The organism is Steroidobacter flavus, assembly GCF_042651805.1.
GTDB classification, from domain to species: Bacteria; Pseudomonadota; Gammaproteobacteria; order Steroidobacterales; family Steroidobacteraceae; genus Steroidobacter; species Steroidobacter flavus.
In genome coordinates this window covers 2,513,435-2,571,105 of sequence record NZ_JBHSDU010000015.1, presented here as the reverse complement: position 1 = coordinate 2,571,105, position 57,671 = coordinate 2,513,435, and the positions used below count along the sequence as shown (strand labels likewise).

The following is a 57,671-nucleotide window of genomic DNA, read 5'->3' as shown; positions in this document are numbered from 1 at the left end:
GCGTGCAGGCGGCCGTCGATAAGCTGCCGTTCCGGCAGCGCCAGGTCCTGCTGTTACGAGTGAACGAAGGCCTGACCTACAAGCAGATCGCCGAACGGCTCAAGCTGTCACCGCGCGTCGTGCTTCGCGATCTGTCCCGCGCCTATAGTCAGCTGCGTACGCGGCTGAATCCGGAAGACCTCAAGTGAAGGAACCACACGAGGGCGAGGAGATGTCACCAGGAGCTGTGTCGGAACGAACGCGGATGGCGAGCCAGGAGGCTGCCTATTGGTATATCCGCTGCATGGATGAGCCGGTGATGAAGGCCAATGATCGAAGGCTGCTACTGAGGTGGCTGCGACGCTCTCCGGAGAATATCGCGGAATTCCTCCGGATCATTCAGATAGAAGGGTGCCACTTGCAGCATCCGTTGCTTGACGTGCTCAAAGAGGCAGAGCAGTCAAACGTCTACGACATCGGGACCCGCGAGCAAGTCTCGAACTACGAGTACAACCCCAGCCCCTCCGTCGCCGAGACCGTTAGAACCAAGCTGCCCGCAGCTTGGGCCTTCGCCGCGATGATTGCCGTGCTGGCCGTCGTGTTGGGCTTCGGCTTCGCCTTCCTGGAGAACTCGCCGAACCGCACAGTGACTACCGTCGCCAGTCAATGGCAGCACATGACCCTCGACGACGGCAGCACCGTCCACATGGACGCGCGCACCAAGGTGAAAATCGAATTCAGTGACGAGCGCCGCCTCGTCCACCTCCTCGAAGGGCGCGCGGTCTTCGAGGTCGCGAAGGACAAGGCCCGTCCATTCACTGTGCGAACTCACATCGTCGATGTCACCGCGGTCGGTACGCGCTTCGAGGTGGCGATCAATCCGGGTGTCACAACTACGGTTTCAGAAGGTGTGGTGAGAGTGACGCCGCATGGGAAGCTGGACGATGAGAAAACCATGAAGTTGCTGTACGCCGGCGAGGAGCTGCACGTGTTCAACAGTAACGCAGGCAAGGAAGAGCGTGCGTTTGGCGGTGGGGGCGGGTATGTCGATCTGTCCAAGATGGAAGCAATCAAGGTGGATGCGGAGCTTAAGCTCCAATGGACGAATGGCTGGTTGACGTTGTCGGGTGGCGAACCCATCGGCGACATCGTCGCCCAGTTCAACCGTCGCAACGCCATTCAAATCAAGCTCGAGAACGACGGCATCGCTACCACACCGCTGAAAGGCAACTACTACCGACTCCGTCTCGATAGTCCGGAAAGTTTCGTTAGGGTGCTTGAGAGCCAGGAGGGTATCGTCGTGATCAGAGATCGCGGGGATTTAGTGCGCCTGAAATTGGAATAACTAGCGGTGCTTTTTTGTCGATGGCGTTTGGCAAGGACGCTCGCCGCCGCGCTAACGATGGCGTGGGCTCAACTGACCGCAGCACAGAGCAGCTCGGTCAGCACGGAATACTCCCTCACCATCTCCAGCGGCCCGTTGGCCACGGCGATCGACCAGTTTTCCACCCAGACTGGTCTGCAGATGGCTACGGATCTGACTCCCGAACAACAACGACACCCCGTCGATGCCGTAACCGGGCGTTTCACAGCAGATGCGGCGCTCGATAAGTTGCTTGCTGGCACTGAGCTTACGCACGCCTGGCTGGATGACACGACTATCCGGATCTTCGTGGGCGTCGTGCGGCCCGCGGGGGAGGGCGGTCAGCGAGCTGTGCTGGTGACCGGTAGTCGCCTGAGAGGGGGCGAGAGCCCGGCGCCGGTGCGAATATACGGCCGCCAGCAGATTGATCGGTTCGGGGTCTCTTCGCTTCCCGGCCTGGCAACCTACTTTACTCAACAACCGTTTTCGTTCGGCGAATGGGCTCAGCGTAGCGCAGCTCAGCATTTTCAAATGCGCGGGCTGGGGGTGGATACCACGCTGGTGCTCATCAACGGTCGTAGAGTGCCTCCAAGTGCGACTAGTGTGAGTCTGAACGCCTTTGACCTGAACACGATCCCGATCACAGCAGTGGAGCGGATCGAGGTCATGTCTGATTCGGCTTCAGCGCTCTACGGCTCCGATGCCATCGGCGGCGTCGTTAACATCATTCTGAAGCAAGCTACGGCGCCGGAAATCTATGTCGAGTATGGCGGTGCGGCGGGCGGAGCCGACGAGCGGCGCGTCGCAGGTTCCATCGGTACGTCCCGAGAGCAATTCAGATCTTCGCTCACCGTGGATTACTTCGATCGCACCATGCTTATTGGAGCCGAGCGCGACCTGTGGCGGGACCAGGATTTCCGTCGCTTTGGAGGTAACGACTATCGCCTGACCACGGCGCCTCGCGCCAATATTTACTCGACCACTGGCTTACCGCTTCCTGGTTTGTCCACTTTGCAGGCATCGGTGCCCGTTGGGAGCACAGGCATCGGCCTCCAGGTGACGGACTTCCTGGGAACGGCGGGAGACGTGAGCCGCTACAGCGCCGAGCAAGTGCTGTCTATTGTTCCGGACGTCCGGCGATTGTCTGCCGTCGGTTCGGTTGAGCTATCGCTAAACGATAGCGCCGTTCTCTTTGGTGAAATGTTGGCGACCAGGAATGACATCGTAGCCCAGGGCTTCGTGTCGCCCATAGCTGGACAGATCGTGCCGGCCGAGAATCCATACAATCCGTTCGGCCAGCCTGTCAGAGTGAATTTTTCGCTGGCCGGGACGGAGCCCGCGTCTATACAGACCGATTCACAGACCACACGATTCGTTCTTGGTGCTCGTGGTGGACTGAATAGCTGGGACTGGGAAGTAGCGCTCAGCAACAGTGATGAAAAAGTTGACCTGGCGAGAGTCAACGAGGTGGACCTCGGTCGTGTTCAGGCAGCGCTACAGTCGACCGATCCGATGACCGCGCTGAATCCGTTTGCGGACGGCCCAGCCGGGAGCGATGCATTGTTGTCTTCACTGATGCGTGAGCCGCAAAAATCAGCTTTCTTCTCGCGTCAATTGCAGTTCTCTACATTCTTGCGCGGCTCGTTGTTCCGGTTGCCGGGGGGACTGAGCGAGGTTGTTGTTGGAGGGGAATTGCGGCGTGAAGAGGTAAGAACTGTCGATACCTCGACCATGGATCAAGAGCGCGACATCACTTCTGAATTCGCAGAAGTCAGGTTGCCGGTGCTAAAGCAGCTGTCATTCAAGCTGGCCTTGCGAGCAGATTTTTATGAGCGCGCCAAGGATTCGGTGAATCCGCAATACGGTCTCGTATGGCATCCGCGTCAAGGCTGGCTGGTGCGAGCAGCTTATGGCACGAGCTTTCGGCCGCCATCGTTGCTCGAGCTATCCTCGCAACGATCAGAGTTTCAGCTGCCAGTGGTTGATCCCCGACGTGGTGGCACGGTCTCCAATGTGGCGGTAACGTCGGGTGGCAATCCGGATCTTGAGAACGTTTCAGCTCACTCTTTCACCGGAGGTGTTGTATATCAGCCTGGAGAGGGGCCGGGGTTGCACGGTGGCGCCCATTACTGGCGAGTGGTGATGGACAGTCGCATTGTTGTGCCCCGTACCTCGGACGTGGGAAAGCTGGAAGGATTGGAGGGCCGCGTGACCCGCTATGATCCGTCAGTCAGTGATACCTTGGCTGGTTGGCCTGGCGCGATCAAATCGCTCGACGTTTCGCTACTCAATTATGGCCGTCTGGAGACCAGCGGCATCGATCTCGACGTGTCCTATCGGGTGGCAGGGCAGTGGGGACACTTGCGGACAGGGTTGTCAGCCACCTGGGTGGACAAGTACTCATTCCAGGATTTGAGCGTACTCAAGCCATTGGACCGGGTCGGCATCGCAAGTCAGCAAGGCACGATTCCGGAGTGGCGTCTGGTAGGTTCGCTGGAGTGGGAAGGCCGGGAGTGGGGCACATCTGCCACGGTAACTTATACACCCCGATATCGAGATTCAGACTTGACCGGCGTTCTTGCTCGGACTCTTCCATCCCGTACGATTGTGGATGTGCAAGCGTGGCTCGAGCTACACCGGCTATTTGACGCGGATTTGTTCAATGGTCTGCGATTGACCGCGGGCGCGTTGAATGCCTTCGATGAAGACGTGGATTTTGCCAACGTCGGCCTGACGCTTGGCTTTGACATGACGCAAGCCGATCTCAAGCAGAGATTTGCGTATTTGCGGGTAACCAAGAGTTTCTAGGTGGAGATTCCAAGAGGGCCCGTCGGTCCGAGCCCTCCCCGAGTGGATCTCTATTCGTCGAGCCCGAACCACGTATAGGTGCAGCAGCTGTCCAAGACGAGCTGAACCGCATTTGGCTGCTTCGTCTCCACCATGGCATCTCCCAAATCAATCATCTCAATCCCTTGAACTTCGTCTCTCGTCTCCTCGATCTTCTCTTTCATGACGGTTCCTTTAAGGATTTATGACGACCTCCTGCCCGTTGGTAAATAGCGCTTCCTAATAGTTAACAGCAATAAGGCCAGTTCCGGAGCTGAAAAATAATAGTTCACACCCTCGGAAAAGGGGGGTTAAGCTCAGTACCTGATCCGGTCCATGTGAGCAGAGACCCAAAGATCATTAGGACCTAGGTGCTTGGTTCGCCCTTGGTGGTTTGTAGTGGGCGTCATGGACGACGTCCGCTGCGAATCTGGGAACCGGGCACCGGCTAGACGCGGAGTAGAATTTGCAGCCCCTCAGGGAGGATGGGGCTGCAAGCTCCGGTGAACCCGTCTTGACGGTCGTGCAATTCACCTATTGCGTTCCCGAAGGCGACCGGCGCCCATGCGGACGTGTGCCGTATTTCTAGCGACCCTGCTTTGCTCGAGCGCCGCCTGGGCGGGGGCCGTTCCGTCTGAATTGGCGGAGCGCGACAGGATCTCGAAGTCGGTCCAGCGCGCATTCTTCCAGAGCTATTTCTCCCAGCTCGAGAGCACATCCAGCCGATATCGCGCGGAGCAAAGCAGAACGTCAAGTGGGCTGTGGCGGCTCACGTTGTTCTACGCTGGGCTGGTGAGCGCGCTTCACATAGAGACGGTTGGGAATCCTGCGGTGCCGTTCAAAGCGCTCGAGCAGCAGGTACGGCGATGGCAGCAGCAGTATCCAGAGTCACCGACGTCGCACATAGCGATGAGCGAGCTGTACCTCGAGCTTGCGTGGGCGTATCGCGGCAGTGGATCGGCTGCCACGGTCCGAAAAGAGGCCTGGGAGCCGTTCTACAAGAATGTCGCGTTGGCCAGGCAGAACCTCGAAGCTCACAAGGCGATCGCGGCCGTCGATCCTCGCTGGTATGAAGCCATGCTGATCGTGGCTCGCGCCCAGGGGTGGGGTCGCGATGAGTTCTATCGGTTACTCGAGGAGGCGCTGCAAAGAGAGCCGTGCTTCTATCAAACCTACTTTGCGGCGATCCAATACCTACTCCCGAAATGGCACGGTGACGCGCGAGAGATCGAAGCATTTGCGCGCTGGGCAGTAGATCGCACAGCGCAGCTGGAAGGCGAGGGCATGTATGCCAGGATCTATTGGTATGCGTCCCAGGCGCAATTCAGGCTCAAGCTCTTCGAGCGATCGGAAGTCGTGTGGCCCCGCATGAAGCAGGGATTCGACGATGTGGTCGCCAAGTATCCCGATACCTGGAATCTCAGCAACTACGCAAGATTCGCCTGCCTCGCCCGCGACAAGGAGACGACACGAGAGGTGATGGAAAGAATTCCGTCCGAGGCCCTGGCCGAGATATGGCAGCCGATTCAGGTGTGGCAAGGCTGCTGGGATTGGTCGCACGCGGGGCACTAGATCGGCGCCGAAGTATTTCGATCCCCGCGATGTTGAGGGCCGCGAGCCCGGTGTAAAGTCAACGCCCGCATATCCATCGCCCGCCGGGACTCCCTTGCTCAAACGCGGCCACGCGCTGCAGCTCAGCGCTTCCGATCTGGTGGGTTATCTCAACTGCCACCATCTAACGCACCTCGACGCGCAGGTGGCTGCCGGGTCGCTGGCGAAGCCTGCGGTTTGGGATCCGTCGTTGGAAGTGCTGTGGGAGCGCGGCGCCGCGCATGAGCGGGCGTATGTTGAGCACTTGCGTTTGCGTGGGCTCGGGATCGTTGAGATCGAAGGGATCGGCATCGCGCCGGAGCAGGTTGAGCAAACGATGGTGGCCATGCGGACGGGCGTGGAAGTCATCGTGCGGGGCGCGTTTCTGGAAGGACGGTGGAGCGGGCGAACGGACATTCTTCTTCGTGTGCCGAAGCCCAGCGCGCTCGGGGATTGGTCGTATGAGGTCGTCGATACCAAATTGGCCCGAGAGACGAAGGGTGGCACGGTATTGCAGCTGTGCCTGTACTCGGATTTGCTGGCGAGCGCGCAAGGGTGTGCGCCGGAGCACATGCATGTCGTCACGCCGGGCTGCGGGTTCGAGCCGGAGAGCTACAGAACGGCGGCCTTTGCGGCCTACTACCGCCAGGTGCGATCGGCGCTGGAGCGATCATTAGCGGCGGAAGGAGCCGCGCCCACCTATCCAAATCCCAAAGATCACTGTGACATCTGCCGCTGGCGGCGAGACTGCGATACGCGGCGGCGGCAGGACGATCATTTGTGCCTGGTCGCCGGCATCTCTGCGACGCAGATCGCGGAGCTATCCAGGCACAACGTCACAACACTGACGGGCTTGGCGCGGTTGCCACTGCCGCTGCCTTGGAAGCCCGAGCGCGGTCTTGCCCAATCGTTCGAGCGAAGTCGCGAGCAGGCGCGAGTTCAGTGGGAAGGAAGTCAGAGTGCGCGGGAAATTTATGAACCGTTGCCACTCGCGCCAAACGTGGGACTCCATCGGCTGCCGGAGCCGTCGCCGGGAGATATCTTCCTCGACCTGGAAGCGGACCCGTTCGTGGGCGAGGAAGGGCTGGAGTTTCTATTCGGCTATGTCACCACGGATACGAGCGGAGCGCGCAACTACGTCGCTGAGTGGGCGTTCTCGCGGGCCGAGGAGCGCCAGGCGTTCGAGCGCTTTGTCGATTTCGTCATGGCGCGATGGGCTCGATATCCAGGGCTCCACATCTATCACTACGCTCCGTATGAGCCGAGCGCGCTGAAGCGACTGATGGGGCGATATGCGACGCGCGAAGATGAGATCGATCGCATGTTGCGCGCGTCGTTGTTCGTCGATCTCTACACGATCGCGCGGCAGAGCATTCGCGCCAGCGTGGAGCGGTACTCGATCAAGAATCTCGAGCCCTTCTACGACTTCCACCGCGGCGTCCCGCTGGTCGAGGTGAGAAGTGCGTTGGCGAAGTTGCAGGCGCGCCTGGAGCTCGACGACGTGGCAGCCATTACGGCCGAGAGCAAGGACATCGTGCTTCGTTACAACCGCGACGATTGTCTCTCGGCGCAGCGGCTACGGGATTGGCTGGAGAAGATCAGAAGCGAAATGATCGCCAATGGCGCGGCAATCTCGCGCCCGAAGGCGGATGACCCCGAGCCGTCGCCTGAGCTGGACAAGCGGCAACGCGAAATCGCGGCGCTGGTGGAGCGACTTGCCGCTGAGGTGCCGGCGGATAAAGCGGAGCGCACAGTCGAGCAGCAGGCGCGCTGGATTCTTGCGCATTCGCTCGACTGGCATCGACGAGAACAGAAATCGTCGTGGTGGGAGTTCTATCGTCTCGCCGACCTGGCGGTGGACGATTTGCAGGACGAGCGCCATGGCATCTCGGGGTTGGTGTTTCGGGCGAGTGTCGGTGGCACGGCGCGAGCGCCGATTCATCGGTATCAGTTTCCGCCGCAAGAGTTGGAGCTGAGCGACGGCGACAGGCTGATTCTCAGTAAAGATCAGGAGTTGGGGACGGTCGCGGCGATCTCGGTCGAGAACGGCACGATCGATATCAAGAAACGCGGCGATACCAAAGATGTTCACCCGACGGCGGCGTTCGCGCACGACTTGGTACGCACGGGCGTGATGGCAGACGCATTGTCGCGCCTCGGGTCTCACGTCGCCGATAATGGCATCGCTGGCCTGGGTGCATATCAGGCAGCGAGAGATCTCTTGCTCAAAGTCCCGCCGCGTTTGGGCAACGACCCACTGCAGTTGGACGGCGAGTCAGCGAGCGACGCCGCGGTTCGCGTGGCGACGAAGCTGGTAAGCGGCGTTCTGCCGATTCAAGGGCCGCCGGGCGCGGGCAAGACGTTCACGGCGGCGCAGATGATCTGCGCGCTGGTGAAGGCGGGCAAGAAAGTCGGGGTGACGGCGAACAGTCACAAGGTCATTCGCAATCTGCTCGACAAGGTTGTCGAGCTGGCCGATCGAATGGATCTCGACGTGCAATGTTTGCAGAAGGTCGCCGATAAAACCGCCGACGTGCCGGCCATTCGCTTCGAAACGGACAATGAGAAAGCGCTCGCTGCGATTGGCGCGTCATGTCAGGTGCTGGCAGGAACGGCCTGGCTATGGTCGCGCGAGGATGCGTTCGAAGCCGTCGATACGTTGTTCGTGGATGAAGCTGCGCAAATGTCATTGGCCAACGTGTTGGCCGTGTCGCAAGCATGTCGAGCCCTGGTATTGCTCGGCGATCCACAGCAGTTGGAGCAGCCGATTCAAGGCAGTCATCCGGAAGGGACCGACGTGTCCGCGCTTGAGCACGTGCTCGGTGACGCCGCGACAATCGGCGAAGGGCAAGGGTTGTTCCTGGAAGAAACCTGGCGCTTACATCCCGACATCTGCTCGTTCACGTCCGAGCTTTTCTACGAGGGCAGATTGGCGTGTCGCGTCGCTCTCGGGCGGCAAGCAGTCACATCGCAAGGTCGCATTCATGGCACGGGCCTGCGATTCCTCCCGGTGATACACGAAGGCAATCAGAACTCAGCGCCGGAAGAAGCCGAGGCGATTCAGCGATTGGTCGAAGAAACATTGGCGGCCGATGCATCCTGGACCGATCGCGACGGCCACGTGCGGCCGATCACCATCGACGACATTCTGATCATCGCGCCATACAACGCACAGGTGTTCGGGATTCAACGGCGCTTGCCGCGCGCCCGTGTCGGCACCGTTGATAAGTTTCAGGGACAGGAAGCGGCTATCGTCATTTACTCCGTGACGACGTCCTCGCATGTTGATGCGCCACGCGGTATGGAGTTTCTGTATAGCTTGAATCGGCTCAACGTCGCGGTGTCCCGCGCGAAATGTGTATGCGTGCTGGTCGCGTCGCCGGCCATCTTCGAGCCCGCATGCACGACGCCGCGGCAGATGGAATTGGCCAACGCGTACTGTCGCTATCGAGAGCTGGCCAGTCTGCTTTAGACCTTTCGGTCAGTAATACCGTTGCCGGGCTTCTGGCATACATATATGTGTGCGCTTGCAGTTCCGGAGCACCTACCGTGCCCCGCCCCAGAGTTGGGCGACAATTGCTAATTTCTGATACAGATTAGATACTTATTCGAGCCGGCCGGGAGTCGCCGGCGGGACTGCGGCGCCAACCCTAATCTTTACGAACCAGGAGCGTCCCTTTGGATCTCAACAAACTGATGGCTCGCGCCAAGGCCATTCTGCTGGCCCCGAAAACCGAGTGGCCGGTGATCGCGGGCGAGCCGACCACGATGGCCGACCTCTACAAGGGTTATGTCATTCCGCTCGCCGCCATTCCGGCGATCTTCGGCTTCCTGCAGATGAGCGTGATCGGCATGTCGACGTTCTTCGGCGGCACGATCCGCATGGGCATCGGCTACGGGTTGACCCAGGCGGTGCTGACGTTCGTGATGGGGCTGGTGCTGGTGTACCTGGTGGGCTTGATCGTCGATGCGCTCGCGCCGACGTTCGGCGGCCAGAAAAATAACATCCAGGCGGTGAAGGTCGTTGCGTACTCGACCACGGCCGGTTGTGTGGCGTCCATCGCGGGCATCGTCCCGGGCCTGGGCATTCTGATCGGCATTGCGGGCGGCATCTACAGCATCTATCTGCTGTATCTCGGCTTGCCGACGATGATGAAGTGCCCGCAGGAGAAGGCGGCGGGCTATACCGCGGTCGTCGTCATCATTGCGATCGTGGTTGGCGTCATCGCTGGCGCGGTGATCGGCAGCGTCGTCGGTGTCGGCAGCATGATGAGCGGGTCGACTTACAGCTCGTCGAAAGGCGATGACGATGTGAAGTTCGATGAGGACAGCCCGCTCGGCAAGATGCAGAAGTGGGGCGAGGACATGGAAGCCGCCAACAAGAAGCTCGAAGAGGCGCAGAAGTCGGGCGACCAAGCCGCGCAGGAACAGGCTCTGAAGGCGGTGTTCGGTGCGGCGATGGCTGGCGGCGGTCAGCAGATCGAGTCGCTGGCGCCGGATCGCTTGAAGTCGTTCGTGCCGGATGAATTGGCAGGGCTGACCCGCTCGAGCATTTCCGCCGAGCGCAGTGGCGCGATGGGCTTGCAGGTGTCGACGGCCTCAGCCACGTATTCCAATGAGGCGGGCCGTGAAGTCCGGCTCGAGATCACCGACGCGGGCAATGCCAAAGGCCTGTTAGGCTTGGCCAGCTGGGCCGGGGTGGAAGGCGAAAAGGAAGAAAACGGTCGTTCCGAGAAAACTTTTCGCGAGGACGATCGTTTGATGCATCAGGAATGGGACAGCGGTGCGTCTCGCGGTCAGTACACGGTGGTTGTCGGCGATCGCTTCACAGTGAAGGTCGAAGGTGCCGCGGGCAGCGTGGGCGAGCTGCGTGACGCGGCGGAAGAGTTGAATCTGGATGGTCTCGCCGATTTGCGCACTGAAGGCGTCAAGAACTGACGCCGTCGAAAGTCGATGAGCCGGGTTGAGGTTGACGGTATGAAGATTATTGATGTTCCCCAGCCCGGCGGTCCGGATGCATTGGTTGTCGCGCAACGCCCCACGCCGACGCCACAAGCAAGCGAAGTGCTGATCAAGATTGCCGCCGCCGGTATCAATCGCGCGGACGTGCTCCAGCGCAAGGGTGGCTATCCGCCGCCGCCGGGCGCGCCGAGCTATCCGGGTTTGGAATGTTCCGGTGTGGTGGAAGCGATCGGCTCCGCGGTTCGCGATTTCAAAGTCGGCGACAAGGTGTGCGCGCTGCTGCAAGGTGGCGGTTATGCCGAATACTGCGTAGTGGATGAAGCGCAAGTCCTGCCGATCCCGGGCTCGCTCAGCATGGTCGAGGCGGCATCGCTGCCCGAAGCGTATTTCACCGTGTGGAGCAACGTGTTCGAATTCGGGCGGCTGCAGCCCGGTGAGACATTGTTAGTACACGGCGGCTCCAGTGGCATCGGTGTGTCAGCCATTCAGCTTGCAAAGGCGCTGGGTCACACCGTGTTCACCACCGCGGGCAGCGATGACAAATGTCGGTTCTGCGAGCAGCTCGGTGCCAAGCGCGCGATCAATTACAAAACGGAAGATTTCGTCGCTGTGATAGCCGAGGAAACTGCCAAGCGCGGCGTGAATGTGCTGCTCGACATGGTGGGCGGTAGTTATTTGTCAAAGAACATCGCTACGCTGGCCACGGAAGGTCGGCTGGTGATCATCGCCACTCAAGGCGGCCTCAAGGGCGAGGCGGACTTACTGCGAGTCCTTCAACGCAGGTTGGTGATCACTGGGTCAGCATTGCGACCGCGCGATGTCACATTCAAGCGGTTCATCAAGGCCCGCCTGTTGGAAATGGTGTGGCCGTTGCTCGCGCGGGGCGCGATCAAGCCCATCGTCGACAAGGTCGTGCCGCTCGAGCGCGCGAATGAGGCTCATGCGTATATGGAAAGCAGTGCGCATCGGGGGAAGATCGTGCTCGCCGTCGATGCGTCGGTGAATTGATTTCGCCGTTTCTTAGCACATCTCGCAACTCGAAGAAAAAAGTCGCTAAGACCGTCCATCCCTCAGAGTTCATCTCTAGGCATTTTCCGAATTTGCCGCTATTTCGCCGAGGTCTTCGGGCGGGGTCTGGTAGTTTTTGCCAGCCCTGTATCGCTGTGTATTGGTTGGGATGCCAGCCCGCACATTGCATCGCCGGCACCGGCATGCAGGGAATATTGCGGCGTCGAGGACAGATCGTTGTTAACAGCGGCCTGATCTAAAGGGACTTTTCGGCGCTATCAGCGGAGTGGTTGAGGGAATCGGCCATGCATCAGCATTCACATCTCTGTGACTACCGACAGAACCACTCGCCGTGGTGTTGCCCGGCAAGCAATCGCACGTAGCAAATAAATTACAGGCGCATTACCAAAATCGCGCTGGGGGTAGGGGTGACGACAGAACAGGGTGGGACGAGGACGTCTCAGAGGTTTTCATCTTCAGGTTAACTACGGAGGGCGCACCATGCTCTCGACGGATCCAAGCAAGCGAATCTTTGTGTTGAAACGAGAAGAAACCACCAGCCGCAAGGCCAGCAGCGATCACGCCGTGGAGGGAATCTACGATCGGATCAAGTCGCTGTTGCTGGCCCATACGCTCGCGCCTGGTCAGTTGTTGCAGATCGGTACGCTCGCCGAAGAGCTCGGTGTGAGTACCACCCCGGTGCGAGAAGCATTGACGAGGCTGGCGGCGGAGCGACTGATCGTGTTCGCGCCGAAGCGAGGCTTCTTCGCGAAGACGGCATCGGAAGACGAATTGCGCGGCCTGTACACGCTGAATCAAACATTGCTCGATTCGGCCATTCGTGAATGGAATGCCGCCGCGATGACCGACGATGATACAAAAGCGCCTTCGAAGATCTTCGCGTCGCTGCCGCTGTCGGACAAGCCAGAGCAGTTGACGCGCACGATCGACGATCTGTTCGTGCGCATCGCGACGCGCTCGGGCATCGGCGAGCTCGCGGATATCGTTCGCAACTTCAACGATCGTCTGCATCACGCGCGCATGATCGAAGGCGAGATCATCGAGGGCGCGGTCGATGAGCTGGCGCGCTTACGTCAACTCTACAGCGAGAACAACAAAGAACAGTTGCAGCTGGCACTGCAGAGTTATCACCAGAAACGTCGTGAACTGGTGTCGGCTATTTGCAAAGAGCTGCTGTTCCGCCCGTTTCTTGCCGAAAATAAATAATGCCCACGCACCCTCCGGAGGCATCCTTCGCCTCCGGGGGCTGGCCTCGCGGGCGCTCCCGGTCAGTACTTAATGACGGATTGCGCCGCGCGCGAGCACACTTGCTCGGCGGGTGAGATAATCGCGGCAGGCAAGTCGCGTTGCTTTGCTTCAGACATAGGGAAATCTAGTGATCGATCGCCACAAGCACCTGGAGCGAGGCGAGCCGGGTCGCGCGTCCGCACGCGCGCCGCAGCCCGATGTCGCCGACCCGGACGTCGCGACCTCGTTGATGGAGACCCGCAACGGGCGCATCACGCTATGGTTCGATCGCTGGCGCAAGCCCATTCGTAGTTGGTTTTCCAGTCGCGCCTCGGTGCCGCGCGCCGAAGTGGACGATCTCGCGCAGGAAGTGTTTCTACGCCTGCTGCGTTATAGCGACGATGTCGCTGTCGAGAATCCTCAGGGTTACTTGTTCAGGATCGCGGCCAACGTCGCCAATGAATGGCGCGATCGCTCGCGAGTGCGCCAGCCGCACGATCGCAGCTGGCTCGATGAGTTGCAGGTCGACCCGGCCGATCAGCCGGACAACGCCGTCTTCCAGAACCGTGTTAGCAAACATCTGCAGAACGCGGTCAACCGATTGCCGAAGCGGCAACGCGAAGTGTTGTTGCTCCATGTTAATGAGGGCCTGACGTACAAAGAAATCGCCGATCGATTAGGTGTGACTTACCGGATCGTTCTAAGGGATCTGACTCGCGCTTACGCCGCGCTGCGCATGCAGCTGAAGGCTGAAGACCTCTAGGAAGCGAAGGCCATTGAGGGCAAGGGGTATGAAACAAAGCAGCGACACCGAAATCGACGGGCTCTTGAGCGAGCAGGCAGCGGGCTGGTTCGTGCGGCTGGTGGCGAACGATCTGTCGGCGCGCGAGCGTCGCGAGTATCTCGCCTGGTTGAAGGCGTCCAGTCGCAACGTCGAGGCTCTGCTCGATATCTATCGCTATCACGGCTACGGGCGCAAAGCGAAGTTGCACATGCGTGCATCGCCGGACAGCGACGACCCTGGCGAGAATGTGATTCCATTCGGTCCGCGCGGTATGACGGTCGTACACCAGCAGACTCGACAGTTGAAGCGCCGGCGTGCGAGGCAGATGAAATTCGCCGCGGCCATTGCGGGCGTGCTGTTTACGTTCGTCGCTGCATGGACAGTGAAGGTCACGTATTTCGATAAACGGATCGCCACCGGACCGGGCCAGTGGGATCGCGCGATGCTCAGCGATGGCAGTGTGTTGCGCATCGGGCCGAACACCAGGTTGCGTTGGGCGCTCGATGACAATCGCCGCACCATCGTGCTCAGCGAAGGTGAGGCGGTGTTCGAAGTCGCGAAAGATCCGAATCGGCCGTTCATCGTCACAACGCATGTCGGCGATGTGCGCGCGGTGGGCACGGAGTTCGGTGTGTCGTTGATGAATGCATCGACCGCCGTCGTGACGGTGGCTCACGGCAAAGTCGCAGTGAGCAGACACGATGACAATCGCGTCACCGAGATTCAGCATGCCGCGGTGGCGGAGTTGATCGAAGATCAACAAATCGTTTTATCTGCCGGCAGCGCGCAGCCGGTGAAACAAGTCGATGCGTCGCGCGAGCTGCAGTGGGCCACGGGATATTACGAATTCCGCGGTGAAACGGTGCGCGAAGCCATCGAGCAATTCAATCGTCGCAATCGCTTGAAGGTCGTGATGTCGGATCCAGCCATCGGTGCGATCGCCATGCCATTTACAACAGTGAAGCTGGACGATCCGGAAACATTCGTGCTGATGCTCGCGGCACGCCCGGACGTGCAGGTTGCCTACGAGAGTGCGAACGTCATTCGACTATTGCCCGAATAACGCGCCCGCCACATCGCTGCTCTGCAGCGTGACTTTCGTACCTTGTCTATCGCTATTCCCAGGGATGGAGTACGGCTTACGCCCGGTCTTCTTCTAGGCACGGGGGACTCCACGGCTTACGGAAACGTAGCCGCAGACGACTGAAGAGTGACGTCGGCGAGCTGCTCAGCGGGGACCGGGAATATGAACCCAACACCAGAACAGCGTGCTGTGATCAGGCAGGCCGTGGAATGGCACCAGCTCATCAATGACGGTGGGCTGGACCAGAACTCGCGGCGTGAGTTTCGCAGCTGGTTGCAAGCCTCTCCCAGCCACGTTCATGAGTTCGCGCGCATCTGTGCGCTCGAAGTGGTGTTGCAAGGCTCGCTGAAGAAAGGCGTGCCGCGCGCACTTCCCGGGAATGTCATCAATTTCGATTCCTATGCCTGCGTGACGCGACGTCCGCCACCGCCACAGATGCCGACGGTGACGCTGCGTTTCAATACAAAGAAGATCGCTGTGGCAGCGAGCGTCGTGCTCGCGGTCATCGTGACGCTGTTCGCCAGCCTGGTGAGCACCGATAAAGTCATCGTCACTCAACTGGGGCACTGGGATAAACAATTGTTGGAAGACGGCACGGTGGTCTACGCCGGGCCGCGCACCAAGTTGCGATTTCATTTCAATGGCGACGTGCGCTCAGTCAGGCTGGTGCGCGGCGAGGCATTGTTTGAAGTTGCGAAAGAGCTGGGCCGGCCGTTCATTGTTTCGACCGATGCAGGCACGGTGCAGGCCGTCGGCACCGAATTCGCCACGGCGGACCGCGGTGACACCGTGGTTGTCACGGTCGCGGAAGGGAAGGTGATCGTGACCGCGACCGCAATTCGCGATGGCATGCAGTCGATGACGCCCGTCGTCGCGGATCAACAAGTGGTGCTGTCGCCGACCGGGGCCAGCGCGCCCGCGGAGGTCAATGCCGAGCGTGAGCTGAAGTGGATTCGCGACTGGTACGAATATGACGGCGAGCGCGTTGGCGACATCGTCGCTCAGATCAACTTGCGTAACGACGTTCAGGTGGTCGTCGACGATCCTCAGGTGGCGCGGCTGCGCCTCAATCAGCCGCTGACGTTCAAGCCCAGCCAGCCCGAAGACTTCGTCCGCAAGGTCAATCGCTGGTACGAGAACTATCCCCAAAAAACCGGCGGTCAGACCGGTGCGAAGGTGCTGCATCTGGAGCGCTCGTAGGCGGTCCGCCTTCAGGCCCGCTCTCGATTCGACTTAATGCGTTGTCGTTTCCGGCCGCTCGCCGGAGGGATGACCCGCGCCCGTGATCCAGTCATCTAGCCGAGGGGGAAAGGTTTCCCCCTCAGACAGTTAGCCGTCAGGCGCCAGAAAGCTCCGCAGTGATCGATCGGCATAAGCAGTCGAACGAGGAAAATCGTTGGAATTCGTCCAAGGAGGATGAACAGCACGAGCCGGAGGGCTGTCGCCCGGAAGAAGCCGCGGGCCAGGAGGCCCGTCCGCGCTACAACCGGGACGGTCGCTTGATCGAGTGGTTCGGCAAGTGGCGCAAGCCGATCCGCAGCTGGCTGCGGAATCGCGCCTCGGTGCCGCCGGGTGACATCGACGATCTGGCCCAGGAAGTGTTCCTGCGGCTACTTCGCTACAGCGACGATGTCGCCGTCGACAACCCGCAGGGCTATCTGTTCAGGATCGCCGCCAACGTCGCCAACGAATGGCGCGAGCGCTCCAGAGTCCGCAAGCCGCACGACGACAGCTGGCTGGACGAGTTGCAGATCGAGGCGCGCGATGAGCCAGAGAACGCCTTCGCCCGAACGCGGGCGGATGAATACGTGCAGCGTGCAGTCGATCGGCTGCCGCCACGGCAGCGCGAGGTTTTGTTGTTACATGTGAACGAGGGGCTGACCTATAAGCAGATCGCTCAGCAGAGGGGGCTGACGTATCGGATCGTATTGCGCGATCTCACACGTGCCTACAGTACGTTGCGCATGCAATTGCGACTGGAGGACCTGTGACCACTCCAATGAACGATGACGAGGATGCCGGAATGAAAGGAAGTCTGAACCAGAGTGCCCATGAACGGGCCACCAGAATGTCGTTGAGCAATGAAGCCGCCGAATGGTTCGTGCGCCTGCGCGACGATCGTCTCGGCACCCGCAATCGCGAGCGCAATGTCCGCTGGCTGAAACAATCGCCGACTCACATCGCCGAATTGCTCCGGATCCAGCAGGTGTATCAGGCGCTGCGCGCCGCCAAGGTCGTCAATCGCTCGCCCCGAGCCTCGGGTCAGGAAGCCTCGAACATCATCGAGTTGGAGGCGCGGCGCGAGGCCGAGCCTCCGCCTTTCGATCTGTTACTCGATGAACCGGCCCGGCCGCGCCGCCCCTTCCAGGCGTGGAAAATCGCAGCCGCGGTGGCCTGCCTGTCGGTGTCCTTTTTCATGGGCTTCATGGCCAAGGTTGCCTGGCTCGATCGCACCATCGAGACCGAGCTGGGCGAATGGCGGACGGTGTCGCTGACCGATGGGACTCGGGTTCGGATCGCGCCGGACTCGAAGCTGAAAGTGGCGTTCGGCGACGATCATCGGACGATTCGCTTGATCCATGGCGAGGCCATGTTCGACGTCGCCAAAGATCGGACGCGGCCGTTTTATGTGGAGTCGGAGATGATCGGCGTGCTCGCGGTCGGCACCGAGTTCCGGGTCTCCCGACTGGGCGGCAAGGATGTCGTGGCGGTTACCGAAGGCAGCGTCGCGCTGTATCGAGACGGTCGCGACGCCATTCGAGGCGCGGTGGCCGTCGCGCCTGCGCAGCTGGCTGAAGCGACCGGAGGCGTGGCCGTGGCCGCGGGCGAGCAGGTGTCCACCACCCGGTCCAGTCGTGCCCGGCCGGTTGCTAAAGAAAAGGTGAACTTCGATTACGAGCAGGCTTGGTCCGAGGGCTGGTTGGTGTATGAAAACAAGACGGTCGCGGAAGTGGCCAGCGACTTCAACCGGCTCAATCGGATGAAGATCGTGATCACCGAGCCGTCCATCGCGGCCCGGCGTCTGGCGTTCTTCCGGGTCAGCGCCACCGATCCTGAATCGTTCGTCGAGGCGCTGGCGACCGTGTCGGACATCACCATCGTCCGGACCGTGCCGAATGTATTACGCATCGAGCCGCGTCGAAGTGTGTTGGCGGCCCCGCTGCCGAATGCCGAAATTCCCGAATCGAATCGCGGCGGCGAAGTGCCGCCGAGCGTGAATCCAAATCCGATCTGAACCGATCCACGCGGGCGGCGCATCCGCGTAAAGATATATTTTCGCTCGGGGCTGTTCCCTAAGTATCAAAGTCACAGCGCATCGCGACGCCATACGGTAGATTCCATTCATCAGCGGCGGGGCACCGGCCCCCGATGTCAAAGGGATCTTGCTGGGGAAGATGGTCGCGAAACAGGTCATCGCCGGACTCGTGGCGGCCGTTGTTGCCGGCGGTTGGTGGCCCGACCGCGCGCTCGCTCAGAACACCCACGAACAGGCGCCCGCCACTCAGGAATACGCGCTCGATATCCCGCGCTTGCCCATCATCGAGGCGTTGAAGGAATTCACGACTCAGACCGGCTTGTTGATCAGCTTCTGGCCGGATGCACAGACCGATCAAACCCGGATGGTGGGTCCGCTGCGGGGCAAGTTCACCGCCGAAATTGCATTGACGCGGCTGCTTGCGGAGAGCGGCTTGGTCTACCGGCGCACCAACGCGCGTTCGCTCGTCGTCATGGCGCCGTCGTTACTCGGCGCTCCTCGTAACGGCGTGTCCGGTTCCGACGAGGACCGGAGTCGTCTGGCGGAAGGGCAGATTTATCTGCAAAAGAAACATCGGCCGCCGGAGCCCAGTCTGGCCGCGGCTGATCAGCCGGGCTCGGCGGCGATCATTGGCGCGCCCGCAGTCGATCATGTCGACGAAGTGATCGTCACCGGTTCGCGCATCGAGCGTGCGGGCGAAGGTCCCGCGCCGGTGCAAGTGTTCACGCGCCGGATGATCGAAGATCTCGGTGCGTCTTCGATTCCGGATGTTTTGCGCTATACGCCGCAACAGCCGTTTACTCGCGCCGGGCATTTCTATCCTGGCGGTGCGCAGTACTCGCAGATGCGTGGCATCGGCGTCGACACCACGCTGATTCTCATCAACGGGCGACGCGTCGTCGCCACTTCGAACAATCTTTCGCTCAACGCTTTTGACTTGAACAGCATTCCGCTGGCGGCGGTGGAGAGCATCGAAGTGCTGTCGGACTCCGCATCCGCCATCTATGGCGCCGATGCCATGGGCGGCGTGATCAATGTGGTGTTGAAAAAAGAAATCCCGCAGCCGTTGCTCGACGTTGAGTATGGGGGCGCCAGCGGCGGCGCCGATCTGCTGCGTGCGTCATTCAGCGCAGGTTTCAACACCGAGCGACTGCGGACCTCGGTGATCTTCGATTACTACCGTCGCGATTTCTTGTTGGGCTCTGAGCGCGATCTGTGGCGCGACCAGGACTACTCGCGCTATGGCGGCACGGATCATCGGAATGTCGCGGGCCTGCCGGGCACAGTGAGCTCGTTGCGCGGCGATAATCTACCCGGGTTGTCGTCATCTTTCGCAATGGTGCCGGAAGGCAGCAGCGGCATCGGCTTGACGCCGCAGGATTTCGCCGGAACCGCCGGCCTTCGTAACAAATCGAGCTCATCGGCCGCGCTCTCCATCGTTCCGGCGGTGGACCAGCGCAGTATCGTTGTGTTCGGTGAGTACGATCTGACGCCGGATTTGACCGCGTTTGCCGAAGTGCTCTACACCGACCGCGAGGTCAATTCGCAGGAAGGCACTTACTTTCTGCAAAGCGCGCCGGTGCCAGCGAACAATCCTTTCAATCCGTTCGGGCAGCCGGTGCTGGTGGATGTTGTGCTGGACGGTCTCGGGCCGCGTCGCTTCCAGCACGAGACGGAGTGGCTTCGTGGCGCGTTCGGGTTGCGGGGACCGTTGAGCTCCACCTGGGAGTGGGAAGTGGCGGGGCTGGTCAGCACGGAAAGCGGCGCTACGCTGAGCACCATGGATCTCAGTACCGAGCGGGTCAACGCGGCGCTTGCGTCAACGGATCCGACTCGCGCGTTGAATCCTTTCGTCGACGGTCCCGCCGGCAGTCCGGCGTTGCTGACTTCGCTCATCGAGCCGGATCGCAATCATCACTTCTCGCGCGGCCGACAGTTTTCGGCGTTCCTGCACGGCGACTGGTTTGAATTGCCGGCGGGCCCGATTCGAGCTGTGGTGGGTGGCGAGTGGCGCGACGAATCGATGATTTATGACGACCGGACACTGCCGGTCGACGACAGTCGCGACATGCGCGCCGCTTTCACGGAACTGCGAGTGCCGCTGCTGGCAAGCGCGGTTTCGAATCACGACGATGTGTTGTCGCTGTCGCTGGCCGCCCGGCTCGACGATTACAGCGACTTCGGCAGCTCGCTGAATCCGCAGCTCGGATTATTGTGGCGGCCCATCGATGACCTGTTGATTCGCGGATCGTATAGCACGAGCTTCCGCCCGCCCTCGCTGTTCGAGCTGCACGCACCTCGCACGACTGTGGCGCAATCCGGCATCTCCGATCCAGCGCGCAACGATGCCTTGAGCACGGTGACGTTCGTAGCCGGCGGCAATCCGAATCTTCGCTCGATCGAAGCGAACTCCATGACCGCGGGCTTCGTGCTGACGCCGAGCGAGGTGCCCGGGCTGCGGCTGCTGGCGAACTACTGGAGTATCAATACCGATCATCGCGTCACATTCGTGCACTTCAGCACCATGCTGGCCAACGAAGCGGCCTTCCAGGATCGCATCGTCCGGGATGTTCCAACCGCAGCGGATATCGCCGCCGGTATTCCGGGAAGGCTGCTGCAAATCGACCTTTCGCGCATGAACTTCGGGCGTCTCACGACCAACGGTATCGACGTGGAGGCGAAGTATCAGCACACCACCCGCTGGGGAGAGTTCACGCCGCGTCTGTCCGCCACCTGGGTCAACGAGTTCACTGTCGTCGATGTGCCGAAGGTCCCGCCGGTCAATCGTGTCGGCGTCGCGAATCCCAACGGCACCATACCGCGTTGGCGTGTGGTCGGCAGCATCGGCTGGAAGCGCAATGGCGTCGGTCTGTCGACCACGCTCGATTGGTTGCCGGGCTACATGGACGCGAATCTGAGCGGACCGACCGGTCGTCGTCTATCGGCGCGCACGTTGGTCGATGTGCAGGCGAGCTTCGCGGTCGATGAGCTGATCGGGCCAAGCCCGCTGTGGGATGACTTGAAGCTGCAGCTGGGCGTCAAGAACGCGTTCAATGAAACGGCGCCGTTCGCCGATATCGGCTATTCATTAGGCTTCGATTCTTCGCAGGGCGATCTGATCGGCCGCTTCAGTTATCTGCGATTGTCCAAGGGCTTCTAGCGTCCTCAAGCAGGCTGCGCTGGCGCGCTGTGCAGCCAGTGACGCGCCCAGAACTCCGAGTCCAGGTGACGGAAGATCTCGCCCGGATACACCGTGTTCTTGGTCGGCCTGGCTGACAACACTTCCTCGAGCAGCGGCCGGTCGAGCAGGCCGTGGCTCGCCAGCACCCCTTCCAGCAATGTTTCTTTCAGGAAGGGACGTTCGCGTTCCAGCAACTGATCGTGAAAGCCCGGCGCGCGGTCTTTCCACAGGCGTCGCAGGATCGGCTCGGGAACGTCCGTGGCGAATGCCATGCGCGCCAGGCCCCGGTCGTGGCCGCGATGGAAATGAGTGTGGATCGGAATGCGCAACAGCAGCTCGATCACCGGCTGGGAATAAAGCGGCGAGACGATTTCCGGAACCGGTGCATCGGCAGTCGCGGTCACCGTGTAGTTCTCGGGCGCCATCATCAGCGTGCCGATCCGTCGGATCTTGTCCCAGGGCACGCGGCGCTGGCCTTGGAACCACGGATGAGACACGCCGTCATGGCCCTGAAAGTTATGTTTGATATCGGGGCTGACCAACTGGCTGGCCTCGAGAATGCGCGCAGTCGGTGTGCCTGTGTTCTGGCCCGTGACAACCCGTCGGATCGCGGTCGTCAGCACGGTCCAGCTGGACTTCTCGGTGAGCAGCGCCACTTGCGATGCGAGCTTGAACAGACGGGGCGCGACGCCGTGTGTGCGCAAGTACTCGGAAACGGCATATCCGATCGAGTCGCTGCAAAAGCCCGAGTCGCCGCCTTCGCCGTTGAATATCGCGGTGGCCTGAGTTCGCTCGAGCAACGCCGGCTCGACCGAGCAGCGCTGAATGAAACCGAGCAGCGGCGAAGGCTCGGGCGATGGCGGCATGCGCAGCCCGAGCGTCAGATCCAGATCCAGCGGATGCATTGGAGATTCGATGTGCTCGCATCCGGCGTGATTGGCGGCAAGCCGCGCCCATGGACGCTCGTCGGAGCGACCGGCCGGGCTGAAGTAGGTGTAGGCGGAGAATCGTGCCGGTGTGCCTTTGAGACAGCCGGCAATGATGGAGGAGTCGAGACCGCCTGACAGTCTCAACAACAAGGAACGATGCAGCCGTGCCAGCCCGGCGGTGGCGGCCTTGATCACACACTGCATGGCGCGAGCGGCGGTCTGTGGATCTTCGATCAGATCGTCAGCGCCGATGTAGTTAAGCGGCGTCCAGTACATCTTGCTGCTGCTGTGCCAGCCCGAGCTGTCTTTCTGGAACTCGATGCATTCGCCTCGGCGCACCGGCGACGCTTCGTTGAGCGATGAGGCGTTCTGCAGGCTGCTGCCAGTCATCATGTGAGCGCGCAGGTAGGCTTCGTTAACGGTGAAGCGCAGCAGTCGCAAATCGAGACAGTCGCCGATGCGTGAAAAGAAAATGCTCACCCCACGGAAGTCGGTGCGCAGGCAAGGCAACGATCCGGTCGGATCTTTCATCACCCATTTGCAGTCATTGGCAGCGTCGCAACCGAACGCGACGTAGTCGCCCCACACATGATCGATCAGCCATTTGCCGCGACTCTTTACGAACGATTCGCTGTGCGTCGCGCCGAAATGAAAGGGCTCATCCGGTGTCGGGGAGAACAGGTCGCGACTGCGAGCCAGCAGCGTGCCGATCACGATCCCGCCATTGTCAGCGACCCGATGAATCTGCACCGCTTCGTCGCGCATGCCGATGCAAAACACCTGCATGCCCGGCGCGGAATAGTGCTCGCGCCATTGCGGCGATCGTTGTCGCAGACGCTCTGCGACCAGGTGCGCGGCTTCTTGTTGAGACGGGCTGGTGCGATCCCACACCATCGCGAGATATCGAAACATCGCCGCGCTCCTTCGAGCTAGATCGCCAGAATCGGTGTGTATTCGCAAACCTGTTCTGGATTGGCGTCGAGGAGCAGTGTCCCTTGCTGTACCCAGCTGTGTGCCGCCCATGGCTTGGTGCGCACGCCGATGACCCAGGTCGGGTACACGTCGTAATAAGCGAGAAAGCGAACCAGCGCCAACGCATGAAACAAACATTGGTCGCGGGCCGCGAAGGTGTGCGGACGCAGGCGGCGGAAGATGCCGACCAGCTCGATCGCATGCTCGTTGTCGAATGGCGCGCCGGCGGCGTTCTTTTGTCGCCCGAGCTCCTCGGCCACCAGAAATAAAGTTCGGGATCGCACCGAGCTGCGGGCCCACGTGCAGGCGCGCAGGAAGCTGATGAGGTGTCGCCAGCGAATCGGCGCTTTGCGATCCAGTTCGTGGCCGACACTGGTGAGCAGGCTGTTGAGATCCACCTGCGTGGGGGTGAAGGCGGCGGCTTCGGGAGCGCTGTTACAGAGCAGCCCGGCTTGGACCAGCTTGTCGGCGATGCTCATGGCATCCGGGACCGGCAAGGGCTCGCTGTCGCCCGCAAAACTGGCGGGCGAAAGGTGTTGCCAGTTGCCGGCCAATGCGCGCAGCGCCGTGGTTTCCTTGCGGCCGACGCCGAAATATCGATTGCGCCGCAGGTCCAGTAACACAGTGCCAGTTGCTGTCGAGCACGCCCGCACGTGCGACGGCAGCCAGTACGCTTTTTCAGTGTGCATGGCTATCGCCCGGTTCTTGTCTCAACAGGGCCCGCGAGACGCGGACCCTGCCCATCGACGCCTGACGCCAATGATTTTCAGGATGTCCCTGAGGGACGCCCCATCAGCCCACTCTTTCCCCCAGCACATAGATCGAGTCGTAAACAAAGGCGTAGATGCCGGATTGTTTGGTCTCGATCGTCGCATCGCCGAGATCGAGCAGCTCGATCTCCATTCCGTCCAGTCCTTCTGCCAGTTCCGTCATGGTCTTTCCCTCGATGAAGCAACAGTCCTCCTGCGTTGCTAACGCTGCAATGTTTGCGAACGGACGTCAATATACCTGGCGTAGAGCTGCGAAATATTTCTGCGTCGCCCGGCCGATTCTGCCGATTCGTATGAATTTCGCGTGAAGCAAAAAGCACAACGCCTGTCACTGACTCGATCGCGCCCATTGTCGGGGGCTTGCGCCGCTCGCGTCCGCCGGACCGCACAGCTATGGCATGGTCTGGATCGGGAGGGGAGGTCATGTTCGTGTCCAGAGCGGTGGCGCGGTGAGCCAGGTCATCCGATGCAAACCCTGCGGGAGACTTTGCAGCTTTTCTGGCCGGTCGCCGCCGGGTTTGCGAGGCGACGACTGCGAGTGGCGCTCGCTCTTGTTACGCGCCGCGCCGTGCTGGCGCCCCCGAGTCCGCGACGCCGGGGCGAGCTCACGCTCGAAGGCATCACGTTCTCCTATCGCGAGGCATGCGCGGTTCTGCAAAGCGTGAGCTTCACTGTCCCCGCCGGCAAAACGGTCGCGGTGGTGGGACTGAGTGGTGCGGGCAAGTCATCGCTGATCCGACTGCTGTTTCGCTTATATGAGCCCGACGCCGGCCGCATCTTGCTCGACGGCACACCGATTTGCGATTTGTCGCCGTCCGCGCTCCGGCGGGCGATCGCAGTGGTGCCGCAGGACACGGTGCTGTTCAACGACACCATCGCTGCCAACATCGGCTTCGGTCGCGTGGGGGCGAGCGATCTGGAAATTCAGGCGGCAGCGCGTCTGGCCAATCTGCACGAGTTCATTTCCAAGTTGCCTTACGGCTATGACACCGTGGTCGGCGAGCACGGCCCGAAGTTGTCGATCGGTGAACGTCAGCGGGTTGCGATCGCCCGCGCGGCGCTGAAGAACCCGAGGATTTTTGTGATCGATGCGGCCATGTCATCGCTCGATGCCCGGACCGAGCGCGAGATTCAGCGCAATCTGCTCGGCGTGTCGGCGCACAGCACGACGCTGGTCATCGCGAACCAGCGCTCCATGGTCAAGCATGCCGATCGGATCGTCGTGCTGGATCGGCACGGTGCAGTCTCGCAGCGGGAGGAACTGCCGACATCGGCAGCTCAAGGATAGAGGCCGTTCCTCCCGCGTGCGCAAATCGGTGAAGCGGAGCTAGCCGGGGCGTTGCCGAGCACAGCAACGCCCCCATTCCTCTGTCGAAAGCGGCCGAGGCCCTTTCGACACGCCTGGAAAAAGGCGTGACTTTTTCCAAGCTATACCACCGCCCCCTGCTTAGAGTGATTGCCGGTCCTCGTCGTCGCCGTCACGGGCATCGGCGGCGCCATCCCAATAATGAACCTTGACGTTGCCGCCGATCGGTACCAGCGGCGAGATGTCGTGCATGGCCGTGATCTTGAACAGCTCCGGCCGGCGCGTGCGATAACGACTGATCGCCATCGACAGCGTCGACGGATCGCGACGCAGGCAACGCGCGACTTCGCTCAGCGTCGCGACGCCTCGCTCGGTCGCGTACCACGCGATCAATGCACGCACCAATGTAAACTCGCGTTGCCGTGAGTTGGATAAAACCAGATCGCGCTCCACACCCATGCGACACGTGACGGTGTGAATGATTTGATCCAGCGACGCCTTGCTGCGATAGGTGCGCGAGTTGCGGGGCAGATTCTCCAGGAACTCGGTGCTGCCGATGACGCGCAGATCGTTCGAGCCGACGCGCTCGAACTGAACGACGTCTTCGGGTTCGGGGCAACGGGCCATGAACGCTTCGTACTCGGTGCCGCCGTCCTTCAGCTCGAGCAGTCGTAACGCGCTTCGCGTCGTCAGCCAGGGGGTGGCGGACTGGCGTAGATACGTGCCATGGCTGGTGTGCTCAGCCAGGCCGGGATGCTCCGCCAGCCCGCCCAGTACCGGAATGTGATGCAGGTAGTGCATCAGCTTCAGCAGATAGTGCTTCGGATCGATCAGCACCGCTTTGTATCGTTGCCGGAAGAAGTGACCGGATTCGCCGATGCGACGATGCATGCTGCGCGCATAGCGGCTGGTGAGACCTTGCATGATGCGGCCCACCGATATTTCGTCGATCTGCAGGATCAGATGAATGGCTTGCGGCGTCCAGCAATAGGCGTGCACACGTGCGTTGGTGCGGCGCAGTCCGGTCGCGAGCAAGCGCTCGAACAGCGCATAGTCCTCGGGTTGAGAGAAAATCGGATGATGTGTGTTGCCATGTTGAACGACGTAGTACGTACCGCCCGCAACATGGAGCCGTTGCCGTCGAGACATCCTGCAAACCTCCTGGTGAGCTTCCCTGACCTTGCGCTCGATCGAGCGCTTATGCTCTCCGTGCCGGAGGAATGTAGTCTGGCCTCGAGGGACATGCATTCATATATTTTGTTGTGTCAACGCTCCGCGAGCGTGCGCGACGGCAGCGAACGCAAACATTGCGGATATGTAATGTCCGGCGACACGCCCGCGCCCGTTAACGCGTGATATTCCGAATCCCACGGCATGACGATCATACGTTCGACTTTGCGTATTTTGGGCAATACCGGTGCGACGTCTCGTTGTGATTCGGCGGCGAGGATTGCGTTCAGCGAAACGTGTTGTCGCACGCTGGCGTCGAGCTCCATCAAGTTGTAAAGCGTCGGCCGCGAAAGCGTCATCGTGCCGTCATGAGTAGCTGCGATGAATGCTGCTGGAGTCTTCCAGCACAGCTCGGTCGCTTCGATGCTATCGATGGTTGCGATCTGTCCGGGCGGCAGCGCTGCGAGATAAAAGCGAGTATCGAACCGTTTCGGCACCACCGACGGAGTGATCCAGTGCGCCCAGTAGATCAAGCGGCGCACGTCCAGCTGCAGGTGTTCTTCCTGCAGTGAGGTGGCAAACAGCTCGGGTTGTGAGACGATTGCGCGCTGTCGGTCATGTAGTCGCGCCAGTCGCTCGCTCTCACAATGGTGTCCTTCCGCAGTCGTCGCCAGCAGCACACCGGTTTCCTCGAACGTTTCGCGAGCGGCCGCGACGGCCAGCCCCAAACACGTAGCGGTCGGCAGCGCGTTGCCCTCGAGATCGAGCAGGCGATGACATCCGGCACGCGCGATCTCCGGAATCGATGCAAGCGACGCGGCCGACGTATCGGCGGCGCAGAGCGTCCCGCCGGGGAACACCCACATGCCGCCCATGAACGCGAGGTTTTCGTGTCGACGCGTCAACAAGACTTCGATCGCGCCTTGCTGTTCGCGCAGCAGGAGCACGCTGGCCGCGTGACGAGGGACGGCGGGTTGCGGACTGGTGGGATTGCTCACGATAAGGGTTCGTTCCGGTGAAGCGCGCTCACTGGATTGCGCTGCTGGTGATCGGGATTCTGCTGGCGGCCGTGGTGTTCGCGCCAGTCCCCGGCGACACACGCTGGATCAGGACATTACACAATTCGGCGCACGCGCCCATTTTTGGCTGCGTTTCGCTGCTGACTCTGCTCATCGTTCGCGGCCATCCGCGCTTCGCATCGGTCGGCCTGACGGGCCAATATGCGCTGGCACTGGCGGCCGCGCTGGTCCTGGGCATCCTGACTGAGCTGCTGCAAATACCGGTGGGGCGCGATGCTGAGCTGGACGATGCGGTTCACGATGTCATCGGTGCCATCGCGGTGCTGGGAATCTTCGCCGGGTTCGACTCGCGTGTGCGCGCCTCGACCCGTGCCGGCATCGTTCGAGTTGTCGGCGTGATGATCGGCGTCGGGGCACTCGCTGTCGCGGTGGCTCCCGTAACGCGCGCGGCGATCAAGTATCAGCAGAGAGACGATCGCTTCCCGGTGCTGGCGGATTTCACCGAGCGATACGACCGCTACTTCATCCTTCAGCAGTCGGCGGAGTTCTCACCGGCGGAACTGCCCGCGCCTTGGGCCAGCAAAGCAGGTGAGGGGGCGATGCACGTCGCATTGTTCGACGGCCCGTATCCGGGATTGGATTTCATCGAGCTGCGGCCCGACTGGAGCGCGTATTCGACGCTCGCCGTCGATCTGACCAATCCGACGCCGTTGAGCCTGACGTTGCTGCTCAGAGTGCACGATGTCGCTCACAACAACCAGCCGACCGATCGGTTCAGCCGGCGTTTCGAATTGCCGTCGCGAACGCGTCAGGTCCTTCGCATTCCACTGCGGGACATCGCCGCCGGCCCGCGCACGCGCGAGCTGGATCTCCGCAACGTTGCGGAGATGATTATTTTCCGGACCGACGATTCGCCACGAGCCAACGAGCTGTATTTCTCGCGCGCGTGGCTGGAATGATCAGAGCACGATCACCGAGCGGATCGACTCGCCCTTGCGCATCAGCTCGAAGCCTTCGTTGATCTGCTCGAGCTTGAGTCGATGCGTCACCAGCGAATCGAGATCGATCTTCTTATCGACGTACCAATCGACGATCTCGGGCAACTTGGTGACGCGGGCGCCGCCCATGTAGCAGCCGGTCCAGTGACGGCCCATCATCAGATGGCCCGGGTATGACGTGACTTCCGCGCCCTGCGGAGCGACGCCGACCACATAGCTCGTGCCCCACGCCGGATTGGTGCATTCGAAGGCTTGACGCATGACCTGCGGATTGCCGATGCATTCGAACGTGTAGTCCGCGCCGCCCGCGGTCAGCTTCATCAAATGACTGGTGAGCTTCTCGACCGCTTTGGGATTGACGAAGTCGGTGGCGCCGAACTGGCGCGCGATGGCTTCCTTGGCGGGATTGGTATCGACACCGATGATTTTCTTCGCGCCCGCCAGGCGAGCGCCTTGCACGACGTTCAGGCCAATGCCGCCGAGCCCGAAGATCACGACCGAGCTGCCGGCTTCGACCTTGGCTGCGAACAGCGCGGCGCCGAGGCCTGTCGTAGCTCCGCAGCCGATGTAACAGATGGGATCGAACGGCGCGTCATCGCGCACCTTGGCCAACATATTGACCGGCAGCACCGAGTAGTCGGCGAACGTGCCGAGGCCCCACAGCTGCGTCACCGGTTTGCCGTTCAGCGAAAAGCGCGACTCGCCCGGCTTTAACCGCGAGAACGCTTCGACGCACAGGTTGGTCTTGCTGGAATGGCAGTAACCGCACTTTTCGCAGTGAGGAATCAAAAATGGAATGACGTGGTCGCCCGGCTTGAACTTGGTCACGCCAGGGCCGCATTCCACGACCACGCCGGCGGCCTCGTGACCCAGCAGCGCGGGAAACGCCCAAGGCAGCTTGCCTTCGTAGATGTGCAGGTCGGAATGGCACAGCCCGGTGGTCTTGATGTGCACCAGGACTTCGCCTTCGCGCGGCCCGTCCAGTTGCAGCGTTTCCATGACGAACGGCTGGTTCGGCCCATGCACGACGGCGGCGCGGACATCCATTGGCACGATGCTCTTCCCCAAATCGTAAAGTGGAGGGCGAGCCTACGCACATCGTCGCGGTGGAGCAATCGGCCAGAGCGCCGCGTTTTCACGTCTTGATGAATCTCGACTTTTGCCCACGCGCCATGCGGAATCCGGCAGGATTGTGCAACCCGGCTGCAGTCGCGCCGGAGTAAGATCCCGGCATTCCCAGGTAGCCGGCAGCCAACCGAGGTTCGCATGATCACGCTCAATATCAACGGCCAGACGGTCCAGACCGACGCCGAGCCAGACACACCCTTGCTGTGGGTGTTGCGCGATCATCTCGACATGACCGGCAGCAAGTTCGGCTGCGGCAAGGCGCTGTGCGGGGCCTGTACCGTGCATATCGACGGCAATGCCACCCGCAGCTGTGTGCTGCCGGTATCGGCAGTTGCGTCGAGCAAGATCACGACCATCGAAGCGGTCGGCACGTCGAAGGTGGGCAAAGCCATTCAGGACGCGTGGATTGCGGAAGATGTACCGCAGTGTGGTTACTGCCAGTCGGGACAGATCATGAGCGCGACCGCTCTGCTCGCCACCAACAGCAAACCCACCGACGCGGATATCGATGCCGCGATGGCCGGCAATGTATGTCGTTGCGCCACGTATGTGCGCATCCGCGCGGCGATCAAGCGCGCCGCTGGCTCGTTGACGACTTGAGGAGACGACCTATGAGCGCAGCAGAAGATTCGATGATTCACGCGACTCGTCGTGACGTTCTGAAGGGCGGTGCCGTTCTGACCGTGGGCATGTTGTTGCCCGCCGTCGGCGTGTCAGCCAACGATACGAATGTGGCCAAGGCCGGAACGTTCGTGCCGAACGCTTTCGTGCGGATCGCCGAGGACAACACGGTCACCGTGTTGTCGAAGCACGTCGAGATGGGGCAGGGCGCGTACACCGGGCTTGCGACCATCGTTGCCGAAGAGCTCGATGCCGACTGGAGTCAGATTCGCGTCGAGGGCGCGCCGGCCGATGCGAAGCTTTATAACAATCTCGCGTTCGGTCCGTTCCAAGGCACCGGCGGCAGCACCGCGATTGCGAATTCGTACGATCAGTTGAAGAACGCGGGCGCCACCGCGCGTGCCATGCTCGTGACGGCGGCCGCCAATCGCTGGAAAGTGCCGGCCAACGAAATCACCATTGCCGCGGGTGTCGTTCAGCACAAGTCCGGCAAGTCGGCGCGCTTCGGCGAACTGGTCGCCGACGCGGCGAAATTACCGGCGCCCACCGAGGTGAAGCCGAAAGATCCGTCGGCTTACAACCGCATCGGCAAGAGCGCGCCTCGGGTCGACAGCAAAGCGAAGTCGACCGGCAAGGCGATCTTCACTCAGGATCTCAAGTTGCCCGGCATGTTGACCGCCGTCGTCGCTCATCCGCCGCGCTTCGGCGGCAAGGTGAAGAGCTTCGATGCGAGCAAGGCCAAAGAGATCAAGGGCGTGAAGTCCGTGGTCGCGTTCGAGACGCCGGCGCGCTCCGGTGTCGCTGTGGTCGCGACGGATTTCTGGACGGCCAAGAAGGGCCGCGACGCGTTGACCATCGAGTGGGACGAGTCGAACGCGTTCAACCAGAGCTCGGATGAGATGCTGAAGGAGTATCGCGCGCTCACCAAGAAGCCCGGCGATATCGCGAAACAGGAAGGCGACGTCGAGAAAGCATTCGCTGCCGCCGCTCGCACCTTCGAGGCGACCTACGAGTTCCCGTATCTGGCGCACGCCACGATGGAGCCGATGAACTGCGTCGTGCAGATCGGCCAGGGCACGTGCGAAGTCTGGAACGGCGAGCAGTTCCAGACCGCCGATCAGATGGCCATCGCGAAAATGCTGGGCATCGCGCCGAAGGACGTGAAGATCAATCAGCTGTTCGCCGGCGGCAGCTTCGGTCGTCGCGCCAACCCGGCCGGCGATTATCTGGTGGAAACGGTGGCCATCGCCAAGGCGATCGGCACGTCGGATCCGGTGAAGCTGGTGTGGACTCGCGAAGAAGACATGCGCGCGGGGTATTACCGGCCGATGTACGTCCATTGGCTCAAGGCCGGTGTGGATGCGCAGGGCAAGATCGTCGCCTGGCAGCATCGCATCGTCGGTCAGTCGATCACGCGCGGCACGCTGTTCGACAACAAGAGCAAGATCGATTTCACTTCGGTGGAAGGCGCGCAGAATCTGCCTTATCACATTCCGAATCTGCTGGTGGACCTGCATACGACGGAGCCGAAAGTGCCCGTGTTGTGGTGGCGCTCGGTGGGCTCGACGCACACGGCGTTCTCCACGGAATGTTTCCTCGATGATATCGCGCGCGAGACGAAGCAAGATCCGTATGCCTTGCGTCGATCTCTGCTCGAGAAGCATCCGCGCCATCTGGCTGTGCTCGATCTGGTGGCCGAGAAGTCCGGCTGGAAGAAGAAGCGCGCGGCCGATGAGATCTACGGCCTGGCATTGCACGAGTCGTTCAATACCGTCGTCGGTCAGGTCGCGAAGCTGAAGAAGACGCCGAACGGGCCGAAGCTGGTCAGCGTGGTATGCGCGGTGGACTGCGGTATCGCCGTGAATCCGAACATCATCGCCATGCAGATGGAGTCGGGCATCGGCTACGGATTGTCCGCTGCGCTGATGGGTGCGGTGACGTTCAAGAAAGGTCAGGTCGAGCAGGGCAACTTCGACGACTATCCGGTTCTGCGTATCAACGAAATGCCGGCCGTCGAAACGCACATCGTGCCGTCCAGGAACAAGCCCACGGGTGTCGGTGAGCCGGGCACGCCCGTCATTGCTCCGGCGCTGGCGAATGCGCTGGCGCAGGTCGATGGCAAGCCCATTCACGCCCTGCCGCTCTCGGCGCACGGAGTGAAGCTGGCATAATGGATTGATGCCAGTCGCTGTTACTCGTCGGAAATTTCTACTCGGTGCGTCCTCCGTCACGCTGCTCGCTCTGGCTGAGCGGGCAGCGTGCGCCAGCGTACTCAGCAAGAGCGCTGAGGCGCATATCGAATCTCTGATCGCCAGGATGACGATTCAGGAGAAGGCGGGACAGCTCAGCATCTTTTCCGATTCGACGCGCGTGGTGCCCAAGGCACTGATCAATCCGGAAGCCGGCCCACCGGTCGATCACAATCTCGCGCAGCGGGTCCGCGAAGGACGATTGGTCGGTGTCTTCAACGGGTTCGGTGCCGCCGGTGCCCGGGCCATTCAACGGATCGCCGTCGAAGAGTCGCGGCTGAAGATTCCGCTGATCTTCGGTGCCGATGTCTTACACGGCCTCTACACGATCTTTCCTATTCCTTTGGGCGAAGCCGCGAGCTTCGATCCGCAGTTGGCGGAGCGCACGGCGCGTGCCGCTGCCGTTGAATCGACTGCGAATGGTCTGCACTGGACCTTCGCGCCGATGGTGGACATCGGCCGCGATCAACGCTGGGGCCGGGTCGCCGAAGGCTCGGGCGAAGATCCTTACCTGGGCTCGGCGCTCGCTGCCGCGCGGGTGCGTGGATTTCAAGGGCGAAGCCTCACCGACGAGGACAGCCTGCTCGCCTGCCCGAAACATTTCGTCGCGTATGGCGCGGCGATGGGTGGCATGGACTACAACACTGTCGAGATGTCCGAGCAGACCTTGCACGAGGTCTATCTGCCGCCGTTCAAAGCCGCGTTCGATGCGGGCGCGCTGTCGACGATGAGCTCGTTCAACGACTTGAACGGGGTGCCGATGTCGGCCAACCGCAAGTTGATGACCGGGCTGCTACGCGAGCAGTGGAAATTCCGTGGCATGGTCGTCTCCGACTACACAGCGGACAAGGAACTGATCATGCACGGCGTCGCCAAGGACGATCGTGAGGCGGCCAAGCTGGCGTTGCTGGCTGGCGTCGATATCAGCATGCAGAGCGATCTCTACAATTTGTATTTGCCGGAGCTGGTGGCGAGCGGCGAACTGGCGATGGCCGTCGTCGATGAATCGGTGCGACGCGTGTTACGCACCAAGTATCTGCTCGGCTTGTTCGATAACCCGTATCGCTCGCTCAATCCCGAAGTCGAGCAGCGGGACACGATGACTCCGCAGTTGCGCACCGTCGCTCGCGAGAGTGCACGCGCTTCCATCGTCCTGCTCAAGAACGACGGCAATCTGCTGCCGTTGCCGAAGTCGGGAAAGAATATCGCGCTGATCGGTCCTTTCGGCAACGACACGCTGAATCTGGCCGGGCCCTGGGCGCCGTTCGCCAAGTCCGATCATGTCGTGAGCGTGGAGCAGGGGATGCGAGCGGCGCTGACAGATCAGTCGCTATTGACCGTGACGTTGGGCTCGATGATCGAGAAACCGATGGACGGCGGTATCGATGCGGCGGTCGCCGCGGCTCGTGCGGCCGATGTGGTCGTGCTCGCGATTGGCGAAGGGCAGGACATGTCGGGTGAGGCGCAGTCGAGGACACAAATCATCGTGCCTCCGCCTCAACAACAACTGGTCGAGGCCGTCGCCAAAGTCGGCAAGCCGCTGGTCGTGCTGTTACGGAATGGTCGTGCTCTGGCGCTCGAAGGCGCGGTGCGTAATGCGCAGGCCATCGTGACAACCTGGTTCCTCGGCACGGAGACGGGCAGCGCCATTGCCGATGTGCTGTTCGGAGACTACAGCCCGAGCGGTCGACTGCCGGTGAGCTTCCCGCAGGACTCCGGACAGCAGCCGTACTTCTACAACCGTCGCACGACGGGTCGGCCGCAAGGCAAGGAAGGGCCGGCATTCAAAGCGCGTTATCGCGAAGTCTCCAACGAAGCGTTGTATCCGTTCGGTCACGGGCTCACATATTCGCGCTTCGAGTATGAGTCGCCGAAGCTCAGCGCGGACTCGCTGGCATGGAATGCAACGCTAACGATCACCGCCAGAATCACGAACACCGGCGAGCGCGAGGCCGAGGAAGTCGCGCAGCTTTATATTCGCGATGTCGTGGCGAGCGTGACCCGACCCATTCGCGAGCTGAAGGGATTCAAGAAGGTTCGCTTGCCGCCCGGTGCGTCGACGGAGGTGCAGTTCACGCTGACGCGTCGAGAGCTCGCTTTCTATGACGCGCAGATGCAATTCGTTGCGGAACCGGGTGAGTTCGATGTGTGGGTCTCACCCTCGGCCACCACCGGCGTCAGCAAGCGTTTCGAGTTGCTGGCGGGGTGACCCTTCACCTCGCCTCGACTGTCGGGCTTCTTATCAAATCGCCGGCGTCAGTTTGTTGACGGACGAGCAATTCAGCGGCGCCGTAAGGGTTCGAGGCTGCCGGCATGCAAATTGCTCCTCCTGACTCCGTCCAACGGTCGAGCTGCGATAAGCGACATGTCAAACGCCAAGTTGTTCGTTTCGATGCTGCTGACGGGCCTGTGCGCACAGGCTGCTCATGCGACCTCCGGTTCCACGAAGGCGCTCGAAGGAATGTGGTGCAGCCAGGACGAGAGTGCCGGCGCGACCATCGTGCAGTACTCGGCCAAGGACTCCGAAGTCACCGCGTTCACGGTGTTGTCCGAAGCGGATCCGCGTCGTATCGGCAGCCAGGATTCCATCGAGTTGACTGCTGAGGCGCCGAACGTGTTCGTGCGTCGTGCGCTGGTCGGTGCCGATGAGGAGTTCAGCGTTCAGAGCGGGCAGCTCACGGTGAACTCGCTGTGGATCTCGAATCGCGGCACCCGCAATGAAACGCGCCAGGTGCTTGCCACGCAAACTTATTACAAGTGCGACATGGGCCAGGCGCTGCGACGGGCGCAAGCGTTCATGTCGTCGCCGAAGGCCGAAGAGGCCACGCGCATGGCGCTCCTGAAGGATGAGCAGGTCGAGCTCGAGATGACCCGCAACGCCAGCAAGGACGCGTACTACGCCGGTCTGATCCGCCAGTTGAAGCTCAGCCCGCGGCTCTGAGCTGCGTCACCGACGCCATCGGCTGCGATAACTTGAAGCCGGCCGCGCCGGCGTAAATCAGCAGCTGCTCGATGTTCATCAGCATGAGCATCGGCTCGTCCGCCTGCTCCGGCCGCACCGCGCGGTCGAGGATGGCGACGCCACGCGCATTCAGATCGCCGACCGGCAGGATGCGGCTGACCGCGATCTCGGGAATATCCGCCAGCTCTTCGACCAGCAGACCGAACAATTGACCCGTCTCCACCGCGCGCAACACGATGACATTGCGCGCTTCGGTGCCCGGGCCGGCATTCAACAGCTTGCCCAGGTCGATCACCGGCAGCGGCGTCTCGCGATACATCAACAAGCCGGCGTGCCAGCCAGGCGCGTTCGGAATCGGGCGCAGATTCGTGCCGTCCATGGCTTCGACGATATCGTCCCGCTGTAAGCCCAGGCGTTGTTGACCGCAGTAGAACGTGGCGATGTCGATCATCGGTTCTTGTGAGATGGCGCGACGATGACTCTGCGCCTCGGCACGTCGGACGATGACGCGCTCGACGGCGGCACCCAGCGGAATCAGGATCAGGCTATACGCGCCCATGCCGGTGTACTCGCGATACCCGGTCGTCTTGCGCACGCCGATGGCGTAGTGAGTGCCGTTCATACAAACGGTTTGCTGGCCGTTGCTCAGCACGTCGCGAGGCAGGTCGATGGTATCGCCGGGCTCGTAGTCCGAAGTGGCCGAGACCACGGTCATGCGTGAGTCGACAAACAAACCGATGCTGCCGGTCACGATGTCACCGGATTCGGTGCGAGGCAGAGCGTCGCGCAACATCGCTTTGAACTGAGGCGTAGTGTCGAACACGATGCCGATGCCGCCGACCACCCGACGGGACTCGTTGCGAAGCGCGGCGCCATAGATCAGCGTGTGCTGACCACCGTAAAAATCGCTCTGCGCGAACGCGGACACCGCGTACTGCTGAGAATCGCGTAATTCCAGTGTCGCCGCGACCCAAGGCTCTCTAACCGTGCTACCCACCTTACTCGCGTGCGATGGATTGGAGACCGCAACGACGCGCCCCACGGCGTCGAACAGCACGATGTCGTGATAGACGGTGTAGAGACTGTTGATGTGGCGAAGGATCTCGCCGGCGTCGCGATCGCCCTTGCCGTCCGAGAGATGACGGCTCAGTGCGCCATTCAGCGCCCACCAGCGGCAATCGTTGGCACGTTCGTAAAGATTCCGATCCAGCACGTCGACCGCGAGCTCGGCGAGCAGCTGCGCGTCATCGAGAATGGAGGACACCACTGTCTCCTGCAGCTCGCTGATCGAGTGCTCGAATGTATCCTGCGTGCGGCGACCGGCGTTGCCGATCTCGCGCAGCAGGACCTTGGTGAAATCGCTACCGGTGTCCGTGCTGGTCGCGAGACGCACGTTGCCGTTCCAAACCGTACGATTCAGCTCGCGCTGAATAGCATCGGCCTGCAAAGGAATCTTGCGGAGGGCGGGGGAGAAGATGGTCTGGCTTTCGCGCAGCGCTGCGAGCAACTCGCGCGGAATCGCCGTCGCGCCTTCGCCGGTCTCATGATCGAACGCATGCTCGATCGGCAACATGGCGTGCCCGTACCAGCCGGGGCCCATGTAACCCTGATAACCCTGCGTGGGGCAGGTGACCGCGAGATATTCACGGCCCGCGAAACGAACGATTCGGCCGCCGGTATCGAGCACAACCGGCATCGGCGCGCCGATAGGAACCTGCCAGGCATCGCTGCTGGCGAGCACTGTTCCTTGCTCATCCAGGAAGCAGAACACCGTCCAGTCCTCTTCCGAGCGCAGCTTGGCGAAGATGCCGCTGACTTCGTCTTCGAATCGGAAGCACAGACACAGCACGCCTTCGACGCGCGAGCCATCGCCGACACGGAAGGAGTAAACGAGGTTGTGATCGGACTCGGGCAGCAAGTCGATGCGACCTGCCGTCTCGACGTAACCCTGGCGCGTCGTGAGCGCATTTTTCAGCAGCTCGTGCGAAGTTCGCTCGACGTTGTGGCGTTCGTCCAAACGGACGAGGACCTGGCCGTCCGCATCCAGTAAAACCACGTCGTGATAAACAGAATACTTGCCGACGTACTCACGAAAGCGGCCGCGTAGACGATCGTTCAACTTCTTGACCTGCGAGCCGTCGGCGCGGCGCTGTCGCAGGTAATCGCGAATATCGTCGTCGATGGCGAGGAAGCCGATATCGGCGGTGCGCTCGAACAGGTTGCGAACGACCACGTCGATGGCGATCTGACCGCGAGCTTTGAGCGCCAGCATCGCTTTCTTGTATGTTTCCTCGCTCAGGCTGTGCACGAGGTCGTTGGCCAGTCCTTCGAAGGCCTGGCGCGTGCCGCTCATATCGGCGCCGTCGCCGCGCAAATGAGATAGCAACGACAACGTGTCCCACGAGCCCTGCAAGCTGGCCAGGCGGGCGCGGTAGTCCTCCACCGAGGACATATGACGTACCACCGCTGCCTTGACCATGAATTGCCGTCCCTCGTTGTCGGGCCTTGTCAGACATATAACGGCCCGCATTGCGGCAACCTTGAAAAGTAAAATGCGCCCTGGGTCGCGATTTTTCGCGTCCAAAAAGGTGCAAATGAAGCGCGCTGCTATCTGTAGGTGATGAGCTGTCTCATGTCTGCACGATCCAGGTGCGGCAGGCCATTAAACATCGACAGCGAGACCTTTTCCGCGCTGTAAATCAGCCGCGTGATCGATGCGTTGTGGACGGCCCAGTTGAGCTCGATGCCGGTGTGATTCGAAAGGCCCATCACATTGGCGACGAGGGTGCCGATGACGCCGCCCGAGGTGCTGACGATCAATGTTTTAGAGCGCCCTTCGGTGCGCATGATGTTTTCAATGGCCGAGACGATGCGGCCATGAAAGCCGCGCCAGGGCGTCATTGTTTCGGCTTCGATCTGTGCTTCCACCCAGGCGCGGGCAGCCCGCTCCAGGAAGAATTGAAACTTGCGACGGTCGGTGCGCAGCTCGGGCCAACCCGCTTCGGCCAGTTGCTCCGGCGTCAGCGATTGCGCGAATGTATGCAGGATCAGGTCGCTGTCGTATTCGTCGAACGCAGGCTCGATGGCGATCGGCGGCGCCCCATCCGCGAAAGCTTCGCCGATGAGCTCGGCGGTTTCAGTCTGCCGGCGCAAGGAGCCGGAATAGATACGATCGATGCGCTCGCCCAGCTCCGCAAAGTATTTGCCGAGCTGCCGCGCCTGCTCGCGGCCGGTGGCGGACAGCCGATCGTAGTTGTCGGTGCCGAAAGAGGCCTGTCCGTGGCGGACTAGATAAATCGTGCTCATGCACGCAGTATAGTTGCGCTTACCCACTCATGGCAGGAGCCGCAATGTCGCTGACTCGCATCGACGCGTATGAGGTCTTCTATTCCGCGAACGCCTTTTCGCCGCGCATCGCCTTGAAGGGCGCCGGCAATTACATCGGCATGATGGTGTTTCTGCCCAACGGGACGACGTTACCCGCGGACACGGTGACCAAGGGCCAGGTGGTGCTCTACTACCACCTCGACCATTATCACAACGCGATCGATCTGTTACGCAACGAGAAGCCGATGTATCTGTTCTACAACGGCTCGGGGCCGGGCTTCGAGAACGGCATCAAAACCATGATCGAGAAGGTCGGCGAAGGCGAGATCATCGATCAATGACGATCGATCGGACATCCTGTCACGACGATCGTGCTTCGAGAAAAAAGCGTGGTTTTTTCTCGAAGCCGCCGCCTGCGGCGTCGGGGCACCTCCATGGTGCCCGGGTAGCACTAGCGATTCGCTGCGGTACGCTTCTCAGGGGTCGGTTCGACCGGGCCGAGATCGGTGATCTCGACGGCCCAGGAACGTTCCTGCACCTGACTGATTTCCACGCTCGGAACTTCCTTCGGCGGACTGAACAGTGCCGAGGACGCCCAGAGGGCTGCGCCCACCAGTGCGAACGCACCGGCAATGCCGACGATTTGTTGAGACTTGATCACCATGAGTGGCTCCCTATTCCTGCATCTCTTGGACGCGCGTTAGGCGAGGTCAGCTCCGGACCCGCTCCTTACAGCTAATCGAACGGGGGCAACAATAGCCTTCTCACGATTCTGGAGCGTGCTTCACATCACACTGATTCTGTAAATGCGCCGCAAAAATATTGGAAACGCGACGCACTTCTCAGCTTCATATTTAAGCGATGTAACAGCGTGGAAATATTTGCAGGGAAACTCGCAAGCACGCCGCGCCGCGACGGCGTTATGAAACATCGCTGGAAATAAAAAAACGCCACGGCTTGTGACCGTGGCGGTGTCGCTAGGAACCTTGGGTCAGAACAGCTCGATGTCGCCGGAGGTCCCGACGCGAATGGTCTGCGTGCTCTGGTGAATATGATCGCGGGCTTCGTCGGCGGAGGCGCCTTCCACCATCATCTGGAAGATCTGTTTCTCTTCCTCGGTGCGATACAGGCGCTTCAAGGTTGTGAACAGGCGGCGCCACTGATCGCGCTGGGTGGCCTGGGCACGGTCGCAAACGAACAAAGCGAGCGTCGACAGGCTGTAACGCACGTGGCCGAGCCGCTGCGTGAGCTTGTCGTAGAACTGGAAGGCGACGACGGCCGAGGTCATCTGGCGCTCGATGGACTCCATCTGTTTTTTCAGATCGAGGTCGCCCAGCGCGGCGCGCTGTTCGGGCGTCATCTTGGCGGCCGTGGCCTTCAAGGCACGGGCGGTTTCGGCCAGGCCGGAGAAGGCTTTGACGAGCGAGTCGACCGCGAGGTCGGATTCGCAGGTCGCCGATTCCATCTGCGCCTCACACAGCTCGAGCATTTGCGCGATCTGTTGTTCGGGCGTCCAATCGGCGAGCGGCGCTGCTTCGGCGTTGGTGATTTCTATTGAACTGGGCAGCATGGACGGCGTTACCGCGGCTCCGTGGCTTCGGCGGGGCGTTAGAGCACTCGGGCGATGGTGGCGAGCAGCTGGTCGGGGTTGAACGGCTTGACGATCCAGCCGGTCGCTCCGGCCTGCTTGCCGCGCTGTTTGGTTTCCGGGCCGGACTCGGTGGTCAGCACCAGCATCGGCGTGAACTTGTAGCTGTCGAGGCCGCGCAGCTCCTTGACCAGCGTGATGCCGTCCATGCGGGGCATGTTCACGTCCGTCAGCACCAGATCGACACCGCGACCCTTGGCGAGGTCGAGGGCTTCGACGCCGTCAGCAGCCTGGATCACCTCGTAGCCCGCCCCCTCCAGGGTATAGCGGACCATCTGGCGCATCGACGCTGAATCGTCCACGGCGAGAATTGACTTCGAGGCTCCAGACATTACACGGCGCTCCAATTACACAGAATCTGGCAGTCACGGGGGGCAGTGACCGCATCGTTTGCCGTATTAACGGCGATTGCTGCGGGGAGTTGAGTCGGGGGTTCCCGGAATGAGCGGCCGGTCGCACTCTGCTGTCGCGATTACTGGCGCAGGAGCTCCGGCGTGAGGGTCGCGTGCGGCATGGTGTGCTTTTTCCGTTTTAGCGGAATGTCGTACGTCACAGTGGCGCCATAGCGTTCCGGCGCGTGCGGATCGTTACGACGTTTGTCGAACACCAGTAATCGGGTGCCGAGCTGGAAGCTTTCCTTCAGATCGTGGGTGATCATGAAGACGGTCATGCGGTTCGCCTGCCACAGCCGCAGGATGATCTCGTGCATGTCCGCGGTGATGCCCGGGTCGAGTGCGCCGAACGGCTCGTCGAGCAACAGGATCTTGGGCTCGCGAATCACCGACTGCGCGATGGACAGGCGCTGTTGCATGCCGCCCGATAGCTGCGATGGATATTTATCGCGCGCCGTATGTAGCCCGATCGCTTCGAGCAGGCTGTCGGCCTTCTCCAGTGCGGCGCGCCGCCTGCCGCCGAACAGTTTGCCCAGCCAGCGTGAGCCGGAGAACTCCAGGCCGAGCATGAGATTGTCGAGCACGCTCAAGTGCGGGAACAGCGAGTACCGCTGGAACACGATGCCGCGATCGGGGCCCGGCTCGGCCGGCACGGGCTCGCCGTCGATCAGGAGCTGGCCCTTCGTTGGCTGCTCAACGCCGAGCAGCATGCGTAGGAAGGTGGTCTTGCCACAGCCCGACGCGCCGATGATGGTGACGAATTCGCGATCGGCCACGTGCAGGTTCAGATTCTCCAGCACGACCTGGTCGCCGTATTCCTTCCACAGATGTTTGACCGTGACGGACGCCATGCTTCAACGGGTCTCCGCCCAGGGGAATAAACGGGCTCGCGCCGTTCGTAACAGCCAGTCCATGGTGTAGGCGAGCAGGGTGATCCAGATGACGTAGGGCAGGATCACGTCCATCGCCATGTACCTTCGCACGAGGAAGATGCGATAACCGAGACCTTCGGTGGACGCGATGGCCTCGGCGGCTATTAGAAAGAGCCATGCTGAGCCGAGTGTGAGTCGTAGTGCGTCGATGAGGCGTGGCCACAGCTGCGGCAGAATGACGCGTGTTGCGAGCAGCCAGCTCGAGGCGCCCAGCGTTTGGGCCTTGATGAGTTGTTCTTTCGGCAGCTCGCCGGCACGCAATGAAACATCGCGAATGATGCACGGGGCGACGCCGAAGACGATCAATGCGATCTTCGCGACTTCACCCAGGCCGAGCATGATGAATAGGATCGGTAGGATGGCCAGCGGCGGGATCATTGCTAGTGCCGCCACGAATGGACCGAGCAACGATCGCACGACGGGCAGCGCCCCGATGGCGAGTCCGCCGACGATGCCGATGAGGGCGCTGATGCTCAACGCGATTAACAGGCGCTTCAAGCTGGCGCCCGTGTCGAGCCACCAGAGGACTTCGCCGCTTCTCTTGTCTTCTTCGACGGCGTAGCTTTTCAATGTTTCGACGAAGGCGCTTGGTGCCGGTAGCAACTTATCGTCTGGATTGTCGGCGAGCCTCGCCGCCGAGCTGAACAGATAGGCGGCGATCAGGATCAAGAACGGCAGCGCGCCGAGTGCCAGCGCGCCGCCGCTCGAGGGGTACAGATTCACCAGGCGCGGCATGAGATCGCTTCGCGGCGCTTCGCGATCGCGCCGGCCAGCTGTCGCTGACGGCGCTGCTTGATATGGTGAATCATCACAACGCGCCGTCCGCCGCCAGCTTCATATAAGTGGCGTCGAATCTCATCTTCACGTTCTTGGCGTTGCCCAGCGTCTTGCCGCCGGGGAACTCGATGCCGACTGCGTCGACCGTCTTCGCGCCTTCGCCGAGCAGGCCGTGGTCAAAGGAGAACCTGCGCACCGAGTCCATGGTCTTGATCACCGTCGGGCTGGTCGCAAATGTATGCGCTTCGGCCGGCGTCCAGTACATCTTCGTCGTTGCGAGCTGGCTGTTGAATCCCGCGAGGTCCGTGCCCGAGGCTTTGGCCATGTGGGTCAGCGCCTTCGGATCTTTCGCGGCCATCAACTTCAATGTTTCGTACCACGCGCCAACCAGCGCCTTCGCCAGCTTCGGGTTGTCCTTCAAAGTCGCCGTGTTCACGACCATCAAATCAAGGATCTCGCCCGGGATCTTGCTGGAATCGAACACCAGCTGCGCATCCTTCGCCGCCAGGATCTCACTGAGTTGCGGCTTCCAAGTCACCGTCGCCTTCGTATCCGCAGCGGCATATGCACCGACGATATCCGCGTCGGACGTATTCACGACCTTGATGTCACGTTCCTGCAGCCCGGCTGTCTGCAACGCACGCGCCAGCAGATAGTGCGACACCGACAGCTCGACCAGATTCACCGGCAGCCCTTTGATGTTAGCGAGCGTCTTGCCTTTGCCTTTCAGCACGACGCCGTCGTTGCCGTTGGAGAAGTCGCCGATGATGAGTGCGGTGGAATCGACGCCGCCCGCCGACGGGATGGTCAGCATGTCCATATTCGTCATCACACAACCGTCGAAGCCGCCGGCTGTGTATTGATTGATGGACTCGACGTAGTCGTTGATCTGTGTGAGCTGAATGGCGATGCCGTACTTGTCCGCCCACTTCTTCAAGATGCCGCTTTGAGCGGCGTAATCCCACGGCATCCAGCCGACGTAGATACTCCAGGCGATCTTGAACGATTTCTTCTCGGCCGCATGGGCGGCCGGCGTCAGTGCCAGCAGCGTCAGGGTCAGCAGTGCGACCCGAAGCATGCGACAAGCAAGCGAACGAGCGTGGGACAACATTCGGCGTCTCCTCTTATTGGACAGGTCACTCGAGTCGAGTGCCGGAAGACGCATCCCCGTCGGAATAAATAGGGAGGCCGCCTGCCAGCGCGCAAACCTCCCGGGCTTTTATCCCGCCGTGTATCCAGCCTCGTCACTGGACTGCCTCTCTCGGACCAGCATCGCAAGCGATCGGAACCCTAGAGGCAAATTGCAATGACCAAGTTTGCAAATGACGTGCCGATGGCGGAATGGAAGTGACTAATGACTGATGACTAATGAATAGTCAGAAGGGCTGCGGTGGATGACGCCGCGTGCGTTGAGTATTGGCGGCGCTCATGCATTGGAATGGCGCGCCGATTTGTCGTACTCGCACCCAAGCGGTGCGTTTATCCAGGTCGATGGGTGGCGAGTGCGACTCGCCTTGGGATCGAGATGCGCCTCTCTGACCAGTCATTAGTCACTAGTCATTAGTCACTTCCAATCTTGGTACGCTCCTTGCTCTGCAGGTTCCAAGTCAACGCGGACTTGTCATGGGTGTGGGAATGGCCGAAGGCGCGCCGTATTGGATGCTTTGGGATGAACTCGTCGTCGGCGGTGCTCACTGGTCCGGGCTGCTGCGACGGGGAACGACGTTGCGCATCACCGATGTGGTTGGCGGCGGCAACGTCTCGGTGCTGTTCTATAACTACGACGACCGCCTCGAGCGTTACAACATGGCCGACACGCTCAAAGCCCAGCACACGGCCTATCTGACGCGTGCCTGTGTCTGCTACTCCGATATGGGACGCGTGATCTGCTCCATCACCGATGACACCTGCGGTTGGCACGACACGTTATGCGGTGTCACGAACGCATCGATGATCCGCTCGAAATACGGCGACGCCCGCTATCAGGAACGTCGCAACGAATATCACCGCAACGCTTACGACGGCTTTCTCAACGAGCTGAGCAAGTACGGCCTGGGCAAGCGCGACCTCGCCGCCAACATCAACTTCTTCAGCAAAGTCACCGCCGACGACAACGGCAACCTGAAATTTCACGAAGGGCACTCCGCCGCCGGCAGCTATGTCGATCTGCGCTTCGAGATGAATACCCTGGTGGTGCTGGCCGCTTGTCAGCATCCGCTCGATCCAGCAACCAGTTATCAACCCAAGGAGGTGCGACTGACGACGTGGCATTCGCGCCCGGCGCCTCGCAACGATCCTTGTCGCACACGCTGTCCCGAGAACGAGCGGGGCTTTCGCAATACTGAAGTGTGGTACCGCTGATGGCGCTCAAGGAAAGCCTGCTGAACGCCGCAAACGCAGTCCGCCGGGAGATCATTCCGGCCGGCGAGCCCTGGATGGGCAGCCTGAAAAAGGGCCAGCACTTCCGCATCGTCGACCTCGAAGGCAATCAAGCCGTCGACACTTTGTTTTACAGCAGCGCCTCGCTCGATGAGCGCTACAGCGCGCAGGACACGATTCGCGCTCAAGGCAACATTTATCTCAGCGCCGGCACGCCGCTGCTTTCCAACGAAGGCAACACGATGCTGACGATCGTCGCCGATACCTGCGGTCGTCACGACACCCTCGGCGGGGCGTGCTCGGCGGAAAGCAACACGGTCCGCTACGCGATCGAGAAGCGGCACATGCACAGCTGTCGCGACAACTTTCTACTGGCGCTGTCGCATTGGGGGGCGAAGTATCACCGCGACTTCGGCAAGCGGGATCTCGCCAGCAACATCAATTTCTTCATGAACGTGCCGGTGACACCGCAAGGCAAGCTCACGTTCGCCGATGGCATCTCCGCCGCGGGTCGTTACGTCGAGATGCGCGCTGAGATGGATGTGACGGTGTTGATTTCCAACTGCCCGCAGTTGAACAACCCGTGCAACGGTTATAACCCGACGCCAGTCGAAGTGCTGGTCTGGGATTGACGGCAGGCGACGCACGTCGCCACTCGCGGGACGACCCGCGAGTTTCATGACAACGCCGGGACGACCCGGCACCCGGATGGGTCGAAGGCGTTCTCATGTTCGATACAGTGCTGATCGCGAATCGTGGCGCGATTGCTTGCCGGATCATTCGCACGTTGCGGCGGCTGGGCATTCGCTCGGTGGTCGTGTACTCCGACGCGGATCGTCATTCGATGCACGTCGCGCTGGCGGACGAGGCAATCCACATCGGCGCCTCACCGGCCGCCGAAAGTTATCTCCAACAGGATCGCATCATCTCCGCCGCCCTCGATACGAGCGCACAGGCGATTCACCCGGGCTACGGCTTTCTCAGCGAGAACGCAGCGTTCGCTGAGAAGTGTGCAGCGGCGGGCGTCGTGTTTGTCGGGCCGAGTCCTGAGCAGATGCGCAGCTTCGGCTTGAAGCACACCGCTCGCGAGTTGGCCCAAGCGCAGGAAGTGCCGCTGCTGCCGGGCAGTGGATTGTTGAGCAATGTTGAACACGCGGCCCTTGAGGCAGCGAGCGTCGGCTATCCCGTGATGCTGAAGAGCACGGCGGGCGGTGGCGGTATCGGCATGCAGTTGTGCCGCAATGCCGACGAGCTGGCTGCGGCCTTTCATACGGTCGAGCGGCTTGCTGCCAGTAACTTCAGTCAAGGCGGTGTGTTCATCGAGAAGTTCGTCGAGCAGGCCCGTCACATCGAAGTGCAGATCTTCGGCGACGGTCGCGGCAATGTCGTGGCGCTTGGCGAACGGGATTGCTCCGTGCAACGACGCAATCAAAAGGTGATCGAAGAGACACCCGCGCCTCGGCTCGACGATCGAACTCGGCAGCAGTTATTTGCATGCGCTGAACGGCTCGGGCGGAGCGTCGGTTACCAGTCGGCCGGCACGGTCGAGTTCGTGTACGACGATGCGAGCGGTGAGTTTTACTTTCTCGAAGTGAACACGCGTCTGCAGGTTGAGCACGGCGTGACCGAGCAGGTGAGCGGCATCGATCTGGTTGAGTGGATGTTACGGGTCGCGGCGGGCGAGCCGCCGGATCTGTTGAGCCTTCGAGACCAGCCGCGCGGGCACTCCATCCAGGTTCGGGTGTATGCGGAGGATCCGGCGCATCAGTTTCGTCCGTCGAGCGGGTTGCTGTCTCATGTGCGGTGGCCGGATGGCGTGCGCGTGGATCATTGGGTCGAGACGGGCACGGAAGTGCCGGCGCACTACGATCCCATGCTTGCGAAGATCATTTCGCACGGTTCGAATCGTGAAGAGGCGCTTCGGAAGTTGCAGGAGGCGTTGGCGAGTACGCAGTTGTATGGGATCGAGACGAACCTTGCGTATCTCAGGCGAGTGATCGCGGATGCTGTATTTCGCGAGGGCAGGCAAACGACTCGCTTTCTTGCGGGGCTGGTGTATCGACCCTCGACGGTCGAGGTGCTTCAGGCGGGTACGCACACGAGCATTCAAGAGTTTCCGGGGCGGGTGGGGTATTGGGATATCGGCGTGCCGCCGTCGGGGCCCATGGATGATCTTGCGTTTCGCCTCGCCAACGAATTGGTTGGAAATACTGGGCCGGCGGCCGGGTTGGAGTTGACCGTCAGCGGGCCGACTTTGAAGTTCAACGCGCCGGCGGTGATCTCGCTGTGTGGCGCGCCGATGAAAGCTGCGTTGGATGGCGAGACGGTGCCGTATTGGACACCTCTCAAGGTCATGGCAGGCAGTGTGTTGAGGATTGGCTCCATTCAAGCGGCCGCACAGCCTTGCGGCCAGCGTGCGTATCTTGCTGTGCGTGGCGGATTCGATGTGCCGACTTATATGGGCAGCCGCGCGACTTTCACCCTTGGGCAGTTCGGTGGGCATGCCGGACGCGCGCTGCGCGCGGGTGATACGTTGCGCTTGCATGAGCACATTGATTTGGCCGACGTCGGTTTGCCGTTGTCGCCGTCTCGGATACCGGTGTATTCGAATGCGTGGACCATCGATGTGATGTCAGGGCCACATGGGGCGCCGGATTTCTTCACGGACGAGGATATTCAAACGTTCTTCGCTGCCGAGTGGGAAGTGCACTACAACTCGAGTCGCACCGGCGTGCGGCTGATCGGCCCGAGGCCGAAGTGGGCACGTGCCGATGGCGGAGAAGCGGGACTGCATCCTTCAAACATTCACGACAACGCCTACGCCATCGGCGCGATCGACTTCACCGGCGACATGCCTGTGATCCTCGGCCCGGACGGGCCGAGCCTCGGTGGGTTTGTTTGTCCGGCGACGATTATTAGCAGTGAGCTTTGGAAGGTCGGGCAACTGCGGCCGGGCGATAAGGTGCGATTTCGTTGCGTGACGATAGATGGCGGCGCACCGCGCAGCGGTGCAGACGCAGATCGCGCGGCGAGGCGGCGCATTGTCAGCGAGCCGGTGCTTCACACCGTCGCGGGGTCGGCGGCCGGCGCGCCGGCGGTTTGCTATCGCCAGGCGGGCGATAACTATTTGCTGGTTGAGTACGGCCCGCTGGTGCTGGATCTCGAGCTGCGCTTTCGGGTGCACGCGTTGATGGATTGGCTGCAGCGGCAGCGAGTGCCGGGTGTGCTCGAGCTGACGCCGGGTATCCGTTCGCTGCAGGTCCATTTCGACGGCAGCACCCTCTCACAACGCGCCTTGCTCGATGTCTTGCTTCGTGCCGAAGAGGAATTACCGGCGGTTGATGACATCGAGGTGCCGAGTCGCATCGTTCATCTGCCGCTCTCCTGGGACGACCCGGCGACGCGGGTCGCGATCGATAAGTATATGCAGTCGGTGCGTAAGGACGCGCCCTGGTGTCCCAGCAATATCGAGTTCATCCGTCGCGTGAATGGGCTCGATTCCATCGATGACGTTCGCCGGATCGTGTTCGATGCGAGTTATCTCGTAATGGGACTGGGCGATGTCTACCTGGGCGCGCCGGTCGCGACGCCACTCGATCCGCGCCATCGGTTGGTCACGACCAAGTACAACCCGGCTCGTACATGGACGCCGGAAAATGCCGTTGGAATCGGTGGGGCGTATCTATGTGTGTATGGGATGGAAGGGCCGGGCGGGTATCAGTTCGTGGGCCGTACGGTGCAGATGTGGAATCGGTACCGTCAGACGGCTGATTTCAAGGACGGCAAGCAATGGCTACTGCGCTTCTTCGATCAGCTGCGGTTCTATCCGGTCTCCGCGGACGAGTTGTTACAAATGCGCGAGGACTTCCCTCGCGGCAAGTTCAAACTGCGCATCGAGCAAAGCACACTGAGGCTGCGTGACTATCGGCAATTCCTCGCTGCCAACAACGATTCAATCGGCGCTTTCAAGGCGAAGCAGCAGGCAGCCTTCGAAGCGGAGAGAGAACGCTGGCGGGCGAGCGGGCAACTGACGTTCGATTCGGAGCCGCCCGCTGCTAACGAAGTGACGATAGCTGCTGTCCCCGCTGGATGTGAGGCGATTACGTCGCCCGTGACCGGCAGCGTTTGGAAACAAACTGTCATCGTTGGCCAACGCGTCGAGGCCGGAACGGAGTTGCTCGTTATGGAAGCAATGAAGATGGAGATTCCTATCGTCGCGGAGCAGGCCGGCGAGATCGTTGAAGTCCGCTGCGCGGTGGGGCGCGCAATATCGGCGGGAGAAGTGCTCGTTGCGATCAAGCCGAGCGGACATAACGCGGCTTAGCTGAACGCAACAGCTGAACGACCCGCATCCACGCGAGTTCCCGGTCCGAAACTGCCAACTGTTTGGCAGAGCTGCAAAGTGTGACGCAGTACAGTCCCGCTGCAGACCGGACATAAGGCGAAGGCACGGCTCCAATCAAGGGACTTCGATGGGTCTTTCCGAAACCATTATGGCGGCCATGATCGGTGCCTTAGCCACCGTCACGACGGCCTTGTTTCAGATCTTCAGCTCCTTCAAGCAGCAGCGGAGCTCGCGCGTCGATGCGAAACCCAAAAAGGGTTCCACGTTTCGCTCGATATTGGCGGTGCTCGCGCTGATGGTGGCCTCTGCCGCCGGCGGCTTTCTCTACTCCGAATTCATGAAACAACGCGCGGCTGAAGATATGCGCGCGATGCGTGATGAGTTGAGGGAAATGCGCTCGATGATTGCAGCTGAGCGAGAGGCGGCGCGAGCGGAAGTGTCCACTCCCGCGAAGTCCGCTCCCAACGAGCCAGTGACGTTGCCTGCCGCGATGGAAAGCGTCGCGGACAGTGTGGAGTCCGTCGTCTATGTGCCGGCCTGTCGTGCAGCCGGGGCCACTGCCGCATGTAGCGAGCAGGAGGCGCAACGTATCGCGCTCTGCGGGACGATCCCATCGTATGCACGCGTGGATCGTATTCACCTGTTCGCGCAGCCCGACGCCATGCAGTACCCCTGGGAAAAACATCAGGTGACGTTCGAGCAGGACCTCGGCGGTGCCCGCTTCACAGGCAACTCGTTCGAGTACGCGCAGGGCCAGGAGCTGAAAGCCGTGTGTGTGAATTTCATGCAGTGGAGCAGCGAGCATCCGCATATCGCGCGGATCGTCGTCGAGTTCGGCTTCGGTAACGCTCCGGCCCCCGCCGAGCCCGCACCGATGACGACGCCACTCCAATCGCCCCCGGCACAGGTCCCCGCGGTTATTGCCGCTGAGTCTTTGCATCCGGTGCCCACCGCTGCGGCTTTCACCGGCACGGGAGCGTCTCAATAGCGTTCGCGTGTACTGTTTGAGCCCGGGAGCGATATTTTTTTCTCCCGGTGGAGGGGTCCGTCCGGTGCGTTGAGCGTCCCAGCGACATTTGTGGTATCACTTCCGGTACTACATCAAGCATCGTTGGGGGCGGGTCATGTTCGGACAAATGATGGAGCGGCAGCTGCTGATCAGCAGCATCGCGCGCCATGCGGAACTACAGCATCCTCGACGGGAGATCGTCTCGATCACCGCCGACAATCCCCGCCATCGTTATACCTACCAGGAAGCATTCGCTCGCTCACGCAAGCTGGCCAATGCCCTGAGCCGCCTGGGTCTGCAGCAGGGCGATCGAGTCGCGACGCTGGCCTGGAACGACTATCGGCACTTCGAGGTGTATTACGCCGTGTCGGGCTCGGGTTTCGTGTGTCACACCGTCAACCCGCGTCTGTTCGAAGATCAGATCGTCTACATCATCAATCACGCCGAGGATCGCTGGCTGTTCCTCGATCCCGTGTTCGTGCCGTTGATCGAGAAGTTGCAGTCGCGGCTGCCGAAGCTCGAAGGTTGCATCGTCCTGACCGACGACGCCCACATGCCACAGACTCAGCTGCCTCGCGCTCGTAGCTACGAATCTTTCATCGCAAGCGAGAGCGATAGTTTCGAATGGCCAGAGTTCGACGAGCGGACCGCGAGCTCGCTGTGTTACACGTCGGGAACGACAGGCGATCCCAAGGGCGTGCTCTACAGTCATCGCTCGACGGTGCTGCATTGTTATGCCTCCGCGATGCCGGACGCGATGAGCTTGTCGGCGCATGAAGTCGTGCTGCCGGTCGTGCCGATGTTTCATGTGAACGCGTGGGGTCTGCCGTACTCGTGCGCGATGGTGGGGGCGAAGCTGGTATTCCCCGGCTCGAAGATGGGCGACGCGGAGACCTTGCAGTCGCTCATCGAAGAAGAGCGGGTGACGTTCGCGGCCGGCGTGCCGACGGTCTGGCAGGGCCTCGTCGCCTATCTGGAGAAGACCGGTAAGCGCGTCGATACGCTTACTCATGTGTTGAGCGGCGGCTCGGCCGTGCCGCTGGCGCTGATGGATCTGTTGAAGGGGCGTCACGACGTCGAAGTCGTGCATGCGTGGGGCATGACCGAGACCAGCCCGATCGGCACGATTCGCTCGATGTCACCTGAAGCGAATGCATTGCCCGAAGAGCGTCGGGACGCTTTGCGTGCCCGTCAGGGACGCACGGTTTTCGGCGTCGAGCTGAAAGTGGCGGATGACGATGGCAAAGAAGTCCCGCGCGATGGCAAGACGTTCGGCGCGCTGAAAGTGCGTGGCCCGTGGGTGGCCGCGGGTTATTACAAGCGCAATGGCGATGACGTGTTCGAGAGCGACGGCTGGTTCAACACCGGCGACGTCGCGACCATCTGTCCGTTGGGTTATATGCAAATCACGGATCGCACCAAGGACGTCATCAAGTCCGGCGGCGAGTGGATCAGCTCCATCGAATTGGAAAACCTGGCGGTCGCGCATCCGGCGGTGGCGCAGGCGGCGGCGATTGCGATTCCGCATCCGAAGTGGCAGGAGCGGCCGCTGTTGGTCGCGGTGCTGAAGCCGGGCGCGTCGCTGAGCAGGGAGGAACTATTGCAGTACTTCGCGGGCAAAGTGGCGAAGTGGTGGATTCCGGAGGACGTGGTGTTCGTCGAGAAACTGCCGCTGACCGCGACCGGCAAGCTCAGCAAGTTACAACTGCGCCAGCAGTTCGTGGGCTATCAGTTCCCGCCGGGATAAAAAAGGCCCCTCCTCTGACGAGGAGGGGCCCGACTCTCGACTCGAGTCGTACTATTGCTCGACCTTACCTTGACCCTTGACGTCCACGTCGCCAGGGTTGTCGACCACATACATCACCACACGGCGATTCAGTGCGCGGCCTTCGTCGGTCTTGTTGTCCGCGATCGGCTGCGTTTCACCGTAGCCTTTCGCCACCAGCGCGCCGGCGGTCACGCCCTGATCCAGCAGATACGTGCGGACCGAGTCGGCACGCTGCTGTGACAACTTCAGGTTGTAGGCGTCCGGACCCTTGCTGTCGGTGTGACCCTGCAGCTCGAGCTTCAACCGCGGATATTTCTTCAGATCCGTGGCCACAGCATCGAGAGCAGTGCGCGACTCCGGCTTCAGCGTCGCCGAGTTGTACTCGAACGTCACCCCTTCCAGCGTGATCGAGCCCTTGCGCGTGCAACCGTAGGCGTCGACGGCAACGCCAGGAGGTGTATCCGGGCACTTGTCGACGTTATCGAGCACGCCGTCCTTGTCCTGATCGCCAGGAGGCGGCGGCGGAGGCGGCGGGGGCGGAGGCGTCGGCTCCGGAGCGGGCGGCGGTGTTTCGACCGGCTTCGGCGGCGCGGCGCCGAATGCGAACTGGAAGCCGAGCAGGCCCAGATAGTCGCTGTATTTATCGCTGCCGTCCTCGTCGTAACGCACTTTCAGCTCAGGGCGCAACTTGAAGCTGCTGGTGCCCTCGGGGCTCTCCCACAGCTTGATGAACATACCCACGCCGGCCTGGCCCATGAGATTGGTCGCGTTACTGCCGGGGCTGCGCTGGTTCGCCAGCACGCCGCCGCCGAAGCTCAGGAACGGCTCGACCGCGCCACCGCGATTCATCACCGCCAAGAAATCGAGCGATGAGCCCCAGAAGCTCGAGTCGCTGCGGCCCGGGCCGCCGCCGACTTGGGCGCCGTTGACATTCAGCTCGATGTTCAAGCCACGGTTGATGGCCTTGCCGATCGCCACGCCATACAACCAGTCCTTGTCCTGCAGCGGGCGATCGTTGTCGACGGAGACACCGCCGATTTGCGGGGTGATGTACCAGTGACCGACATCGTCGGCCGCAGCCATCCCCGGCGCGGCGATGACGAGCGCGGGCATGGCGCAGCGGAGTGCCGGCCGGGCCAGGGCGCGTAACGCGTGAAACACCTTCATTTCGATTCCTCTTGTTTGTTCAACGTTGCCACCACACTCGATTCGATTTGGGGTTGGACCGGATGTGCTGGCAGGGCGACACCTTAGCGGCATCGGCGCGTCGAACAAGCTTTGAAAACCGAAGTACCGGAATACGGTACCCTAGGCACCGTCGTACCACCTGTGTCGGGATTTATTGCAGTGAATGAGACCAAAAACCTGCTCGAGACTTTGAAGCGTTGCTTGCGCGCTCGTGGGATGACCTACCAAAAGCTCGGCCGCGCGCTGGGGCTCAGTGAATCGTCGGTGAAGCGCTTGTTCTCCGATGAATCTTTTACATTGGTGAGATTGGAGCGTGTGTGCGCGGCCCTTGACATGAGCGTCGCTGACCTGGTGCGCATGGCTGCGGGAGCGCGCGAGCCCACGCAGACTTTCAGTCTGTCGCTCGAGCAGGAGCGCACTTTGGCAAGCGATGCTTCATTGCTGGCGTTGTTTTATTTGCTATTGAATGGCAGATCGGCGGAGGCGGCGGAGCGTCGGCTCGGTCTCAATCCGCGAGTGATGCGTGCGTTGCTCACGCGGCTCGAGGAGGCGCAGCTCGTCGAAATCGATGCGAAGCGCAGGATTCACTTGCACGCGCGCTTGCCGATCGCGTGGCGGCCGGATGGGCCGGTGCGTAAGTTATATGAGCGCCAGGTGCGGGCGGAATTTCTGCAAGGCCCGTTCACCGGCGCGAGCGAAGCGCTGTCGTTTCATTCGGCCGAGCTGTCGCCGGCATCGGTGCGCATCCTGCTCAAGAAGATCGACAAGCTCGCGGCGGATTTTGCCGACCTCGCAGCGCTCGACGTCCAATTGCCGGCGCGAGACAAGACCAGCGTCGCACTGCTGCTGGCATGCCGGCCCTGGGTGTTCTCGATGTTCTCAGCGTACCGCGCTAAAGCTGTAGCATGAGCGTGATACAACTGGCGCCGCCCTCAAAAGAGGCGGCTCACGTGGCCGCCTGAGTCAAGCCGGTGCGTGTTGCCGGACTGCCTGCGAATACCGACAGGTGTTCGGGCACGCACGATATTTGCACCATATCCGTTTGCCGACCTCAGTAAAACCAGGGTGCTGCCATGGCCACTCCCATGAAATCGATGGAAACGCCGACCGAGCTCTACGACGACGAGCGCACGGCGCTCACCAAGGAGGCGTTCAAGCGCGCCTTTCTGGACAACCTGCTGTACGTGCAGGGCAAGTTCCCGGCGCTCGCGTCCCAGAACGACTACTACCAGGCGCTGGCCTATGCGGTTCGCGATCGCCTGCTACAGCGCTGGATCAGCACCGCGGCCGCTTATACCAAGCAGGGCTCGCGCACCGTCGCCTATTTTTCCGCGGAATTCCTGATGGGGCCGCACCTGGGCAACAACCTGATCAATCTCGGTATCTACGAACAGGTGAGAGAGGCGATTTCCGAGCTGGGTCTGGATTTCGATACCTTGTTGCGCCAGGAAGACGAGCCGGGACTGGGCAATGGCGGTCTCGGGCGCCTCGCCGCGTGTTTCATCGACTCGATGGCGACGCTGGAAATTCCCTCGCTGGGCTATGGCATCCGCTACGAGTTCGGCATCTTTCATCAGGAGATCGTCGACGGCTGGCAGACCGAGCGCACCGACAAATGGCTGCGCTTCGGCAATCCCTGGGAAATCCTGCGGCCGGAGTGGGCGGTCGAGGTCAAGCTCGGCGGTCACACCGAGCAGTATCGCGACGAGCAGGAGCGTCTGCGCATTCGCTGGGTGCCCGGCAAGGTCGTGGTCGGCGTGCCGTACGACACGCCCATCCTCGGCTTTCGTAACAACACTGCGAACACGCTGCGGCTGTGGAAGGCCGAAGCGCCCGAGTCGTTCGATTTCTCGACCTTCAATCGCGGCGACTACGGTGGCGCGGTTCGACAGAAAGTCTGGTCGGAAACGTTGAGCAAGGTGCTCTATCCGAACGACGAGCAGATTCAGGGCAAGACCCTGCGTCTGGAACAGCAGTACTTCTTCGTGTCCGCGTCGTTGCAGGACATGATGCGAATCATGCGGGTGCAGAAGCTGCCGCTCGAGCGCTTCCACGAGAAGTTTGCCGTGCAGCTCAACGACACCCATCCCGCAATCGCCGTAGCGGAGCTGATGCGGCTGCTGGTCGACGATCACGTGATGCCCTGGGAACAAGCCTGGGACATCACCTGCAAGACGTTTGCATACACCAATCACACGTTGCTGCCCGAAGCGCTGGAGTGTTGGCCGCTCGAGTTGTTTAAATCGGTGCTGCCGCGGCATCTCGATCTCATCTACGAAATCAATGTCCGCTTCCTCGACGAGGTGCGTATTCGCTTCTATGGCGATGAAGCGCGCCTCGCCCGATTGTCACTGATCGACGAGCACGGCGAGCGTTACGTGCGCATGGCGCATCTGGCGTGCGTCGGCAGTCACACGATCAACGGCGTGGCGGAGTTGCACTCCGAATTGCTCAAGCAGGATGTGTTGAGGGACTTCTACGAGCTGTGGCCGCATAAGTTCGGCAACAAGACCAACGGTGTGACGCCGCGTCGCTGGATGGCGCTGAGCAATCCGCGGCTGTCGGATCTGATCAGCGAAGCGATCGGCGATTCCTGGCTGAAGAATCTGGATGAGCTGCAGAAGTTGGAGCCGTTCGCCCAGGACGCCGCCTTCCGTCAGCGCTGGCGCGAGATAAAACTTGCCAACAAGGTCGACTTCGCCGCGTTCGTGAAGGAGCGCAACGGCATCAACATCGATCCCGCGTCGTTGTTCGACGTGCAGGTCAAGCGCATTCACGAGTACAAGCGCCAGCACCTCAATATCCTGCACGTCATCGCGCTGTATCACCGGCTGCGCTCGGATCCGAACGCGGACTTCCAGCCGCGCACGTTTATTTTCGGCGGCAAGGCGGCGCCGGCGTATCACATGGCCAAGCTGATCATCAAACTGATCAATTCGGTCGCCGACGTGGTCGATCGCGATCCGGCGGTCAAAGACCGGCTCAAGGTGGTGTTCCTGCAGAACTTCAATGTCTCCAACGGCCAGCGTGTGTATCCGGCGGCGGAGCTGTCCGAGCAGATCTCCACGGCCGGCAAGGAAGCGTCAGGCACGGGCAACATGAAATTTTCCATGAATGGCGCCTTGACCATCGGCACCATGGATGGCGCCAACATCGAGATTCGTCAGGAAGTCGGCGCGGAGAATTTCTTCCTGTTCGGTCTGACGGCGGAGCAGGTGGCGCAAACCAAGGGGCGCGGCTATCGACCGCTGGAGCACATGACGGCCGAGTTGCAAGAGGTGATCTCGCTGATCAACAGCGGCTTCTTCTCACGGGGCGACGTGCAGATGTTCCGTGCGCTGACCGACGGGCTGCTGTGGCACGACCCTTATCTCGTGTTCGCGGACTTCGAGTCCTACTCTGAATGTCAGCTGCAGGTGAGTCAGGCGTATCGCGATGTCGATCATTGGACGCGGATGTCGATCTTGAACTCCGCGCGCAGCGGCAAGTTCTCGTCAGATCGCACGATTCGCGAATACTGCGCGGACATCTGGCGTGCGCCGTCCGTGCCGGTGCGCTTGCTGTCTCAGGAAGACGTGAAAGTCGGCTTTATGCAGTGAGCAGTCGCAGGGCGAACAGCACCCACATCACGTACAGCACGATGCTGCTGGCGAAGAACAACTGAAAGCGTCGGATGACGACGTTGCTCGTGAGGTGCACGTAGGTGTGCGCCGTTCGCAGCACGACGTAGCCCCAGGCGCACGCCAGCAGCAAGACCGTGGTGAGCTGTGTGATCGCGAGAAAGCCGCACAGCGCATAGAACAGCACGGGCACTTCGAACAGATTGCGGAAGTGGTCGGAGGCCGCCACGTTCTGCATCGTCTCGTGCATCTGCCTGGCGGTCGCCACTTGTTGGGGATGGATCCGCCGGGCGCGCATCTCGGCGATGCGGTCTCGATATAACTTGGTGAAGACCAGCCCGGTCAGCAGGGCGAGGGCGGTGGGTGGTAACAGAATCGCGTTCTGAATCTGCATCGGTCCCTCCACCGCCTTTGTTCTTTACATCACTTTGACCGGAATACCGGCGATGCGCTTCTTCCATTCCGCCGGGCCGGTCTCGTGCACCGATTCGCCTCGCGCGTCGACGGCGACGGTCACCGGCATGTCCTTCACTTCGAATTCGTAGATCGCTTCCATGCCCAGGTCGCCGAATGCGACCACGCGGCTGGAACGAATCGCCTTGGAGACCAGATACGCCGAGCCGCCGACCGCCATCAGATACGCCGCCTTGTGCTTGCGAATCGACTCGATCGCTTCAGGGCCGCGCTCGGACTTGCCGACCATGGCGATCAGGCCGGTCTTGCCGAGCATCATCTCGGTGAACTTGTCCATGCGCGTCGCAGTCGTGGGACCGGCCGGGCCGACGACTTCGCCCTTCACGGGATCGACCGGACCGACGTAGTAGATCACGCGGTTCTTGAAATCCAGGCCCGGCGGCAACGGCTCGCCCTTCTCGATCAGC

Annotated in this window: 46 protein-coding genes and 1 riboswitch (2 of these 47 running past the window's edge); of the genes, 28 read left to right on the top strand and 18 right to left on the bottom strand. The window is 61.3% G+C overall.

Annotated features, from left to right (window positions below; translation table 11 throughout):
• The 3 genes in view from ACFPN2_RS38110 to ACFPN2_RS38100 are tightly spaced (at most 56 nt apart) and all read left to right on the top strand, a layout consistent with a single transcriptional unit that may run on beyond the window.
• Positions 1 to 188: the 3' portion of an RNA polymerase sigma factor gene (locus tag ACFPN2_RS38110; protein WP_380606531.1), read on the top strand. 433 nt of this gene lie to the left of the window's left edge; the window shows 188 of its 621 coding nt (coding positions 434-621); the start codon falls outside the window, past its left edge; it ends in the stop codon at positions 186 to 188.
• A 56-nt stretch (positions 189 to 244) separates the two neighbouring features.
• Positions 245 to 1,324 carry a FecR family protein gene (locus tag ACFPN2_RS38105; protein WP_380606529.1) on the top strand — a complete coding sequence of 360 codons (1,080 nt, stop codon included), beginning with the start codon at positions 245 to 247 and terminating at the stop codon, positions 1,322 to 1,324.
• A 27-nt stretch (positions 1,325 to 1,351) separates the two neighbouring features.
• On the top strand, positions 1,352 to 4,150 hold the full coding sequence (locus ACFPN2_RS38100; protein ID WP_380606527.1) for a TonB-dependent receptor domain-containing protein: 2,799 nt from the start codon (positions 1,352 to 1,354) through the stop codon (positions 4,148 to 4,150).
• Positions 4,151 to 4,200: 50 nt separating this feature from the next.
• Here ACFPN2_RS38100 and ACFPN2_RS38095 read toward each other — a convergent pair whose 3' ends face one another.
• Entirely contained in the window at positions 4,201 to 4,353 is a 153-nt protein-coding gene (locus ACFPN2_RS38095; RefSeq protein ID WP_380606525.1) for a hypothetical protein, read from the bottom strand.
• A gap of 379 nt (positions 4,354 to 4,732) precedes the next feature.
• On the opposite strand from ACFPN2_RS38095, the gene ACFPN2_RS38090 reads away from it, so the two are divergent.
• The 11 genes from ACFPN2_RS38090 (at position 4,733) to ACFPN2_RS38040 (ending at position 21,260) form a co-directional block, all read left to right on the top strand.
• Positions 4,733 to 5,740, top strand: a complete 1,008-nt coding sequence (locus tag ACFPN2_RS38090; protein WP_380606523.1) for a DUF4034 domain-containing protein — start codon at positions 4,733 to 4,735, stop codon at positions 5,738 to 5,740.
• 94 nt (positions 5,741 to 5,834) lie between these two features.
• Positions 5,835 to 9,230 carry a TM0106 family RecB-like putative nuclease gene (locus ACFPN2_RS38085; RefSeq protein WP_380606521.1) on the top strand — a complete coding sequence of 1,132 codons (3,396 nt, stop codon included), beginning with the start codon at positions 5,835 to 5,837 and terminating at the stop codon, positions 9,228 to 9,230.
• Between the two features lie 206 nt (positions 9,231 to 9,436).
• The gene (locus ACFPN2_RS38080; RefSeq protein WP_380606520.1) at positions 9,437 to 10,696 is read left to right on the top strand and encodes a Yip1 family protein; all 1,260 of its coding nucleotides are present in this window, start codon (positions 9,437 to 9,439) and stop codon (positions 10,694 to 10,696) included.
• Between the two features lie 39 nt (positions 10,697 to 10,735).
• The gene (locus ACFPN2_RS38075) at positions 10,736 to 11,728 is read left to right on the top strand and encodes an NAD(P)H-quinone oxidoreductase (RefSeq protein WP_380606519.1); all 993 of its coding nucleotides are present in this window, start codon (positions 10,736 to 10,738) and stop codon (positions 11,726 to 11,728) included.
• A 501-nt stretch (positions 11,729 to 12,229) separates the two neighbouring features.
• Positions 12,230 to 12,955, top strand: coding sequence for a GntR family transcriptional regulator (locus tag ACFPN2_RS38070; protein ID WP_380606517.1), 726 nt, complete (start codon positions 12,230 to 12,232; stop codon positions 12,953 to 12,955).
• A 169-nt stretch (positions 12,956 to 13,124) separates the two neighbouring features.
• Positions 13,125 to 13,739 carry an RNA polymerase sigma factor gene (locus ACFPN2_RS38065; protein ID WP_380606515.1) on the top strand — a complete coding sequence of 205 codons (615 nt, stop codon included), beginning with the start codon at positions 13,125 to 13,127 and terminating at the stop codon, positions 13,737 to 13,739.
• A 28-nt stretch (positions 13,740 to 13,767) separates the two neighbouring features.
• Complete coding sequence (locus tag ACFPN2_RS38060; protein WP_380606513.1) at positions 13,768 to 14,823, top strand: FecR family protein; 1,056 nt, start codon at positions 13,768 to 13,770, stop codon at positions 14,821 to 14,823.
• Between the two features lie 183 nt (positions 14,824 to 15,006).
• Entirely contained in the window at positions 15,007 to 16,044 is a 1,038-nt protein-coding gene (locus ACFPN2_RS38055) for a FecR family protein (protein WP_380606511.1), read from the top strand.
• Between the two features lie 158 nt (positions 16,045 to 16,202).
• The gene (locus ACFPN2_RS38050) at positions 16,203 to 16,835 is read left to right on the top strand and encodes an RNA polymerase sigma factor (RefSeq protein ID WP_380606510.1); all 633 of its coding nucleotides are present in this window, start codon (positions 16,203 to 16,205) and stop codon (positions 16,833 to 16,835) included.
• 32 nt (positions 16,836 to 16,867) lie between these two features.
• Positions 16,868 to 18,079, top strand: coding sequence for a FecR family protein (locus ACFPN2_RS38045; RefSeq protein ID WP_380606508.1), 1,212 nt, complete (start codon positions 16,868 to 16,870; stop codon positions 18,077 to 18,079).
• A gap of 160 nt (positions 18,080 to 18,239) precedes the next feature.
• On the top strand, positions 18,240 to 21,260 hold the full coding sequence (locus ACFPN2_RS38040; protein ID WP_380606506.1) for a TonB-dependent receptor domain-containing protein: 3,021 nt from the start codon (positions 18,240 to 18,242) through the stop codon (positions 21,258 to 21,260).
• 5 nt (positions 21,261 to 21,265) lie between these two features.
• Here the strand turns inward: ACFPN2_RS38040 and ACFPN2_RS38035 are convergent, their stop codons facing one another.
• The 3 genes from ACFPN2_RS38035 to ACFPN2_RS38025 all read right to left on the bottom strand — a co-directional run bounded on the left by ACFPN2_RS38035 (position 21,266) and on the right by ACFPN2_RS38025 (position 24,115).
• A complete protein-coding gene (locus tag ACFPN2_RS38035) occupies positions 21,266 to 23,122 on the bottom strand; it encodes an asparagine synthase-related protein (RefSeq protein WP_380606504.1) in 1,857 nt (618 codons plus the stop codon).
• 17 nt (positions 23,123 to 23,139) lie between these two features.
• Positions 23,140 to 23,871 carry a lasso peptide biosynthesis B2 protein gene (locus ACFPN2_RS38030; protein WP_380606502.1) on the bottom strand — a complete coding sequence of 244 codons (732 nt, stop codon included), beginning with the start codon at positions 23,869 to 23,871 and terminating at the stop codon, positions 23,140 to 23,142.
• 103 nt (positions 23,872 to 23,974) lie between these two features.
• A complete protein-coding gene (locus ACFPN2_RS38025) occupies positions 23,975 to 24,115 on the bottom strand; it encodes a hypothetical protein (RefSeq protein WP_380606500.1) in 141 nt (46 codons plus the stop codon).
• Between the two features lie 303 nt (positions 24,116 to 24,418).
• On the opposite strand from ACFPN2_RS38025, the gene ACFPN2_RS38020 reads away from it, so the two are divergent.
• Positions 24,419 to 25,240 (top strand): ATP-binding cassette domain-containing protein, encoded by an 822-nt coding sequence (locus ACFPN2_RS38020; protein WP_380606499.1) that lies wholly within the window; start codon positions 24,419 to 24,421, stop codon positions 25,238 to 25,240.
• 159 nt (positions 25,241 to 25,399) lie between these two features.
• Here ACFPN2_RS38020 and ACFPN2_RS38015 read toward each other — a convergent pair whose 3' ends face one another.
• Together ACFPN2_RS38015 and ACFPN2_RS38010 are read right to left on the bottom strand one after the other, a co-directional pair.
• Complete coding sequence (locus tag ACFPN2_RS38015; RefSeq protein ID WP_380606497.1) at positions 25,400 to 26,407, bottom strand: transposase; 1,008 nt, start codon at positions 26,405 to 26,407, stop codon at positions 25,400 to 25,402.
• 116 nt (positions 26,408 to 26,523) lie between these two features.
• On the bottom strand, positions 26,524 to 27,426 hold the full coding sequence (locus tag ACFPN2_RS38010; RefSeq protein ID WP_380606495.1) for an NUDIX hydrolase: 903 nt from the start codon (positions 27,424 to 27,426) through the stop codon (positions 26,524 to 26,526).
• Positions 27,427 to 27,443: 17 nt separating this feature from the next.
• Between ACFPN2_RS38010 and ACFPN2_RS38005 the strand changes: the two genes are divergently transcribed.
• A complete protein-coding gene (locus ACFPN2_RS38005) occupies positions 27,444 to 28,406 on the top strand; it encodes a hypothetical protein (protein WP_380606493.1) in 963 nt (320 codons plus the stop codon).
• Here the strand turns inward: ACFPN2_RS38005 and ACFPN2_RS38000 are convergent, their stop codons facing one another.
• Complete coding sequence (locus tag ACFPN2_RS38000) at positions 28,407 to 29,492, bottom strand: zinc-binding dehydrogenase (protein WP_380606772.1); 1,086 nt, start codon at positions 29,490 to 29,492, stop codon at positions 28,407 to 28,409.
• A 219-nt stretch (positions 29,493 to 29,711) separates the two neighbouring features.
• Between ACFPN2_RS38000 and ACFPN2_RS37995 the strand changes: the two genes are divergently transcribed.
• The 4 genes from ACFPN2_RS37995 (at position 29,712) to ACFPN2_RS37980 (ending at position 35,384) form a co-directional block, all read left to right on the top strand.
• Positions 29,712 to 30,173: a (2Fe-2S)-binding protein gene (locus ACFPN2_RS37995; protein ID WP_380606491.1), complete on the top strand. Its 462-nt coding sequence runs from the start codon at positions 29,712 to 29,714 to the stop codon at positions 30,171 to 30,173.
• A gap of 11 nt (positions 30,174 to 30,184) precedes the next feature.
• Positions 30,185 to 32,365: a xanthine dehydrogenase family protein molybdopterin-binding subunit gene (locus ACFPN2_RS37990; protein WP_380606489.1), complete on the top strand. Its 2,181-nt coding sequence runs from the start codon at positions 30,185 to 30,187 to the stop codon at positions 32,363 to 32,365.
• 145 nt (positions 32,366 to 32,510) lie between these two features.
• Positions 32,511 to 34,652 carry a glycoside hydrolase family 3 N-terminal domain-containing protein gene (locus tag ACFPN2_RS37985; RefSeq protein WP_380606770.1) on the top strand — a complete coding sequence of 714 codons (2,142 nt, stop codon included), beginning with the start codon at positions 32,511 to 32,513 and terminating at the stop codon, positions 34,650 to 34,652.
• Between the two features lie 156 nt (positions 34,653 to 34,808).
• Entirely contained in the window at positions 34,809 to 35,384 is a 576-nt protein-coding gene (locus ACFPN2_RS37980) for a hypothetical protein (RefSeq protein ID WP_380606487.1), read from the top strand.
• On the opposite strand, the gene ACFPN2_RS37975 is transcribed toward ACFPN2_RS37980, so the two are convergent.
• Complete coding sequence (locus ACFPN2_RS37975; RefSeq protein ID WP_380606486.1) at positions 35,368 to 37,884, bottom strand: chemotaxis protein CheW; 2,517 nt, start codon at positions 37,882 to 37,884, stop codon at positions 35,368 to 35,370. The genes ACFPN2_RS37980 and ACFPN2_RS37975 overlap by 17 nt on opposite strands.
• Before the next feature lie 128 nt (positions 37,885 to 38,012).
• Positions 38,013 to 38,711, bottom strand: coding sequence for a histidine phosphatase family protein (locus tag ACFPN2_RS37970; protein ID WP_380606484.1), 699 nt, complete (start codon positions 38,709 to 38,711; stop codon positions 38,013 to 38,015).
• Positions 38,712 to 38,755: 44 nt separating this feature from the next.
• Here ACFPN2_RS37970 and ACFPN2_RS37965 point away from each other — a divergent pair, with 44 nt between their 5' ends.
• On the top strand, positions 38,756 to 39,073 hold the full coding sequence (locus tag ACFPN2_RS37965; protein WP_380606482.1) for a hypothetical protein: 318 nt from the start codon (positions 38,756 to 38,758) through the stop codon (positions 39,071 to 39,073).
• A gap of 110 nt (positions 39,074 to 39,183) precedes the next feature.
• Here the strand turns inward: ACFPN2_RS37965 and ACFPN2_RS37960 are convergent, their stop codons facing one another.
• The 6 genes from ACFPN2_RS37960 to ACFPN2_RS37935 form a co-directional block, all read right to left on the bottom strand.
• Positions 39,184 to 39,396: a hypothetical protein gene (locus tag ACFPN2_RS37960; protein WP_380606480.1), complete on the bottom strand. Its 213-nt coding sequence runs from the start codon at positions 39,394 to 39,396 to the stop codon at positions 39,184 to 39,186.
• A 327-nt stretch (positions 39,397 to 39,723) separates the two neighbouring features.
• Positions 39,724 to 40,302 (bottom strand): hypothetical protein, encoded by a 579-nt coding sequence (locus ACFPN2_RS37955; protein WP_380606478.1) that lies wholly within the window; start codon positions 40,300 to 40,302, stop codon positions 39,724 to 39,726.
• Positions 40,303 to 40,340: 38 nt separating this feature from the next.
• Entirely contained in the window at positions 40,341 to 40,712 is a 372-nt protein-coding gene (locus ACFPN2_RS37950) for a response regulator (RefSeq protein WP_129777154.1), read from the bottom strand.
• A 140-nt stretch (positions 40,713 to 40,852) separates the two neighbouring features.
• The gene (locus ACFPN2_RS37945) at positions 40,853 to 41,623 is read right to left on the bottom strand and encodes an ABC transporter ATP-binding protein (RefSeq protein WP_380606476.1); all 771 of its coding nucleotides are present in this window, start codon (positions 41,621 to 41,623) and stop codon (positions 40,853 to 40,855) included.
• Between the two features lie 3 nt (positions 41,624 to 41,626).
• Entirely contained in the window at positions 41,627 to 42,439 is an 813-nt protein-coding gene (locus ACFPN2_RS37940) for an ABC transporter permease (RefSeq protein ID WP_380606475.1), read from the bottom strand.
• A gap of 73 nt (positions 42,440 to 42,512) precedes the next feature.
• Positions 42,513 to 43,592 carry a putative urea ABC transporter substrate-binding protein gene (locus tag ACFPN2_RS37935; protein ID WP_380606473.1) on the bottom strand — a complete coding sequence of 360 codons (1,080 nt, stop codon included), beginning with the start codon at positions 43,590 to 43,592 and terminating at the stop codon, positions 42,513 to 42,515.
• Between the two features lie 95 nt (positions 43,593 to 43,687).
• A riboswitch (guanidine-I (ykkC/yxkD leader) is annotated at positions 43,688 to 43,786 on the bottom strand.
• Positions 43,787 to 44,104: 318 nt separating this feature from the next.
• Between ACFPN2_RS37935 and ACFPN2_RS37930 the strand changes: the two genes are divergently transcribed.
• From ACFPN2_RS37930 to ACFPN2_RS37910, 5 genes are all read left to right on the top strand, one after another.
• Positions 44,105 to 44,842, top strand: a complete 738-nt coding sequence (locus ACFPN2_RS37930; RefSeq protein ID WP_380606471.1) for an urea amidolyase associated protein UAAP1 — start codon at positions 44,105 to 44,107, stop codon at positions 44,840 to 44,842.
• Positions 44,842 to 45,492 (top strand): urea amidolyase associated protein UAAP2, encoded by a 651-nt coding sequence (locus ACFPN2_RS37925; RefSeq protein ID WP_380606469.1) that lies wholly within the window; start codon positions 44,842 to 44,844, stop codon positions 45,490 to 45,492. Before ACFPN2_RS37930 ends, ACFPN2_RS37925 begins: the two co-directional genes overlap by 1 nt.
• A gap of 95 nt (positions 45,493 to 45,587) precedes the next feature.
• A complete protein-coding gene (gene uca / locus ACFPN2_RS37920) occupies positions 45,588 to 49,184 on the top strand; it encodes an urea carboxylase (protein WP_380606467.1) in 3,597 nt (1,198 codons plus the stop codon).
• Positions 49,185 to 49,332: 148 nt separating this feature from the next.
• Entirely contained in the window at positions 49,333 to 50,193 is an 861-nt protein-coding gene (locus tag ACFPN2_RS37915) for a hypothetical protein (protein ID WP_380606465.1), read from the top strand.
• Positions 50,194 to 50,329: 136 nt separating this feature from the next.
• The gene (locus ACFPN2_RS37910; protein WP_380606463.1) at positions 50,330 to 51,961 is read left to right on the top strand and encodes a 3-(methylthio)propionyl-CoA ligase; all 1,632 of its coding nucleotides are present in this window, start codon (positions 50,330 to 50,332) and stop codon (positions 51,959 to 51,961) included.
• Positions 51,962 to 52,012: 51 nt separating this feature from the next.
• Here ACFPN2_RS37910 and ACFPN2_RS37905 read toward each other — a convergent pair whose 3' ends face one another.
• Positions 52,013 to 53,149, bottom strand: a complete 1,137-nt coding sequence (locus ACFPN2_RS37905) for an OmpA family protein (protein ID WP_380606461.1) — start codon at positions 53,147 to 53,149, stop codon at positions 52,013 to 52,015.
• Between the two features lie 180 nt (positions 53,150 to 53,329).
• Between ACFPN2_RS37905 and ACFPN2_RS37900 the strand changes: the two genes are divergently transcribed.
• Together ACFPN2_RS37900 and ACFPN2_RS37895 are read left to right on the top strand one after the other, a co-directional pair.
• Complete coding sequence (locus ACFPN2_RS37900; RefSeq protein WP_380606459.1) at positions 53,330 to 54,079, top strand: helix-turn-helix domain-containing protein; 750 nt, start codon at positions 53,330 to 53,332, stop codon at positions 54,077 to 54,079.
• Positions 54,080 to 54,243: 164 nt separating this feature from the next.
• Positions 54,244 to 56,769 (top strand): glycogen/starch/alpha-glucan phosphorylase, encoded by a 2,526-nt coding sequence (locus ACFPN2_RS37895; RefSeq protein WP_380606457.1) that lies wholly within the window; start codon positions 54,244 to 54,246, stop codon positions 56,767 to 56,769.
• Here ACFPN2_RS37895 and ACFPN2_RS37890 read toward each other — a convergent pair.
• Together ACFPN2_RS37890 and ACFPN2_RS37885 are read right to left on the bottom strand one after the other, a co-directional pair.
• Positions 56,759 to 57,184, bottom strand: a complete 426-nt coding sequence (locus ACFPN2_RS37890) for an MAPEG family protein (RefSeq protein WP_380606455.1) — start codon at positions 57,182 to 57,184, stop codon at positions 56,759 to 56,761. The genes ACFPN2_RS37895 and ACFPN2_RS37890 overlap by 11 nt on opposite strands.
• Positions 57,185 to 57,208: 24 nt before the next feature.
• Positions 57,209 to 57,671, bottom strand: the end of a protein-coding gene (locus tag ACFPN2_RS37885; protein WP_380606454.1) for a fumarate hydratase. The gene runs 1,064 nt beyond the window's last position; only the last 463 of its 1,527 coding nucleotides appear in the window; its start codon lies off the right edge, out of view; its stop codon occupies positions 57,209 to 57,211.

Bases quoted from the DNA above. Each gene is read 5' to 3' on its own strand.
- ACFPN2_RS37915 (WP_380606465.1), top strand. From the start codon at position 49,333: ATGGGTCTTTCCGAAACCATTATGGCGGCCATGATCGGTGCCTTAGCC.
- ACFPN2_RS37895 (WP_380606457.1), top strand. From the start codon at position 54,244: ATGGCCACTCCCATGAAATCGATGGAAACGCCGACCGAGCTCTACGAC.
- ACFPN2_RS38000 (WP_380606772.1), bottom strand. From the start codon at position 29,492: ATGGATGTCCGCGCCGCCGTCGTGCATGGGCCGAACCAGCCGTTCGTC.
- ACFPN2_RS37930 (WP_380606471.1), top strand. From the start codon at position 44,105: ATGGGTGTGGGAATGGCCGAAGGCGCGCCGTATTGGATGCTTTGGGAT.
- ACFPN2_RS38015 (WP_380606497.1), bottom strand. From the start codon at position 26,407: ATGTCTCGACGGCAACGGCTCCATGTTGCGGGCGGTACGTACTACGTC.
- ACFPN2_RS38045 (WP_380606508.1), top strand. From the start codon at position 16,868: ATGAAAGGAAGTCTGAACCAGAGTGCCCATGAACGGGCCACCAGAATG.
- ACFPN2_RS37940 (WP_380606475.1), bottom strand. From the start codon at position 42,439: ATGCCGCGCCTGGTGAATCTGTACCCCTCGAGCGGCGGCGCGCTGGCA.
- ACFPN2_RS38055 (WP_380606511.1), top strand. From the start codon at position 15,007: ATGAACCCAACACCAGAACAGCGTGCTGTGATCAGGCAGGCCGTGGAA.
- uca (WP_380606467.1), top strand. From the start codon at position 45,588: ATGTTCGATACAGTGCTGATCGCGAATCGTGGCGCGATTGCTTGCCGG.
- ACFPN2_RS37990 (WP_380606489.1), top strand. From the start codon at position 30,185: ATGAGCGCAGCAGAAGATTCGATGATTCACGCGACTCGTCGTGACGTT.
- ACFPN2_RS37890 (WP_380606455.1), bottom strand. From the start codon at position 57,184: ATGCAGATTCAGAACGCGATTCTGTTACCACCCACCGCCCTCGCCCTG.
- ACFPN2_RS37960 (WP_380606480.1), bottom strand. From the start codon at position 39,396: ATGGTGATCAAGTCTCAACAAATCGTCGGCATTGCCGGTGCGTTCGCA.
- ACFPN2_RS37905 (WP_380606461.1), bottom strand. From the start codon at position 53,149: ATGAAGGTGTTTCACGCGTTACGCGCCCTGGCCCGGCCGGCACTCCGC.
- ACFPN2_RS38095 (WP_380606525.1), bottom strand. From the start codon at position 4,353: ATGAAAGAGAAGATCGAGGAGACGAGAGACGAAGTTCAAGGGATTGAG.
- ACFPN2_RS38020 (WP_380606499.1), top strand. From the start codon at position 24,419: ATGCAAACCCTGCGGGAGACTTTGCAGCTTTTCTGGCCGGTCGCCGCC.
- ACFPN2_RS37985 (WP_380606770.1), top strand. From the start codon at position 32,511: ATGACGATTCAGGAGAAGGCGGGACAGCTCAGCATCTTTTCCGATTCG.
- ACFPN2_RS37945 (WP_380606476.1), bottom strand. From the start codon at position 41,623: ATGGCGTCCGTCACGGTCAAACATCTGTGGAAGGAATACGGCGACCAG.
- ACFPN2_RS38060 (WP_380606513.1), top strand. From the start codon at position 13,768: ATGAAACAAAGCAGCGACACCGAAATCGACGGGCTCTTGAGCGAGCAG.
- ACFPN2_RS37980 (WP_380606487.1), top strand. From the start codon at position 34,809: ATGTCAAACGCCAAGTTGTTCGTTTCGATGCTGCTGACGGGCCTGTGC.
- ACFPN2_RS38030 (WP_380606502.1), bottom strand. From the start codon at position 23,871: ATGCACACTGAAAAAGCGTACTGGCTGCCGTCGCACGTGCGGGCGTGC.
- ACFPN2_RS38070 (WP_380606517.1), top strand. From the start codon at position 12,230: ATGCTCTCGACGGATCCAAGCAAGCGAATCTTTGTGTTGAAACGAGAA.
- ACFPN2_RS37950 (WP_129777154.1), bottom strand. From the start codon at position 40,712: ATGTCTGGAGCCTCGAAGTCAATTCTCGCCGTGGACGATTCAGCGTCG.
- ACFPN2_RS37995 (WP_380606491.1), top strand. From the start codon at position 29,712: ATGATCACGCTCAATATCAACGGCCAGACGGTCCAGACCGACGCCGAG.
- ACFPN2_RS37970 (WP_380606484.1), bottom strand. From the start codon at position 38,711: ATGAGCACGATTTATCTAGTCCGCCACGGACAGGCCTCTTTCGGCACC.
- ACFPN2_RS37935 (WP_380606473.1), bottom strand. From the start codon at position 43,592: ATGTTGTCCCACGCTCGTTCGCTTGCTTGTCGCATGCTTCGGGTCGCA.
- ACFPN2_RS37925 (WP_380606469.1), top strand. From the start codon at position 44,842: ATGGCGCTCAAGGAAAGCCTGCTGAACGCCGCAAACGCAGTCCGCCGG.
- ACFPN2_RS38090 (WP_380606523.1), top strand. From the start codon at position 4,733: ATGCGGACGTGTGCCGTATTTCTAGCGACCCTGCTTTGCTCGAGCGCC.
- ACFPN2_RS37910 (WP_380606463.1), top strand. From the start codon at position 50,330: ATGTTCGGACAAATGATGGAGCGGCAGCTGCTGATCAGCAGCATCGCG.
- ACFPN2_RS37975 (WP_380606486.1), bottom strand. From the start codon at position 37,884: ATGGTCAAGGCAGCGGTGGTACGTCATATGTCCTCGGTGGAGGACTAC.
- ACFPN2_RS38075 (WP_380606519.1), top strand. From the start codon at position 10,736: ATGAAGATTATTGATGTTCCCCAGCCCGGCGGTCCGGATGCATTGGTT.
- ACFPN2_RS38025 (WP_380606500.1), bottom strand. From the start codon at position 24,115: ATGACGGAACTGGCAGAAGGACTGGACGGAATGGAGATCGAGCTGCTC.
- ACFPN2_RS37955 (WP_380606478.1), bottom strand. From the start codon at position 40,302: ATGCTGCCCAGTTCAATAGAAATCACCAACGCCGAAGCAGCGCCGCTC.
- ACFPN2_RS38040 (WP_380606506.1), top strand. From the start codon at position 18,240: ATGGTCGCGAAACAGGTCATCGCCGGACTCGTGGCGGCCGTTGTTGCC.
- ACFPN2_RS38035 (WP_380606504.1), bottom strand. From the start codon at position 23,122: ATGTTTCGATATCTCGCGATGGTGTGGGATCGCACCAGCCCGTCTCAA.
- ACFPN2_RS37965 (WP_380606482.1), top strand. From the start codon at position 38,756: ATGTCGCTGACTCGCATCGACGCGTATGAGGTCTTCTATTCCGCGAAC.
- ACFPN2_RS38105 (WP_380606529.1), top strand. From the start codon at position 245: ATGGCGAGCCAGGAGGCTGCCTATTGGTATATCCGCTGCATGGATGAG.